The 57,671-nt window shown below is 49.8% G+C and carries 49 protein-coding genes, 3 tRNA genes and 3 pseudogenes (1 of these 55 running past the window's edge); 27 read left to right on the forward strand and 28 right to left on the reverse strand.

Annotated features, from left to right (window positions below; translation table 11 throughout):
- Positions 1-318: 318 nt before the first annotated feature.
- The 5 genes from J5224_RS13245 (at position 319) to J5224_RS13265 (ending at position 5,982) form a co-directional block, all read left to right on the forward strand.
- Positions 319-747 carry a TraR/DksA C4-type zinc finger protein gene (locus J5224_RS13245; RefSeq protein WP_264625822.1) on the forward strand — a complete coding sequence of 143 codons (429 nt, stop codon included), beginning with the start codon at positions 319-321 and terminating at the stop codon, positions 745-747.
- Between the two features lie 464 nt (positions 748-1,211).
- Positions 1,212-2,210, forward strand: coding sequence for a LysR family transcriptional regulator (locus tag J5224_RS13250; RefSeq protein ID WP_264625823.1), 999 nt, complete (start codon positions 1,212-1,214; stop codon positions 2,208-2,210).
- Positions 2,211-2,519: 309 nt separating this feature from the next.
- Complete coding sequence (aspA, locus tag J5224_RS13255; RefSeq protein WP_264625824.1) at positions 2,520-3,953, forward strand: aspartate ammonia-lyase; 1,434 nt, start codon at positions 2,520-2,522, stop codon at positions 3,951-3,953.
- A 117-nt stretch (positions 3,954-4,070) separates the two neighbouring features.
- On the forward strand, positions 4,071-5,372 hold the full coding sequence (locus J5224_RS13260; RefSeq protein WP_264625825.1) for an anaerobic C4-dicarboxylate transporter: 1,302 nt from the start codon (positions 4,071-4,073) through the stop codon (positions 5,370-5,372).
- Positions 5,373-5,511: 139 nt separating this feature from the next.
- Positions 5,512-5,982, forward strand: coding sequence for a DUF2501 domain-containing protein (locus tag J5224_RS13265; protein ID WP_264625868.1), 471 nt, complete (start codon positions 5,512-5,514; stop codon positions 5,980-5,982).
- 80 nt (positions 5,983-6,062) lie between these two features.
- Here J5224_RS13265 and J5224_RS13270 read toward each other — a convergent pair whose 3' ends face one another.
- From J5224_RS13270 to J5224_RS13300, 7 genes are all read right to left on the reverse strand, one after another.
- Entirely contained in the window at positions 6,063-6,365 is a 303-nt protein-coding gene (locus J5224_RS13270; RefSeq protein WP_264625826.1) for a type 1 fimbrial protein, read from the reverse strand.
- A 197-nt stretch (positions 6,366-6,562) separates the two neighbouring features.
- Positions 6,563-7,105, reverse strand: coding sequence for a fimbrial protein (locus J5224_RS13275; protein ID WP_264625827.1), 543 nt, complete (start codon positions 7,103-7,105; stop codon positions 6,563-6,565).
- Between the two features lie 44 nt (positions 7,106-7,149).
- A complete protein-coding gene (locus tag J5224_RS13280) occupies positions 7,150-8,184 on the reverse strand; it encodes a hypothetical protein (RefSeq protein WP_264625828.1) in 1,035 nt (344 codons plus the stop codon).
- A gap of 56 nt (positions 8,185-8,240) precedes the next feature.
- A complete protein-coding gene (locus J5224_RS13285) occupies positions 8,241-8,987 on the reverse strand; it encodes a molecular chaperone (protein WP_264625829.1) in 747 nt (248 codons plus the stop codon).
- A 41-nt stretch (positions 8,988-9,028) separates the two neighbouring features.
- Complete coding sequence (locus J5224_RS13290; RefSeq protein WP_264625830.1) at positions 9,029-11,554, reverse strand: fimbria/pilus outer membrane usher protein; 2,526 nt, start codon at positions 11,552-11,554, stop codon at positions 9,029-9,031.
- Between the two features lie 8 nt (positions 11,555-11,562).
- Entirely contained in the window at positions 11,563-12,105 is a 543-nt protein-coding gene (locus J5224_RS13295) for a fimbrial protein (RefSeq protein ID WP_264625831.1), read from the reverse strand.
- Positions 12,106-12,171: 66 nt separating this feature from the next.
- Positions 12,172-12,720, reverse strand: coding sequence for a fimbrial protein (locus J5224_RS13300; protein WP_264625832.1), 549 nt, complete (start codon positions 12,718-12,720; stop codon positions 12,172-12,174).
- A gap of 609 nt (positions 12,721-13,329) precedes the next feature.
- Here J5224_RS13300 and J5224_RS13305 point away from each other — a divergent pair.
- The 3 genes from J5224_RS13305 to J5224_RS13315 all read left to right on the forward strand — a co-directional run bounded on the left by J5224_RS13305 (position 13,330) and on the right by J5224_RS13315 (position 14,966).
- Entirely contained in the window at positions 13,330-14,100 is a 771-nt protein-coding gene (locus J5224_RS13305) for a winged helix-turn-helix domain-containing protein (protein ID WP_264625833.1), read from the forward strand.
- Positions 14,087-14,560 carry a FidL gene (locus tag J5224_RS13310; protein WP_264625834.1) on the forward strand — a complete coding sequence of 158 codons (474 nt, stop codon included), beginning with the start codon at positions 14,087-14,089 and terminating at the stop codon, positions 14,558-14,560. Before J5224_RS13305 ends, J5224_RS13310 begins: the two co-directional genes overlap by 14 nt.
- A gap of 217 nt (positions 14,561-14,777) precedes the next feature.
- Positions 14,778-14,966: a YjfB family protein gene (locus J5224_RS13315; protein ID WP_264625835.1), complete on the forward strand. Its 189-nt coding sequence runs from the start codon at positions 14,778-14,780 to the stop codon at positions 14,964-14,966.
- Between the two features lie 316 nt (positions 14,967-15,282).
- Here the strand turns inward: J5224_RS13315 and J5224_RS13320 are convergent, their stop codons facing one another.
- Complete coding sequence (locus J5224_RS13320; RefSeq protein WP_264625836.1) at positions 15,283-15,720, reverse strand: RidA family protein; 438 nt, start codon at positions 15,718-15,720, stop codon at positions 15,283-15,285.
- Positions 15,721-16,289: 569 nt separating this feature from the next.
- On the opposite strand from J5224_RS13320, the gene cydA reads away from it, so the two are divergent.
- The 3 genes from cydA to cydX are packed head-to-tail and all read left to right on the forward strand — an operon-like array spanning position 16,290 to position 19,133.
- Positions 16,290-17,855 (forward strand): cytochrome ubiquinol oxidase subunit I, encoded by a 1,566-nt coding sequence (cydA, locus tag J5224_RS13325; protein WP_264625837.1) that lies wholly within the window; start codon positions 16,290-16,292, stop codon positions 17,853-17,855.
- Positions 17,856-17,869: 14 nt separating this feature from the next.
- Positions 17,870-19,009 carry a cytochrome d ubiquinol oxidase subunit II gene (gene cydB, locus J5224_RS13330; RefSeq protein ID WP_264625838.1) on the forward strand — a complete coding sequence of 380 codons (1,140 nt, stop codon included), beginning with the start codon at positions 17,870-17,872 and terminating at the stop codon, positions 19,007-19,009.
- A 19-nt stretch (positions 19,010-19,028) separates the two neighbouring features.
- On the forward strand, positions 19,029-19,133 hold the full coding sequence (cydX, locus tag J5224_RS13335; protein ID WP_264625839.1) for a cytochrome bd-I oxidase subunit CydX: 105 nt from the start codon (positions 19,029-19,031) through the stop codon (positions 19,131-19,133).
- Positions 19,134-19,274: 141 nt separating this feature from the next.
- On the opposite strand, the gene J5224_RS13340 is transcribed toward cydX, so the two are convergent.
- From J5224_RS13340 to J5224_RS13355, 4 genes and pseudogenes are all read right to left on the reverse strand, one after another.
- A complete protein-coding gene (locus J5224_RS13340) occupies positions 19,275-20,723 on the reverse strand; it encodes a PLP-dependent aminotransferase family protein (protein ID WP_264625840.1) in 1,449 nt (482 codons plus the stop codon).
- Between the two features lie 163 nt (positions 20,724-20,886).
- The gene (locus J5224_RS13345) at positions 20,887-21,366 is read right to left on the reverse strand and encodes a YlaC family protein (protein ID WP_319802440.1); all 480 of its coding nucleotides are present in this window, start codon (positions 21,364-21,366) and stop codon (positions 20,887-20,889) included.
- A 250-nt stretch (positions 21,367-21,616) separates the two neighbouring features.
- A pseudogene (locus tag J5224_RS13350) lies at positions 21,617-21,805 on the reverse strand (Arm DNA-binding domain-containing protein); the annotation flags it as partial.
- A 161-nt stretch (positions 21,806-21,966) separates the two neighbouring features.
- Positions 21,967-22,042 (reverse strand) — tRNA-Asn (locus tag J5224_RS13355).
- Positions 22,043-22,430: 388 nt separating this feature from the next.
- On the opposite strand from J5224_RS13355, the pseudogene J5224_RS13360 reads away from it, so the two are divergent.
- Positions 22,431-22,697 (forward strand): annotated as a pseudogene (locus tag J5224_RS13360) (LysR family transcriptional regulator); the annotation flags it as partial.
- 270 nt (positions 22,698-22,967) lie between these two features.
- Positions 22,968-23,228 carry an anti-adapter protein IraP gene (locus J5224_RS13365; protein ID WP_264625841.1) on the forward strand — a complete coding sequence of 87 codons (261 nt, stop codon included), beginning with the start codon at positions 22,968-22,970 and terminating at the stop codon, positions 23,226-23,228.
- A 186-nt stretch (positions 23,229-23,414) separates the two neighbouring features.
- Here the strand turns inward: J5224_RS13365 and cycA are convergent, their stop codons facing one another.
- A complete protein-coding gene (gene cycA / locus J5224_RS13370) occupies positions 23,415-24,818 on the reverse strand; it encodes a D-serine/D-alanine/glycine transporter (protein WP_264625842.1) in 1,404 nt (467 codons plus the stop codon).
- 346 nt (positions 24,819-25,164) lie between these two features.
- Here cycA and J5224_RS13375 point away from each other — a divergent pair.
- Positions 25,165-25,240, forward strand: a tRNA-Lys gene (locus tag J5224_RS13375).
- A 384-nt stretch (positions 25,241-25,624) separates the two neighbouring features.
- Positions 25,625-25,921: a hypothetical protein gene (locus J5224_RS13380; RefSeq protein WP_264625843.1), complete on the forward strand. Its 297-nt coding sequence runs from the start codon at positions 25,625-25,627 to the stop codon at positions 25,919-25,921.
- A 58-nt stretch (positions 25,922-25,979) separates the two neighbouring features.
- Here J5224_RS13380 and J5224_RS13385 read toward each other — a convergent pair whose 3' ends face one another.
- A complete protein-coding gene (locus J5224_RS13385) occupies positions 25,980-26,204 on the reverse strand; it encodes a DUF2594 family protein (protein ID WP_264625844.1) in 225 nt (74 codons plus the stop codon).
- A gap of 844 nt (positions 26,205-27,048) precedes the next feature.
- Here J5224_RS13385 and uvrY point away from each other — a divergent pair.
- The 5 genes from uvrY (at position 27,049) to J5224_RS13410 (ending at position 31,389) form a co-directional block, all read left to right on the forward strand.
- Complete coding sequence (gene uvrY, locus J5224_RS13390) at positions 27,049-27,705, forward strand: UvrY/SirA/GacA family response regulator transcription factor (RefSeq protein WP_264625845.1); 657 nt, start codon at positions 27,049-27,051, stop codon at positions 27,703-27,705.
- Between the two features lie 24 nt (positions 27,706-27,729).
- Positions 27,730-29,562, forward strand: a complete 1,833-nt coding sequence (gene uvrC / locus J5224_RS13395) for an excinuclease ABC subunit UvrC (protein WP_264625846.1) — start codon at positions 27,730-27,732, stop codon at positions 29,560-29,562.
- A 54-nt stretch (positions 29,563-29,616) separates the two neighbouring features.
- Complete coding sequence (gene pgsA, locus J5224_RS13400) at positions 29,617-30,165, forward strand: CDP-diacylglycerol--glycerol-3-phosphate 3-phosphatidyltransferase (protein WP_252321479.1); 549 nt, start codon at positions 29,617-29,619, stop codon at positions 30,163-30,165.
- Positions 30,166-30,337: 172 nt separating this feature from the next.
- Positions 30,338-30,413 (forward strand) — tRNA-Gly (locus J5224_RS13405).
- Positions 30,414-30,627: 214 nt separating this feature from the next.
- Positions 30,628-31,389: an NAD(P)H-dependent oxidoreductase gene (locus tag J5224_RS13410; RefSeq protein ID WP_264625847.1), complete on the forward strand. Its 762-nt coding sequence runs from the start codon at positions 30,628-30,630 to the stop codon at positions 31,387-31,389.
- A 115-nt stretch (positions 31,390-31,504) separates the two neighbouring features.
- Here J5224_RS13410 and J5224_RS13415 read toward each other — a convergent pair whose 3' ends face one another.
- From J5224_RS13415 to J5224_RS13440, 6 genes are all read right to left on the reverse strand, one after another.
- Positions 31,505-33,451 carry a TonB-dependent receptor domain-containing protein gene (locus J5224_RS13415; protein ID WP_264625848.1) on the reverse strand — a complete coding sequence of 649 codons (1,947 nt, stop codon included), beginning with the start codon at positions 33,449-33,451 and terminating at the stop codon, positions 31,505-31,507.
- A gap of 346 nt (positions 33,452-33,797) precedes the next feature.
- Entirely contained in the window at positions 33,798-35,465 is a 1,668-nt protein-coding gene (fadK, locus tag J5224_RS13420) for a medium-chain fatty-acid--CoA ligase (protein WP_264625849.1), read from the reverse strand.
- Positions 35,466-35,526: 61 nt separating this feature from the next.
- Entirely contained in the window at positions 35,527-35,820 is a 294-nt protein-coding gene (locus J5224_RS13425) for a ferredoxin family protein (RefSeq protein ID WP_195315536.1), read from the reverse strand.
- Positions 35,817-37,106 carry an FAD-dependent oxidoreductase gene (locus tag J5224_RS13430; RefSeq protein ID WP_264625850.1) on the reverse strand — a complete coding sequence of 430 codons (1,290 nt, stop codon included), beginning with the start codon at positions 37,104-37,106 and terminating at the stop codon, positions 35,817-35,819. The genes J5224_RS13425 and J5224_RS13430 overlap by 4 nt, the downstream gene beginning before the upstream one ends.
- A 75-nt stretch (positions 37,107-37,181) precedes the next feature.
- On the reverse strand, positions 37,182-38,132 hold the full coding sequence (locus J5224_RS13435) for an electron transfer flavoprotein subunit alpha (protein WP_264625851.1): 951 nt from the start codon (positions 38,130-38,132) through the stop codon (positions 37,182-37,184).
- 16 nt (positions 38,133-38,148) lie between these two features.
- Positions 38,149-38,913, reverse strand: a complete 765-nt coding sequence (locus J5224_RS13440) for an electron transfer flavoprotein (RefSeq protein WP_264625852.1) — start codon at positions 38,911-38,913, stop codon at positions 38,149-38,151.
- A gap of 594 nt (positions 38,914-39,507) precedes the next feature.
- Here J5224_RS13440 and J5224_RS13445 point away from each other — a divergent pair.
- Positions 39,508-40,419 (forward strand): AraC family transcriptional regulator, encoded by a 912-nt coding sequence (locus J5224_RS13445; RefSeq protein ID WP_264625853.1) that lies wholly within the window; start codon positions 39,508-39,510, stop codon positions 40,417-40,419.
- A 51-nt stretch (positions 40,420-40,470) separates the two neighbouring features.
- On the opposite strand, the gene J5224_RS13450 is transcribed toward J5224_RS13445, so the two are convergent.
- The 5 genes from J5224_RS13450 to J5224_RS13470 form a co-directional block, all read right to left on the reverse strand.
- Complete coding sequence (locus J5224_RS13450; RefSeq protein WP_264625854.1) at positions 40,471-41,622, reverse strand: acyl-CoA dehydrogenase; 1,152 nt, start codon at positions 41,620-41,622, stop codon at positions 40,471-40,473.
- A 14-nt stretch (positions 41,623-41,636) separates the two neighbouring features.
- A complete protein-coding gene (locus J5224_RS13455) occupies positions 41,637-43,232 on the reverse strand; it encodes an acyl CoA:acetate/3-ketoacid CoA transferase (protein ID WP_264625855.1) in 1,596 nt (531 codons plus the stop codon).
- A 76-nt stretch (positions 43,233-43,308) separates the two neighbouring features.
- Positions 43,309-44,067 (reverse strand): type I 3-dehydroquinate dehydratase, encoded by a 759-nt coding sequence (gene aroD, locus J5224_RS13460; protein WP_264625856.1) that lies wholly within the window; start codon positions 44,065-44,067, stop codon positions 43,309-43,311.
- A 76-nt stretch (positions 44,068-44,143) separates the two neighbouring features.
- On the reverse strand, positions 44,144-45,010 hold the full coding sequence (gene ydiB, locus J5224_RS13465; RefSeq protein WP_264625857.1) for a quinate/shikimate dehydrogenase: 867 nt from the start codon (positions 45,008-45,010) through the stop codon (positions 44,144-44,146).
- A 131-nt stretch (positions 45,011-45,141) separates the two neighbouring features.
- Positions 45,142-46,377 carry an MFS transporter gene (locus J5224_RS13470; protein WP_264625858.1) on the reverse strand — a complete coding sequence of 412 codons (1,236 nt, stop codon included), beginning with the start codon at positions 46,375-46,377 and terminating at the stop codon, positions 45,142-45,144.
- A 621-nt stretch (positions 46,378-46,998) separates the two neighbouring features.
- On the opposite strand from J5224_RS13470, the gene J5224_RS13475 reads away from it, so the two are divergent.
- Positions 46,999-47,898, forward strand: coding sequence for a LysR family transcriptional regulator (locus J5224_RS13475; RefSeq protein ID WP_264625859.1), 900 nt, complete (start codon positions 46,999-47,001; stop codon positions 47,896-47,898).
- Between the two features lie 38 nt (positions 47,899-47,936).
- Here the strand turns inward: J5224_RS13475 and J5224_RS13480 are convergent, their stop codons facing one another.
- From J5224_RS13480 to J5224_RS13490, 3 genes are all read right to left on the reverse strand, one after another.
- Positions 47,937-49,184, reverse strand: coding sequence for an MFS transporter (locus J5224_RS13480; RefSeq protein ID WP_264625860.1), 1,248 nt, complete (start codon positions 49,182-49,184; stop codon positions 47,937-47,939).
- 445 nt (positions 49,185-49,629) lie between these two features.
- Entirely contained in the window at positions 49,630-50,145 is a 516-nt protein-coding gene (gene aroL / locus J5224_RS13485) for a shikimate kinase AroL (RefSeq protein WP_264625861.1), read from the reverse strand.
- 9 nt (positions 50,146-50,154) lie between these two features.
- Complete coding sequence (locus J5224_RS13490; RefSeq protein ID WP_264625870.1) at positions 50,155-50,511, reverse strand: YdiL family protein; 357 nt, start codon at positions 50,509-50,511, stop codon at positions 50,155-50,157.
- Positions 50,512-50,712: 201 nt separating this feature from the next.
- Between J5224_RS13490 and J5224_RS13495 the strand changes: the two genes are divergently transcribed.
- The 5 genes and pseudogenes from J5224_RS13495 to nirB form a co-directional block, all read left to right on the forward strand.
- Positions 50,713-52,002 (forward strand): nitrate regulatory protein, encoded by a 1,290-nt coding sequence (locus tag J5224_RS13495; RefSeq protein WP_264625862.1) that lies wholly within the window; start codon positions 50,713-50,715, stop codon positions 52,000-52,002.
- A 441-nt stretch (positions 52,003-52,443) separates the two neighbouring features.
- Positions 52,444-53,706: a CmpA/NrtA family ABC transporter substrate-binding protein gene (locus J5224_RS13500; protein WP_264625863.1), complete on the forward strand. Its 1,263-nt coding sequence runs from the start codon at positions 52,444-52,446 to the stop codon at positions 53,704-53,706.
- 2 nt (positions 53,707-53,708) lie between these two features.
- A pseudogene (ntrB, locus tag J5224_RS13505) lies at positions 53,709-54,637 on the forward strand (nitrate ABC transporter permease).
- Between the two features lie 12 nt (positions 54,638-54,649).
- Complete coding sequence (locus J5224_RS13510) at positions 54,650-55,444, forward strand: ABC transporter ATP-binding protein (protein ID WP_264625864.1); 795 nt, start codon at positions 54,650-54,652, stop codon at positions 55,442-55,444.
- A gap of 15 nt (positions 55,445-55,459) precedes the next feature.
- Positions 55,460-57,671, forward strand: partial view of a nitrite reductase large subunit NirB gene (gene nirB, locus J5224_RS13515; RefSeq protein WP_264625865.1) — the 5' portion only. Its footprint extends 1,916 nt past the window's final position; only the first 2,212 of its 4,128 coding nucleotides appear in the window; the start codon lies at positions 55,460-55,462; its stop codon lies beyond the right edge, outside the window.

Below are 57,671 nucleotides of genomic sequence, written 5' to 3' on the forward strand. Positions count from 1 at the left end.
GCGATAAGCTCGACGTTTCGCTTTTTATTCATGCCGGGCAGTCTCATCAATCCGTCCCGCTGCTTTCCTTACAGCAGGCGTTTATGCACCATTTTCAGCGCTGATAGCACTGAATCAGTGACGAAACGGGTGAATTATGAGGCTATTTTCTTATTTTATGTGAATGAACACAGTTTGCGCAGGGTGAATTTGTTATTACATAAAGAGTCAAAATAATTAATGTTATGTTATAACATATTTAGCGCGTGGCTTGCGCACCTTGCTGTGGATGTTGAATGGATTACACAGCGTGGAGATAGAACAGCATGAGGAGCCTGAATGAACGATTCAACGCAGCCTATTGATGAACAAACGCTGCTTGCTATGCCAGAAGCAGACTATATGAATAGCGCTCAGCGGGATTTTTTCCGTCGGCGGTTGGAAACGGAGCGGCAGACTATTCTGGCGCACATTGGGGAACTGAAGGGAGAGATCTATCGCTACGATACCAGTGGTGACGATGTTGACAAAGCGGCACATGAAGAAGAATTACGCATGTTATTCAGACAAATCGACAGAGAAAGTCGTCTGCTGCCAAAGGTCGATGATGCGTTGCGCCGTATCGAAATGGGTGACTATGGCTACTGTATCGAAACCGGAGAACCCATTGGCCTACGCCGGTTGCTGCTGCGCCCCACGGCGGAACGCAGTATTGATGCCAAACAAACGCAAGAACAGCGTGAGCCCCAGTACCGCAAGGTGAAATAACCTGCCCGCAGTGGTACTGCATACTCTCCTGCGGTTGCCCACCTTGATAACGCATGGCGTATGCCTGTGTTCCTTAAATCGGCCTTGCATCTGCCGCCGATAACACGTGCAATACACATTACACACACCTTGCCCTGACGCAGCGTTGGGGCAAATCTCTATAAAAGACGCAAGGATAGCGTGAATCGCCGCAAGGACCTGCTCTCTGTTTCAGGCTGATTGTGGCAGAAAAAATAGTGAATTATGCGATTACTACAGTGAATTATCACGATGTGATACCTTGAGTGTAGCTAAATCTAGTTATAAGAAAAAATTAATCAGTGACTTGTTTTACATTTTTTCTATGCTCGGCTCTCTAAGCTGGTCTCAGTGACAAGGTCTGCGGCTCTCGCCAATGCGAAAGAACGTCAGGTCCATCGCGTGCTGAACCGGATTGACGGTGATGAAAACGCGGACGATATTCAATGGTTAAAAAAACAATGTCAGCCAATAAATCGATAGATATGTATGCCGTTCAGGTTTTTGTGACCGTAGCGGAAGAGGGAAGCATGACAGCGGCCGCTTCCCGATTAGGGCTGACGCCATCGGCCGTGTCGCAGACCATTCGCCAGTTGGAAGATGACTTTGGCGTGATGCTGGTGAACCGGACGCGTCGTCCGTTTGTGCTGACGCCGTATGGCATTGCGCTGAAAAATCGTGGTGAGGTGCTGACGCAGGAGATTGCCAACCTGAAAGCACAAGTGCTGGAAGCGGGTAAGGGCATTAAACCTGATCTGCGTATCGGCCTGGTGGATTCCTTTGCAATCACTTGTGGATCGGTATTTACCAAACGCTTGTTAAGCAGCTCATCGCAATTGCTAATCAGAACCGGGCTGAGTCCGCAGCAGGGGGAGGCGCTGATCCGACGTGAACTGGATCTTATCGTCACCAGCGATCCGCTGATGGACAGCGACAGCGTGGTGCGTTATCGCCTGTTCTCTGAAGGCTACTTCATCATCACGCCACCGGATTATCGTAAACGTATCAGGACGATTGAAGATCTTCGCGAACTTTCGGCCACCATGCCTCTGGTACGTTTTAACCGCAACTCTCAGATTGGCATGCAGATTGAACGTTATCTGCGCCGGATTGATATCCGTGTTCCTAATCAGCTCGAGTTTGATAATGCGGATACCCTGACGGCGATGGTGGCCGCTGGTTTAGGATGGGCGGTGACTACACCGATCAGCTTTTTACAATCGGAAGCGTATTCACGCCAGGTACTGACCCATATGCCCGAACAGTTGAACATGAAGCGTTCGTTGTATATTTTGGCGCATCGTGATGAATATAGCGCCTTTGTTCAGGAAGCCTGTGACGTGACGCGTGAAATTATCGAAACGGTATTTATCCCTAAGTTGGAAAGCCTGCATCGCGGTATTGAAAAATTGGTATCAATCAATACTGATGAAACGTCAGAATAAGGACAATATATTTTCGCTAAAATTAAAAAATAGTTAAATAGCGCCAGGCGTTATTACAGAAAGATAAAATACGCATCTCTGATGTGGTGCGTTGTATATCCTGAATAATGTGACGGCCTAATAACGCATTCTAAACAACGTGCTCGGAATACTTATTACCGTGTTCGCAACACATTAATACTACTCGATATTGATAAATATCGTGCGGCCTGCTATTGGCCGGTGAATCCATGGACCCTATTTGTAAGCAGCGTGAACCGGTGGGTCAAAATAAAAACGGTTCATGAAATTAAAAAAGGAATAGTGACTATGTCAAATAACATCCGTATTGAAGAAGATCTGTTGGGTACCCGCGAAGTTTCCTCCGATGCCTATTACGGTATTCATACGTTGCGTGCCATCGAGAACTTTTATATCAGTAATCATAAAATCAGTGATATTCCTGAATTTGTGCGTGCGATGGTGATGGTTAAAAAAGCGGCTGCATTGGCAAACCGTGAATTGAAAACCATTCCCCGCCCGATCGCCGATACCATTATCCGCGCCTGCGATGAAGTGTTGAACAACGGCAAATGCATGGATCAGTTCCCGGTTGATGTGTATCAGGGCGGTGCGGGCACCTCAGTAAACATGAACACCAACGAAGTGCTGGCGAATATTGGCCTGGAACTGATGGGCCACAACAAAGGCGAATACCAGTACCTCAACCCTAACGATCATCTGAACAAGTGCCAGTCCACCAACGATGCCTATCCCACCGGTTTCCGTATTGCGGTGTACAGTTCCATCCTGAAACTGGTTGAGGCCATCACTCAATTGGCTGACGGTTTTGAGCACAAGGCCAAAGCATTCGAAACCATCCTGAAGATGGGGCGTACCCAGTTGCAGGACGCGGTGCCGATGACGCTGGGTCAGGAATTCCATGCTTTCTACGTCCTGCTGAAAGAAGAAAATAAAAACCTGCTGCGTACCGCAGAGCTGCTGTTGGAAGTGAACCTGGGCGCGACGGCTATCGGCACGCGGCTGAATACGCCGGATGAGTATCAGCACCTTGCGGTGCAGCGTCTGGCTGAAGTGAGCGGTCTGCCGTGCGTGCCGGCTGAGGATTTGATCGAAGCCACCTCCGACTGCGGCGCTTACGTGATGGTGCACGGTGCGCTGAAACGCCTGGCGGTGAAGATGTCGAAGATCTGTAACGACCTTAGGCTGCTCTCTTCCGGTCCGCGCGCTGGCCTCAATGAAATCAACCTGCCGGAATTGCAGGCAGGCTCTTCCATCATGCCGGCCAAGGTCAATCCGGTGGTACCGGAAGTGGTCAATCAGGTGTGCTTCAAGGTGATCGGCAACGATACCTGCGTCACCATGGCCTCTGAAGCAGGTCAGTTGCAGCTCAACGTGATGGAACCGGTCATCGGTCAGGCGATGTTTGAATCCATCCAGATCCTCACCAACGCCTGCTACAACCTGTTGGAAAAATGTGTCAACGGCATCACCGCCAACAAAGCCGTTTGTGAAGCTTATGTCTTCAACTCCATCGGCATTGTCACCTACCTCAACCCGTTTATCGGCCACCACAATGGTGACATTGTCGGTAAGATTTGCGCCGAAACGGGCAAGAGCGTGCGTGAAGTGGTACTGGAGCGTGGCTTGCTGACCGAAAGCGAACTGGATGACATTTTCTCCACGCAAAACCTGATGCATCCGGCCTACAAAGCGAAGCGTTATACCGACGAAAACGTCTAACTCTCCCATTGATTAACCGCAGGCACAGGTTCGCCCTGTGCCTGATGTCCACTCATAAAAAAAGATAATAACAACAATACCATCGCACGACTTTTAACCATCGTTAAGGAGCATTGTATGCTTGTCGTGGAACTGTTTGTCGTTCTGCTTGCCATTTATCTAGGATCTCGTCTTGGTAGCATCGGTATCGGCTTTGCCGGTGGGTTAGGGGTGCTGGTGCTGACGCTTGGTCTGCACATCAAACCGGGAGCCATCCCGTTTGATGTGATCGAAATCATTATGGCGGTCATTGCTGCTATCGCTGCCATGCAGGTAGCGGGAGGCATGGATTATCTGGTCAGTCTGGCGGAAAAACTGTTACGCCGTCAGCCTAAATATGTCACCTTCCTCGCGCCGTTGGTCACCTATTTTATGACGCTGCTGGCGGGCACCGGGCATACCGCATTTTCAACGTTGCCCGTGATTGCGGAAGTGGCAAAAGAGCAGGGGATTCGTCCATCGCGTCCGCTCTCCATCGCCGTTGTCGCTTCCCAGGTGGCTATCACCGCTTCACCGATTTCTGCGGCAGTGGTTTTTGCCGCCGGTATTCTGGAACCGCACGGAGTAAGCTATCTGATGCTGTTGGGAATATGCATCCCCACAACGCTCGCAGCGGTGCTGTTGACGGCGGTTGTCACCAACTTTCTGGGTAAAGAACTGAAAGATGATGAAGTCTATCAACAGCGGCTTAAAAATGGCGAAGTGTCAGTGCGTGCCGCCAGTGCGTTGGAGATCAAGCCGGGGGCGAAACTGTCGGTGCTGCTGTTCCTGCTTGGGATTATTGCCGTTGTTGGTTACGCCACGGCAATCAGTGACACGGTGAAGTTGATTGCTAACCCCGTGCTGCCGCGTAACGAAGCTATTGTGGTGTTCATGCTGACCATCGCGACGCTCATTGCCATCACCTGTAAAATTGATACCAGCAAAGTGCTGTCTGCCAGCACTTTTAAATCGGGTATGAGTGCTTGTGTGTGCGTCATGGGCGTTGCCTGGTTGGGGGATACCTTTGTCAAAGCGCACATCAATGATATCCAGAGCACCGCAGGCGCGTTGCTGCAAGGCTATCCCTGGATGCTGGCCGTGGTGTTGTTCTTTGCATCGATGCTGCTCTATTCCCAGGCGGCGACGGCGAAAGCATTACTGCCTGCTGCCTTGGTGCTTGGTGTTTCACCGGTAACGGTGGTGGCTTCTTTTGCTGCGGTATCGGCGCTGTTTGTTCTGCCAACCTACCCCACCTTGCTGGCGGCGGTAGAAATGGATGACACCGGTTCAACCCGCATCGGCAAGTATGTTTTTAACCATGCGTTTCTGGTGCCGGGGGTGTTAACGATTGCATTGTCCGTGGCATTTGGTTTTATGGTCGGTAATATCGTGCTGTAACAAAAAATGCTCGGCAACCATTGATGTTGCCACGCTAAAGAGGAGGTATACTGCCCGGCAGTGTATCTCCTTTTTTATTGAACCTGCTTTATTAAACCCGTTTCATAAACCCGTTTTCATGAACCAGAGCGACCGCGTGATGAATCTGATTAATCGCACCCTGTACTGCACCGTTTTTTCCAGCCTGTTAATGACCGGAAACCTTCAGGCTGCCAACTGGCAGGATACCCTGTCCAGCGCTGCCAGCCAGCTTGGGCAAAACGGCGGCTCAACCACGAATTTAACCGGCTTGCTCGGGGGAGGGACGCAGGCATTGAGCGCGGGCACTATGGGTAATGCCGCGGGCATTTTGCAGTACTGCATCAAGCAGAAGCTGGTTTCCGCCACCAACACTGAAAATATTAAAGACAAATTGCTCGATAAATTGGGGCTGAACAGCGCCGAAAAACAGAAGCAGACGGATTACACCCAGGGAATGGCTGGGATGTTGCAGACTAAGGATGGGCAGGCACTAAACCTCAATAATATCGGCAGCACGCCGTTGGCTGAAAAAGTCAAAACTAAAGCGTGCGATCTGGTGCTTAAGCAAGGGATCTCATTTCTTTCCTGAGCGTGTGGCCGGTTAAGGCCACACGTTTGGGCGACGGTATCGTGATAAAGGGCATGTCTGCGGTAGACGCTCGTCTGCCGCTATTGGTAACTGATCACCACTACTTTAACTGTTTCGCTTAAGGATAAGGGGGCAATGTAGCCCACGCCCTGAGGCAATGCCTTCTGTTGTGTGAGCGTCGCGAGGGTGAGCGTATGTTGTTGTCCTTGCCGAAAACACTGTGCCGTTACTTGCTGTGATTGTGTTGAAATATCACAAGGGGGTTCAACAATAGTACCGACGATATGAATAACGCCGGTATTGATGGCGGAAGAGGCCATCGCGGTGGGCAGTGAAAAACCCGCCCATGACAGAAGTGCGCCACACAAAAACCATGCTCTCATGATGATATCTCCAAACAGCCCTACGTTTAGTTAACAACGGACTCTTTAGAAATAACTTTAAGACATTTATTAAAATGTTAAATATTTGCCAATGAAATGTTTTTATTTTGTTTCTCGATCAATGGGGTTTGTGATTTTCATCACTGATGTGACGTTTTGTTGTCATTGCTCGGTTCTGGTGCGCGACCACTCCCTGTTCAGAGATAAATTAGCTTGAAGTGTGCTGTTGCTGTGTAGTCACCGGATTGCAGTGTATCGTCTGCCGTTCTTTCAATCCGGGCCGAAAAGGGAAGGGTATTATCACCAACCTGCAAGGGGATCCACGCTGAGTTGTTGTTGATGGCAAGGAGATTATTGCCGTAATAGATACCAATCGCTGCGCCTTTGGCTCCCGAACCGCTATCCAGTGCTAGGCGACCGGGAAGGTGCGTGTCTTCGGTGCCTAAAAACTGAATGGCGATATTTTGAAAGGTGTCGATATTGCATTCAGTAAAACCAAGGGTGAAGGTGTGCCAGTCCCCATACCGCTGGGTTTGGAGTGTGCGTGTGGAGGTTTCACCCATTTCAACAACAATCTCAGTATTGTCTTGAAAGTTACAGGGAGAACTGACCACCTGTACGTGGAAGGTCACGGTAGCATCAGTCAGGTTGGATGGTACAACCCCCACTACCATGGCTGACGTCAACGCGGGTAGGCAGAATGCGCACAGTGGTGCTAGCCGAATAGCGTAGATGTTCATTTTTATCCTCTTGATAAAACGTTGCCGTAAACGTGCAGCATCGGTCAATAATAGTTAAAACGCAGAATGATATTTTTCTCTGTATCACCGATAACCGCGGGGCCAGAGGCATATAAACGTGCCGTGTAAGCGCGCTCTACAACGCCGTTCGCGGACGTGAGTTGGCTGATAAACGGAATAAATTGGTTGAACGCCACATTGCTCGCCGTATATTGATCTTCAATTTTCAGCGTCGAGCCATTTCCCATATCCATCCCGTCAAGCCCGACCAGTGTATTTCCCTGTGCTGCCGCATCGAAATTAATGTTCAAATTAAAGCCTCTTCCGCAATCTTCTCCACCATCCGTTGAGGCGTGAATGTAAAATACGTACTGGGCCACGACCCCTGTGTTGGCATCATTCCATGACCTTACGGTTTTAAAATCGACGTAAGCTTCGGGGGAGACGGTAATATTCGCGGAGCATTGCATCACTTCAATACCGTGCAAGCCTGAGAGCGTGAGACCGTAGTTACTGTCCGGTTTATTATTTATTCCCCCCACGCCATCAATCTGAAAGACCTTTAGCCCGTCAACCCCGGCGTTGGCGTTAGTGATATTCCCGGTTTTTTCCAGATAGAGTTGTACCGTGGCGTTCAGCATGGTGGGATTGGCGGGCGGACTGGTTCCGGATGGCCCCGGAGCGACCCAGTTTCCCGTGGCGATGCGGGACGCAGTGGAACCGCCATTGGTGATAATACCGAGGTCCTGACCGTTATAGATAATCCCGATACCGATACCGTCACCAATGACTTTCCCTTCAGGGTTAGGGTAAAAGTAAGACATTTCACCGCTAGGTTGTGAGCTTCTATAGGCCCAGCAGGCAAGGTTGCGGGTATAACTTTGCGATGTCCACAGACGGCTACCTATTGGTAAGGTGGCTGGAATTTTTAATGTCCCGACACCTTCGTAGTCATTAACCGAACCGGTAGTGGTGCCTAAACGGCACTCTAGTGCATTAGCATTAAATGAGAACGCACTGAGCAGCAGCAAACCGCCGCTTGAAATAAGTGCGCGATGATGGGGCGTTAGAAAAGGCATAGGCCAGTCCTCTATGTATCGTATTCGAATTAAACGGGGTGTCATCAATCACCGCATCACAACGTGACGGGCTGACAACGGTTTTGTGTGCAGGTAAACGACAATTCCAAATGACCACCGTAATCATTAACGTAATACAGGAAAAATTGATTCGCCTTGTTGTCCGTTACGTCTACATCAATACTGCCTTTCGGGGAAACCATAAAGGCATTACCCGCCAACAAGCGCGTCGGGTTCTGATGGGTATTTTTGGACTGCTGTAAAATATTGCTGACCGTAATGTAATAGGGCGTAGGGTTCTCAATCCTGAACTGCTTACCGGACTTGGTAATTGTCAGCTTGTTTTGCCAGATTTCACCTTTTGCCGGGGTTATCTGTTGCGGGCGGAAAAAAACTTTTATTTCCGACTGAATCGCAATTTGCAATACGTTAGCTTTTTCTGGTTTTGGGGGAATTTCCCGCACGTTTAAATAAAACAGCGATTCCCTGTCTTTCGGTAACTGTGCCAATTGGCCCGTTTTTACCAGACTGATCAAACTGTGCCCTTTGGGCTCGATACGTTGTAATGCCGGAAGCACCAATAATGGTGTAGAAATCTTGTTGCGGTTCTCATCCGTTAACCAGGATTGTGCCAGAAAAGGATTCTCTACATTTTGGTTTGAGAGCATGACCGTCGTGGATTGCTCATTCTCGTTAAAAATGACACGCGTGCGATCAAGGTTGATAGCACTGTTGGCGACGGGCGCTGTCAGCATTGTGCTGATAAACAACCCTATGATTCGAAGGGGGGTAAATAGCTTCATGTTTGTTCTCCAAAAAACGCAAATGAATAGCTGTGCTTGTTTTATTTGCAAGGCAGTAATAGTTGATCTAAATAGCTGAGTGTGGCCGGTAGCGTTACCTGGCACTGGGCTTTACCCTCCCAAAAGACGGAGAGTATTTCATTCTCAGAGACGCCAGTGATATAAGCTTGACCCTGATCGGATACCATGGCGACATCACGGCCTTTGCCGTTTTTGATGCGAGAGGCAAAGGGCGGCGATTTGCCATTTTCCAACATAATGCTGGCGAGTATTTTTGCGCCGCTGACTACCGTAAATTTCCGGTAGCCAATGGCACCTTCGGTGAGCGTGCCCTGAACCACGTTGGTGGTCGCTTCGATATTTTTGGGTAATTTTTGCACATCGATTCGCGTGGAAACGTCATAATAGCTACTGGTGTTGGCAATGACGGCGAGTCCCGCTCGGTTAGTGGTGACTCGACTTTGGGCAAAAGGTACATCGGGCTGACCGTCCGTATCCACCATGATACGGGTTCCGCCATTATTCCCTTTCGGATGCGCCGCTACGCCGTGTTGGGTGGCTGTAACCCCTCCGCGCAATGAACCGCTCAGAAAGGTGTACCGATTTTGCTGCCAGGCTGCGCTGACGCTGGCATCGGTTGTTGAGGCCAGGTAGTTGTAATTTCCGCTAAGGTAGGTGTTTTCCTGGTCGTTATAGCGCGTACTCAGATTCCAGTTACTGTCCGACGCACGGTTATTGGTGTACGTCAGAGTTTGATTAACATCGCTGTTGAAACTGCCCGCGCTATAGCTCACGCGCTCTTTGTCCCGTAAGGGAATGGAGAAACTCAGATAAACGCTGTCATCTGTACGCTGGTTATACGTGGTTTTATAGGCAGACAGGTTGGCGGAAATGCCTTTTATGTCTCCGAAATCAAAATATTTATTTAACGAAACGCCATAGCGATCTTGCTCAGAAGCATTCCAAAAGGTGCTATGGCTATACGTCAGGTAGGTAGACATACCGCTCAGCAGCGATGTGTTATTCTCTGCGGAAAAGTTTTTCGATACCGTTATGCTATAGCGCTCTTTTTCACTGTACAACGTGTGGTCATAATTCAGCGCTGACAAGAACTGAGGCATGCTCATAAACGTTCTTTCAGAAAAACGATAGCCAGCGAAGCTCACCTGACTCTCGATGCTGTCAAAGAATTTGGACCAGTTCACAGAAAAAGAGTGCCCCATCAGCGTCGAGGGAGCCTGCTCCAGCGTGGCGCGTGACTGAGTAACATCAGCCGTGAGCGCCCCCAGCAAATAGAGATTTTTCCCCACGCCTGCGGCCCAGGATTGATAGCTGTCAGAGAGCAGTGTGCCCCCGTACACTGACCAGGAACTGCTGAGACCCCACGAGGCCTCTGCGGAAGAGAACGCCGGGCCCTCAAAATGGTGATCGTTATTCGATGGCCGCCCCGCTGACAGTTTATATTGCACATGGCCAGGCCGTGTCAGGTAGGGCAGGTTGGCGGCTTCCGTTTGAAAACGTGAAACCGAGCCATCTTCCTCTGTGACTTCAACATTCAGCGTGCCGCTGATACCGCTTCTGAGGCTCTGAATCGCGAAAGGACCAGCAGGAACGGTGGTCTCATGAATCACGCGTCCATTCTGGGTGACAGTGACCCGGGCGTTGGAGCGAGCAACCCCGCGAATTTCAGGCGCATAGCCACGCATTGCCGGTGGTAACATGTTTTCATTATTTTCTAGGGCAATCCCGGTGAAGCGGTAGCTATCGAACAGATTACTGCCTGAAAACATTTCACCCAGCCGCAGGTCCGCAGACATCATCGGCAATGGACGATACGCGTAGAATTGATCCCAAGAGAACTGATCTCGCTCTGTCGTTCGAGATTGCTGCCGGAAATAGCGATAATCCGCGCGATAACGCCAGGCTCCCAGATTGAACCCTGCCGTACCATAGCTGCTCAGATAACGGTCTGAGCCCATATTATTGGTATTACGCCGCGCGGTTCCGACCACATTATAGTCCAGCAATACACCATTGATGCCTTCATCCCATTGCTCAGGCGGTGTCCAATTGGTGTCACTGTACCGTAGCCAGGCTTGCGGAATGGTGATATCCAAATCGCCCATTCCGATGCGATTAGATATTTTTACGCCAGCAATCGGCGTAAGGTCGGCACATTCATTGTTATTCCATAAAACGATCATGCGACTGGCTTCTTTTGTTAAGGCCAGTTTGTTAGCAATTTCAGGCGTGATACAGGCTGTTGGTTTGTTATTATTGGGTCCCGATGGCAGAAAGTGTACCTTGGTTTGCTGAATTTCGCGGGCATTGATCCTGATGGCCAGCAGATATTCTCCCGGAGTGACATAATCCGGGTCGGAAAAGTGGCTCAGGTCAATTTTTTGACGTTCATCCACGTCCAATACGTTAATATTAAATTCTGTTGCATGCACTGCTGAAACACTCAACGAAAAAAGAGAAATGCCAAAACGTAATAAAACACACTTCTTATCTATGCTGGTCAGTGTTTTTAACATAATTGTTAGGCCGATAGTTTGATAAGACATGCGAAATATCAGTGATAAGAGATTGTGAAGTTGATAATGGAGTAAAACTCACCGACGGTTATTTGGTCCATATTGGCAATAAGTTTTACAGCAAAGCGAAGCGTATTATCACCTTCAATCAATTGAAAGTCGCTGCCTTCACTACCGTAAGGAATGGGCGTATTTGTTTCTGTCAAAAGCTGTAATGCAATACCTGACGCTTCACCAGAAACAGCCCATAATTGTGGGTTTTGCTGACTCTGTTGACCGAGGAAAGTAATTTTTGCACTGCTTCCCGATTTGTTAATGTCTTTTTCTGCCGCGAGAGAACAGCCTAATAGCTTTATTTCTACCATTCTCTTTGCTGAGAGCGACGGGATCAGTGAACGGGTACTGATCTGTCCAAAATCAATGCGTTGATAGATAGATTCATTAGAGAGGAAACAAGGGGTTGCCGTAATGCTTCCCCCAAAAGTTACATCACCTCTATGCTCATTCCATTCGGCATGAGAATAAACAGGGACGCAAAATAGAATGAAATAAATCTCACGGTATAAAAAAAACCTGCTCACCCTATTTCTCCACAATGACATTGTTCAAAGCGGCGTCCGTGCCATTGTTTCCCTAATTACGTACCGTTACTGATAAGACACAACAAAGTTTGCTGTACTGATAAATTCACCGGTAGTGATATCAACTGCTGTGCCTGACTGCGGCGTAGGAAGCTTTTCTACATAGGTAGAGAAAGAGAACGTATTATTACCGTTTGACAGTGGAGAAGCACTGACTGCCGGAGTAGCACCATCAAACTTGATTTTGCTTCCTGAATATTTAACGGCAATACCTGCGCCAGATGCATCGCCGTTCAATGCCAGTAATTCACTGTTGGTGCCTGCGGCGGTACCGCCATTAAAAACGATTTTTGCCGTTGTGGCTGTATCGAGGCTGCAATCTTTTAACTCGATATTAAATGATTTAATGTCAGAGGTACCGCCATTCTCCAGAACGGCTTTGCTGATTTCACCAAACTCAACGGTCTGCTGTAAGTCATCCTGATCGACAGAGCACGGCGTATCAATGATTTTCCCCTTGAATGTCACTGTGCCATTATGTGTATCGGCAGCATTAGCACTAAGAATAAAAGTCATGGCGATGGCCGAAGCCAGTGCGGCTTTAATTAATTTCATAAAATATTTCCATACCTTGTTAATCTGTTTTGGCTTAAAAACACAATAATAAATTATGTTGTGAGAAAACCGTTTATGCGGCAAAGCAAAAATGACGGTACAAATAATAAGGCGAGATCTTTGATAAGTACAACATAATAACTATTTTAGTTAAATATAGATAATATTCTGATTATATAAATTTATTTAGGTTTTTATTCTTGTTTTTTGGTTTTTGTCGCGGTTAGGGATGGTTTTGTGTTGTCAGGTTTCTTGAGGAAAATGGCGCTAAGCGTTTTTTATAGAGGGGGTTATGTAAAAATAATTAAAGAATTCTTATCTTATTCATTGTGATTAGATAATTTTACATAGCTAGGGTATGATCCTAGCCAGTAGGGTAAATAATCTTTGACAACAATGATGTGGCTCCATATCCTGTAAAAATAGAATTTCCTCTGTTGCTTGTGCCGAATTTAAATCTCCGCTTGATGGGAAAATAGAAGTAATAATTTTATCTTGAAAAACTAGGAAAGATACTTGTCTTCTATTGCATTATATAATACTAAAAAGATGTCGTTATACAGCCTGATTATCTGCTGATGGCAATGACATTTCATTAAGAGGATTGTCATGATCTATTTTATTAATCAATTAATTATATTCGATTCATACGAACGAACATTGTCATGGCAGGCTCGAGAAAATGAGGCGGTATCGCTGAGTATTCCTGTCTCGCGGTTGTTTGAGACATTGATAGCGAATCCAGGCACGTTGCTCAGTCGTGAGTTGTTGATGCGTGAAGCGTTAGAGAAACATGCGCTATCACCTTCCATTAATAATCTGAACAATTATGTCTCTTTGCTGAGAAAAGTGCTTCGTGAGTTCGATCTGGATGATGCGATTGTCACGGTACCTAAGTCAGGTATTATTTTTAATATTAGCGATGTCAATATCATTGAAAGTAATAGAAAAGATAACGCATTGCCGGAAGCGATTGAAACCGATGATCCCGCCGGTTCACTCGCCGTGCCTAAGCGTTCTTTTGTCCAGCCTAAAAAGAGGCAAAGGCATTTTTTTCGGTGGGGATTAAGCCTGTTCAGTATTGCTGCACTATTTCTGGCAGGTTTTAACATGATCGCAGCAAAGGAGACCTATTTCCCTGTCCGAAGTACGTTAAAGTTGGATGGGAACGGGAAATGCGATATGTACTATCTCTATGACCGTTTGACCGATGAGGATGATACGCTTTCTGATAATACCGTAGAAAGTTTATGCTCCAACAATATGCTGTTTTTTCTATCTAAAAAGCTCGTTATTCCTGATGCTCTGGACAAGCGGCATGAGATCATTATTACCTGTAAGCAGGACGGGAAAGAGTGTGTGACTTATGTTAATTATTAAAATTAGAAAAAAAATAGCACTCATGCTCGGCATTCTGGCCTTTTTCTCTTTAGCGTATGTTACCTTCTTTTTTTGGGGAAACAGAATCCCTAATCCACTGGTATGTCAGGGAAAAGTAAAAGTATCGGGCGTTGAAAGGGGTGAGATGGTTCGAAAAGAGTATGATGTGTATATGTATTTGAATGATAAGGATCGCGCGTTGGTGCTCGTCAGTGGTGTTTATGTAGGGAGCGATAATGTGGTTAAAACACTGCGTCGAACCTTCAGTTTTGATCCGCAGTGGAATGGTAACCATCTAAAAGTACGTAATTTCTCTGTAGATAAACACATTAATGACAATGCCCCCGATGATACCATTCCTTTGGTAGGAGAAAATGATGTTGTTAAATTTGAAATGTTGATGAAGCACGTCTACTTAATCAGTTCGGTACACTCCAAGTTGGCCTGCCAGCAACGCTAATCTGCTTGTTGTCTGTTAAACGCGGTGGGCAACCATATTGGCGGTGAACGTGGGGATAATGCGGCGTATGCATCGGTTGCTGCAACGTATAGAAAAGTAAACATGATAAGCTTTGCCTGAAGCGTGCCGATATTACGCTTAGCAGCTTTTTGCCTCACTGAGGCAAAAAGCTGTTGTTATCTCCGAGAGTAATTACTTCATTTTTCAGGAGAATGTTATGGATGTTTCGCAGATTGCAGCGCTGGCTACCAGCCTCAATGACATGCAAACACGTAATGAAGCCAGCACCCTTGTGTTCAAGAAAGCGTTGGATAATCAAGCTTCTGCGGCGCTCGGTTTGATTGAGTCGATTCCTCAGTTGCCTGCTAACCCGGCGGTAGGTCGTAATATCAATACGACAGCATGAGGCTGTGATGCGACGACAGTGAGTGACGCCTCACTTTGGTAACGTTAAAAAAGCAGATGTCGATCTCGGCACCTGCTTTTTTATTCTCTGCGACTTACGTGTGGTAAACCCGGCGTTCCTCCCCCTAAGTATTTTTCTCATCGGTAAAAACTCGGCTATCAGAAGTGTGAACCTCATCGTATTTTATTACAGACAAAAAATGAGCCTTGAATGAGTCAGTATTTGGCCTTGATGGTGAGTGTGCTAGCGTCGTTTGATGGTGCTGCCAAATACACTAGGGTTAGGGTTACCACGTTTTTTGGCATGTGCCGTATGCCTATGACTGAATGGCAACCACCATGTCAAGTTCAACCGGGGCTCCGCGAGGCAGTTCTGCTACCCCCACGGAGGTCCGCGCATGTTGTCCCCGAGCCCCAAGGCGTTCAACCAGACGATCGGATGCACCATTCATCACTTGGGATTGTTGCGTAAAGCCGGGGGCAGAAGCAATGTAGCCTACAACTTTCAGTACCTGCACAATCTTGTCATCGCCACCGAGCGTGTGCGATATCGCCTCCAGACACAGGTCCGCGCAGAAAGCCGCTGCCTCTTGGGCCATCGAGAGATCCACCTCCGCGCCCACTTTCCCCGTGCAGAGCAGTGCATCACCCCGACGAGGCAATTGACCGCTAACGTAAGCAATACCGTTGTGAATTATCACCGGTAGGTAGTTTCCTCCCGGTTTATTTAAGCGATGTGGCGTTTTCTCTGACATTATTTTCTGCCTTGTGCCTGTGGTTGGAAAGAACGCTACGCGTGAAGCGGAGATTGTCCATCGAAAGCGTCATTCTGAATTTATTCAAAGGGTACTACGGTTATTCTGAGATGGGAATAAAAGCCCTCTTCGTCCCATAAAAATAGATCACGTTCATAAAATTAATACAAAAAGTAACTGTTATATTTTACTGGGGTTAATCTGTACCAATAATCGAAGGGTTAAAAAAGTGAAATTAATTAAATTTGGTTTTTAATGCTAAAAAATCATGTTTTTTTATTGTATTTATCTTGGTATTAATGTTTGTTAGTGTTTGATTCTAAATTTGATGTGGATTAGGTATGTGTGTTTATGACTTAACTGTACTATTTATTCCTCTTTTTTTGCGCGCTATAATCCTTTTCCGAACCATTACCTATTAATTTTTATCTCTGCTATGCGAAACATTCCGGCTGCCACGCTGTCCGCCGGAACGGCATTTTATTGTTTTAATTCATCGCTTATTTATTCCGGCTCACACGCGGAATAGCCGCATGGTGTGATTTTTCATACCACGCAAGGAGTCTACCATGTTTGATGTTGTTGAACTGTCTCGGTTGCAATTCGCCCTGACGGCTATGTATCACTTTTTATTCGTCCCGTTGACATTGGGATTGTCCTTTCTGTTGGCCATTATGAACACCACCTATGTGTTAACCGGCAAACAAATCTATAAGGACATGACTAAATTTTGGGGCAAGTTGTTTGCCATCAATTTTGCCTTGGGGGTTGCTACCGGACTGACACTGGAGTTTCAGTTTGGGACTAACTGGTCCTATTACTCCCACTACGTGGGCGATATTTTTGGTGCGCCTTTGGCGATGGAAGGGCTGATGGCCTTCTTCCTCGAGTCCACCCTCATCGGTCTGTTCTTTTTTGGTTGGGATCGGTTGAGTAAAGTTCAGCATATGCTGGTGACCTGGTTTGTCGCACTGGGTTCCAATTTTTCAGCGCTGTGGATTTTGGTTGCCAACGGATGGATGCAAAATCCGGTGGCGGCAGCGTTTAATTATGAAACCATGCGTATGGAAATGCTGAGTTTTTCCGAGCTGGTGTTGAACCCTGTCGCTCAGGTGAAATTCGTGCACACCGTGGCGGCTGGCTACACCGCAGGCGCGATGTTTGTGTTGGGGATCAGTTCCTATTATCTGCTCAAGGGGCGCGATATTCCCTTTGCCAAGCGCTCATTTGCCATTGCGGCCAGCTTCGGACTGGCTTCTGTGCTGTCGGTCATTGTGCTCGGGGATGAGTCCGGTTACGTGATGGGGGATGTGCAGAAAACTAAGCTGGCTGCCATCGAAGCTGAATGGGAAACCCAACCTGCGCCTGCGTCTTTTACGCTGTTTGCTATTCCTAACCAAGAGACAATGCAGAACGATTTCGCTGTCCATATTCCTTATCTTCTGGGGCTGATCGCGACCCGTTCACTCGATAAGCCGGTTGTCGGTATCAAAGATCTGATGGCACAACATGAGATTCGCATCCGTAACGGTATGTTGGCCTATGGGATGCTGGAGACGCTGCGTGCAGGCAACACCGATCCTTCGGTTCGGGCCCGCTTTGATACGGCTAAACACGACCTTGGCTATGGCATGTTGCTCAAGCGTTATACCGATGACGTCGCCAATGCCAGCGAAAGCCAGATCCAGCAGGCCGTCAACGATTCTATTCCCCGCGTCGCACCGCTGTATATCGCTTTTAGGGTGATGGTGGGCTGTGGTGTGTTGATGCTTGCCATTTTTGGATTGTCATTCTGGCGTGTGATCCGTGGTCGCATCGGGCAGGGGCGAGGCTTACACCGTGTGGCCCTGTACGGCATTCCATTGCCGTGGATCGCGATTGAATCCGGCTGGTTCGTTGCTGAGTACGGCCGTCAGCCGTGGGCGGTTGGTGAAGTGTTACCTACCGCAGTGGCCAATTCGTCGCTTGAAGCCTACGACATTCTGCTGTCGATGGGGCTGATTTGTGGGTTGTATACGCTGTTTTTGGTGGCAGAAACCTACCTGATGTTCAAGTTTGCCCGATTGGGACCCAGTAGCTTAAAAACGGGCCGTTACCACTTTGAGCAATCATCCGCTACACAGATTAACGGTTAACAGGAGCTTCAATCATGCTGGATTACGAAACATTGCGCCTGATTTGGTGGGGATTGATTGGCCTTTTGTTTATCGGCTTCGCCATTACCGATGGTTTCGACATGGGGGTGGGTATTTTGCTGCGCATCCTGGGCAAAAACGATATTGAGCGGCGGATAATGATTAACGTCATTGCCCCACACTGGGATGGTAACCAGGTTTGGTTGATTACCGGTGCGGGGGCACTGTTCGCCGCTTGGCCGATGGTGTATGCCGCTGCTTTTTCCGGGTTCTATTTTGCGATGATTCTGGTGCTGGCGGCGTTGTTCTTGCGTCCGCTTGGCTTTGATTATCGTTCCAAGCTGGAAAACGCCCGTTGGCGTGGGCTGTGGGACTGGGGCATTTTTATTGGCAGCGCCGTCCCTGCGCTGGTGTTCGGTATCGCCTTTGGCAATCTCTTACAGGGTGTACCGTTGAACGTGGATAAGTATCTGCGGCTGACTTATCACGGTGGCTTTTTCGATCTGCTTAACCCTTTTGGCGTGTTGGCGGGATTAGTGAGCGTAGCGATGCTTATCACGCACGGTGCGATTTATCTGCAACTGCGTACCACGCAGACACTTCAGGCCCGCGCACAAAAAACCACTCAGGTTGCTAGCGTGCTGACCAGCATCGCATTTTTACTGGCAGGTGTTTGGGTCATCATGGGCATTGATGGTTACGTGATTACCTCTACGTTAGATAAAGCCGCCCCATCCGATCCGTTGCGCAAAGAGGTGGTTCAGCAAGCGGGGGCCTGGTTAATCAACTTTAAAACGTATCCTGTACTGTGGGCGATCCCGGCGCTGGGGGTGATTCTGCCTTGGCTAACCATGCTGCTGTCACGCGTAAACCGCTGTGGTTGGGGTTTCCTCACCTCATCATTGACGATTGCCAGTGTGATCCTGACGGCAGGAATCACGTTATTTCCCTTCGTGATGCCTTCAAGCATTGCACCTAACGTTAGCCTGACGATTTGGGATGCCACGTCGAGCCAACTGACGCTTCAGGTTATGACAATATTGGCCTACATTTTTGTTCCTGCCATTCTGCTCTACACCAGTTGGTGTTATTACAAGATGTTCGGGCGGATTGATGCGCGTTATATCGAAGAAAATAAGCATTCTGCTTACTAATATTTTAAGGAGAGTAAGTATGTGGTATTTCGCCTGGATACTTGGAACGATGCTGGCCTGTGCCTTTTCGCTAATTACTGCGCTGGCGTTAGATCATCAGGATGCGGAGAACGGCGTACTATGAGCCTATGATGCACGGACAGGCTAAGTGGCTGCTGAAATAATGCCATCGTTATGTTTATTGACGGGGTAAACGATAAATCTGCTCAAACACAATGTTGTCGCGACGTTGTGTGAGCAGATTTATGAGATCACGCATTACAGTTTATATTTTCATACTGCGCCTGGCTTTGATTTGTTGCTGAATGAGAGCTGCTAATACCTTTACGCTTTGCTCGCAGCGCTCATCCCATTCATAGGAAACATTCAACCGAAAATGGCGATCGTACTTGTCACCGGTCGTGAACATTTTTCCGGGCGCGATACTGATCCCTTTCTCTAACGCTTGCCAGTAAAGCGCTGTGCTGCTGAGACCGGGAGGTAATTCCAGCCAAAGGAAATAGCCACCGCGGGAAGGGAAAATAGTCACATCATAAGGAAGATGTCGCTGGAGCGATTGGAAAGCCGCATTTTTACGTTGTTCTAATGTTTTGCGAAGGCGGCGCAGGTGGCTGTCATAGCTGCTCGTTGCAAGGTATTCAGCGATAGCTAACTGCATGGGGGCACTGGCAGACAGCGTGCTCATCAGTTGTAGGCGTTGGATACTCTTGGCGTGGTGACCGGCTGCCACCCAACCGATTCGGAACCCTGCCATCAGGTTTTTGGAAAATGAAGAACAGTGCAGAATCAAACCTTTGCTGTCTAATGCCTTCGCGGGTAACGGCCGCTGTACGCCAGCGTACAGTTCACCGTAAACATCATCTTCAACCAATCCCACGCCATATTTTTCCAACATTGCCACTAGCCGTTGTTTATTTTCCCATGACAGTGTGCAGCCGAGTGGGTTATGAAAATTGGTCATCAGCCAGCAGGCTTTGATGGGATAGTTACTCAATGCCTGATGCAGTGCATCAAGATCGATGCCGTGTTGTGGATCGGTGGATATCGCAATCGCCTTAAGCTTAAAGCGTTCGATGGCCTGTAACGCACCATAAAAGGCTGGCGATTCGATAGCGACATAATCTCCCGGTTCTGTCAGTGCCTGAAGGCTCAAATTGAGTGACTCCATCGCGCCGGCGGTAATAACGATTTCATCGGGTGAAACGGCAATACCCTGTAATGCGTAGCGCTGAGCAATGTGTTTTCTTAGCTGCTCGTTGCCGGGAGGGAGATTATCCAGGGCATTTCGTGGCTGCATGTGGCGCGCGACTGAAGCCAAAGAGCGGGTTAATTGCCGTTGAGGAAAAAGATGTGGATCGGGGAATGCAGAGCCAAAAGGAACGACAGAGGGAGCCTTGCTGGCTTGAAGCACATCAAAAATAAATGCATTAACATCAACATCCTCCGTCAATTCCACTCGTGCCTGCGTGCTTGAGACGGAGGCGCTATCCAGCGGCGGTGCGGCTAACTGTGGTGCAGCATAGTACCCGGACTGTGGGCGCGAGATAAGTAGCCCCTGACTTTCTAACAATTGGTAGGCGCGTAGCACCGTCATCAGACTCATACCAGAGTGAATCGACTTTTCTCGCAGCGACGGAAGTTTGTCACCCGGTTGCCAGATCCCCTCCTGAAGTTGCTTTCGCATCTGGCGAGCCAATTGCTCGAACTTTGCCATAGCACACCTGTCTTTGCCGTGATGGATAATAGGGTAAGAGCGTATCACCACATCGGGGTTAACGGTTAGTGCGGGGCATTGTGGACAGCCACTCAGTAGATAGAATGAATGGCATGCACTTTCTGCCGGGAAGCAGATAGGTTAATGGCTCACACGCCACACGTTATATTGCGGCTTTTCTAAGATAAGCGAGAGAAAAAACGTCGTAAAAACCCACTTCTCCTTTTGTGGATTGGATTTTTGTTATTCCGGTTTTGACTTCCGGTGCAACATGTTCATTGCTTAGCAGTTTCGTTACGGTGTCATGTGAGATTTGACGTGTGGTAAACCACTCGCCGTTATAGCAAACACGTAAGTCCAGTACGTCTATATCTTCGAAGCGATATTTAGGGTTGATGTCGACCGAAAGCGCCACGGACATGACGAGCATAAACCCCGTGAAGCCAATCAGGTAGGGCAGGCCAAAATAAGTCGCATACAATAAAATCAACGCGACAGGCACGTAGCTGATCAGCATTGCGGAGAACAGGTAGGGGTGTGAGCGCATAAATTTTAGGCTAAAACGTATTTTATTATCACGCTTCTCTTCCCGGTTAATGCGTTCAATCTCTTCCGTCAGTAGACGTCTTACTTCATCCATCATCAACACCGTTACGCTTAGGGATGTTTTCCTGATTCAACAAGAATCTGACAATATTTTTTCAATTACAACACAGTTGTACCATAGAGAGTAGATACAGTTTTCTCTGTATTGGCTATAACAGTTTGTGACCATCGAGCATGAGTTGTTCTGGCGTCATGTCGCCGGAGCGGAACTGAATGCCCTGACCAACTCGTCTGACCGGGTATTAGGTGTCGTCTTGTGGTGTGGAGATGTTCAACGTGAGGGGCACTTCAGACAGACTGATTAACGGATACGCGCCCAATGCGATGCGGGTTTCTTTACCACCGAAGTAATATCTGAAATACCAGAGGCGCGAACCTGTCGGTTTAACGTGAAGATACAGACCATGGGAATCGGACAGTTTTATCGGAGTAACGGGAGGCTTTAATTTGCGGATTTTTAGATCATTAAGAGCCATTTGGGGGTCACTCCATTATCGAACCAATCTGACCCCAAATCTGACCACCAAATTCTCCCGATGCAGAGGGAAAAGTAAGAACGCATCGGGAAAGGTTTTCACGCTAACCTGTTGAACCCAAAACACATAGGGATTCGCAAGGATGCATAAGAACAAGAATTTGGCTCCTCTGACTGGACTCGAACCAGTGACATACGGATTAACAGTCCGCCGTTCTACCGACTGAACTACAGAGGAATCGGTGAGTGCGGTGGATAATAGCGATAGCGTATGGGCTTGTCAAAGGGTGTGATGCACAATCTTTACCGATTGCCGATCTAATAGTCAATTCGTCGAATTATCAGGGTGTTGATAAGCGATTTTATCATGATGCACACGATTCATCCTCAGGTCGTCAATCAGCGGTTGCACCCTGATATGGCAAAGTTTGCCTTATGCTGGTGCATTGGCTTACCGCTTGACTGACTCTACCTTGCAGGGACAATAGCGCTAAAAAATAGGCCAACCATTTCTTTTCCTTATTTTACGGGCAACTGTGCTCACAAAATGAATACCAGAATCACAATGTAGAACAAAGTGGCGCGCTTCTTGCTACCTCAAAAGGGTAACTACTCAGGAGGCGAAAATGAATCTAAGGCGGCTCAAATATTTTGTTAAAATCGTTGATATTGGTAGCCTGACACAGGCTGCCGAGTTGTTACACATTGCACAGCCAGCATTAAGCCAGCAGGTGGCGACGCTGGAAAGTGAATTGGAAAAGCAACTGTTAGTTCGTAGCCGACGTGGTGTTACGCCGACTGAAGCAGGGAAAATTCTTTACTCACACGCACAAACTATCCTGCACCAATGTGAGCAGGCGAAAACCGCCGTCAATAGTGTGCGGCAGGCTGTTAATATCTGACCGTGCAACACCAGCCATCGTCATGATGGCTGGTCATCTCTTTTTATCGCTGACTTGTCTTTGGATTCTATTGTAAGTAATCCAGGCTCCTTTCGTATTATTTGCCAGCTCGCGCGCTAACTGAATAATGTTTTTATCCTGGTGCTGGTAGAAGATGCAATTCTAGTGTTACATTAATCCCAATTCCTGTTTTCTCCGCAGGCATATATCACTTTATACTGGGTTACTCACAGGTTTATTATTTTTGATGAAGGAGTTCAAATGAATACTCTTCTTTCTCAATTACTCATCAAACTGGCGCAAAAGGAGGCAGACGAGAAGCGGCTTCAGACTCGCGTCGCATCTCTTGAAATGCTGGTGTCTGCGGTTATTTCTACAATGGATGATCATAAATTGATCAAATTGAAGGGTGAGATTGATCTCCGCGTAAGACGAGAAACGATGCCTGTTGGTGAAAGAGACGATGTGTATTTGCTTCTGAAAAATATCACTGGAATGGCATCTATCCATTCACCTGAGTGATTGAACGGCTCTATAGCATCATCTATTTGCTAAATGAAAGATTGTTTCATATTTTATCTTTAGTTATGTCTAAAATTATTAACCCTGTCTTGATTGGCGTGCTGCTCGTGCAGGGAATGTATTAAAAACTAAAGACGCCAATAATAAGCGTCTTTAGTATGAATGCTGCAACGATTTATTCGGGGATCAAACGCGCTTTTTTTTCTTTAACAAGAAATGATAAGCAATTGCAAGAAAGACAAACCAAAGCGGTGTCACCATCAGTGCCTGTAATGTGTCCGGCTGCAATGTCAGCAGAACAATTACACCCGCAAAAAAGGCCAAGCACACCCAGCACATGATAATACCTAACGGCATTTTGTAGGTGGAATTGGCATGCAACTGAGGCCGCGTTTTCCGATATTTAAGATAAGAGCACAGGATAATGCTCCAGATAAACATGAACAGAATGGCGGAAACCGTTGTGACCAGCGTAAACACTGTCATCACATTCGGAATCAGGTAAATCAGCACAACGCCACTAAGCAGACAGATGCAAGAGAACAGTAGTCCTGTTGCAGGAACAGCGCGTTTTGACAGGTGAGCAAATGCTTCAGGTGCATCACCCTGTTTTGCCAATCCGAACAACATCCGGCTGGTAGAGAATACGCCGCTGTTGGCGGAAGAGGCGGCTGACGTCAGTACCACAAAATTGATCACGCTGGCGGCGGCTGGGAATCCGACGAGCACGAACATCTCTACGAAAGGACTGCGATCGGCGGCAATCGCGTTCCACGGCGTAACGGACATGATCATGATCAGCGAAAAGACGTAAAACATGATGATGCGAATAGGTATGGCATTAATGGCGCGCGGCAGCACCACCTGAGGATTTTTGGTTTCCGCAGCGGTAGTACCGACCAGCTCGATCCCGACGAATGCAAAGACCGCTATCTGGAACCCGGCAAAAAATCCACTTATTCCTTTCGGGAACATGCCTCCATGATCCCACAGGTTAGTGAAAGAGGAGACCGAACCGGATGGAGAAGGGAAGTGCATGAAGACCAACACCGCACCGAGGATAATCAGCGCGACAATTGCCACGATCTTGACCATGGCAAACCAGAACTCCATTTCTCCGAACAGTTTGACCGTTGCGAGGTTGAGTGTGAGCAATAGCAGCACACACAATAAAGAAGAGACCCACTGCGAAAGTTCGGGAAACCAGAACTGGGTGTAGGCGCTAATGGCGACCACATCGGCGATACCTGTCACTACCCAGCAGAACCAGTACGTCCATCCGGTGAAAAAGCCCGCCCAAGGACCCAGCAGGTCAGCGGCAAAATCGCTGAAGGATTTGTATTCCAGATTGGAGAGCAGCAACTCGCCCATTGCGCGCATAACGAAGAACAGCATAAACCCAATGATCATATAAACAAAAATGATCGAAGGGCCTGCCAGACTGATGGTTTTACCCGACCCCATAAATAAACCGGTGCCGATAGCGCCACCGATAGCAATAAGCTGTATATGCCGATTGGTCAGGTTGCGCCTTAGGCCTTCATCATGGCCTGAGGTAAGGTCATCGACCTCTTTGACGTTATCTACCATGTGTTAAATTTCCTGTTTTTGTCGGTGATGTTGTGTTGAGCTCTTGAATGGCTCTCTGATGATAGCGATTGGTATAAATAGATCCTGTTAGACCAACCTGGCAATGCCGCGCATGATACCGAGGACGTGGCATAGAGAAGGTGAACATTCGCACGTTTTACGTCTGTGTATTTTCTGTTCGAACAAGGCTGGCATACTAGGAATTGAGATGACGGATATAAACGCGGGCAAGACTAACAAAATCGGCTTTTGTCGACAATCGGATTTTCATGGTTGGAAGCGAAAAGAAAAAAATCGAATTAACCGTTTGACAGCGGCAGGCAACGGGAGAATAATCCACGGCGTTGGGTCGTTAGCTCAGTTGGTAGAGCAGTTGACTCTTAATCAATTGGTCGCAGGTTCGAACCCTGCACGACCCACCAACATTTCATACTGCTTTATTTCTCGTAATTTTATCTGCTATTTATAATAAATGATTTTCATTGAAACGTTATTTATTGTTTTATTCATATCAATGAACTGACACGACTATTTATTATTTACGTGCCGTTTACTCTTCTCGCCTGATTAAAAAAACCTTCCGCTGTTGAGTTAGCGTTTCTATGCCGTCATAGCATAATGATTGCGCGTAACGCGTTGTTTCTTTCGCGATGTGGATCACTGTCGGAGTGCCTCGCGCATCCTGTTTGGTGTAAGACCTGCTATACTTTGCGCACTACGGCTTGCATGTTGTTAAGCGCTGTTGGCCTTGCTGCGTAGCGCTCCAGATATGTCATGCAACAACTTCATTCAATCAGGAGGGGTTCATGGGAATAGAAAAACTCTTGGCAGTGGTTGAAACAAGCTATCAGGATCCAAATGCCGTAATCCCACTTTCGGCGCTCAGCCAGGTAATCCATGAGATCATCTGTAGCGAGCAGTCGTCGGAGTACAAAATTAATGGGTGTTACAGTGAGTTAAAGTCGTTGGTAGATGAAATCAAGCAACTTTCCCGAAAACGCCTGTTTGATAAGGTTTATGTTCTGGATTTGACGCACTATAAATCAATGGAACACGCGCTGTTGCTCAAGTTGCAAACGCTAGTGCGTGAACGTCAGGCGTGACGCTGTGCTGAGATAAAAGCGGCCAGAAGGATCTGGCCTCAGACTTAACCTGCTGTTGTTATTGACGATAAGCGTGCTTAATCTGTTTCAGCGTGGTGGAAAACACTTCTGCCTGTGCGGGATCGTCGATCTGAGCGATCTGTTTTTCCATATTGATGATCACTTTTCCGGCATCAGCCTGGCCGATGGCTTTTAGCAGGAGCGTAATCATTGCTTTTAAACAAGTTACTTCATCTGCCAGTGTTTCAACGGATTTACCAGTAGAAAAATCTACGTTGCTCATGCGCTCTCCTTAACAAGCACAATATTATGGAACGCCTTATTCTGCGCTGAGCATGATGGCTCATTCTTGCAGTGGGCATTGGAATGCGCGAGAGTATACCACAGTGCGTTGCGCGGTGGTGTTGGATTGATTAGGCCAGGGAACTAATGATGTTTTTCTGTTCGTAACGCCACTTTTTTATCTTTTTTAACTAACAAGATTCGCATTATGTATTGCAAATGTTGCGAGTGATACATTTCATTTCAATTGTATCTGTCATCTTATCGACATCTCAATGAGAATAAGGAATGACAGCGTAATGAAAAGAAAATGTAAAGGCTGCTTAAATTAACACATGTGTGCTTTTTTATTGTCGCGTATAGCAAGAGTCCAATACCACGCCAATCAACATCGCGCGTGTTCAATCCACTGAATAACGAATAAAACCACTCTCTTACCGCTGTAACATCAAATTTATGTGGCATGGCTGTGACTGATGTGTATCATGATGTTTTAGGTATTTTGTTGCTCAGATGCAGCGACACTGGGTTATTGTTGCTATATACGTCGATATACCCGTCATACTTCACGTTGCACGCGCGGTTGCTACGTTTGTTGCTCCCAATCACTGACATTGAGAATGTGTCAGGATTAATGAACTTCGTTTCTGACGTTCACCTTTCATCCACGCGCAGAGGCTGCTCGAATGTGTAACAAGCTTTTTTTCGTTTGTTGCTGTCCTACAACGCGAATTATTAATGGTGTAAGTGTGAAATGTCGCTGTTTTATAATTTTCTCAAAAAATTGTCGCTTCCATCTGCGGTTGCGTGGTGTTCAGCGTTACACCCTTTTCGGAGAATAATTTTTGATTAGCGTTTTTCTTGTAGATGACCATGAACTGGTGCGAACAGGGATAAGGCACATTCTCGACGACACCAAAGGGTTAAAGGTGGTTGGTGAGGCGCACTGTGGTGAAGAGGCGGTTAAGTGGTGCCGTCAGCATCCCGTCGATGTCGTCTTGATGGACATGAACATGCCAGGGATTGGTGGGCTGGAAGCTACGCGCAAGATAGCGCGTTTTGCGCCAGCAATTAAAATTATCATGCTAACCATTTACACCGAGAATCCATTACCTGCTAAAGTCATGCAGGCGGGCGCTGCGGGTTACCTCAGCAAAGGGGCTGCGCCGCAGGAAGTGATTTGTGCCATTCGCGCGGTGCATGCAGGCAGTCGCTATATTGCGTCAGACATTGCACAACGTATGGCGTTGAGCCAATTGGCTCCGCATACCGAAACCCCGTTGGCGTGTTTGTCTGAACGTGAATTACAAATTATGATGATGATTACTCAGGGGCAGAAGGTCACGGAAATTTCCGAACGGTTAAGCCTGAGTCCGAAAACGGTAAATAGTTACCGTTACCGCATGTTTAGCAAACTGAATGTGAGTGGTGATGTTGAGTTGACACATTTGGCTATCCGCCACGGATTGTTTAACGCGGAGCCGTCCCTGAGCAGTGAATAACAGGCAGTGAGTAAAGGTTAAGCAGTGAGTGAACATTTCGATTCCCCCGCATTTTTAAAAACTGTCACCAGCCAGCCTGGCGTGTACCGTATGTATGATGAGAGCAACACGGTCATCTATGTCGGGAAGGCAAAAGATCTAAAAAAGCGCCTCGCAAGCTATTTTCGCAGCAACGTTGCCAGTCGTAAGACGGAAGCGTTGGTGAAGGCTATTCACCAGATTGATGTCACCATCACCCATACAGAAACTGAAGCACTACTGCTCGAACATAACTACATCAAGCTTTATCAGCCGCGCTATAACGTATTGCTGCGTGATGATAAATCGTACCCGATGATCTTTCTCAGTGGCGATACCCACCCACGGTTAGCCGTTCATCGCGGTGCCAAGCATGCCAAGGGGGAATATTTTGGCCCCTTTCCAAACGGGAATGCCGTGCGTGAAACGTTGGTATTGCTGCAAAAGCTATTCCCTATTCGCCAGTGCGAAAACAGCGTGTACCGAAACCGCTCGCGGCCCTGTCTCCAGTATCAGATTGGGCGCTGCCTTGGCCCTTGTGTTACCGGGTTGGTCAGTGAAGAAAGCTACCGTCAGCAGGTAGACTATGTGCGGCTTTTTCTCTCAGGCAAAGATCAGCAGGTGCTCAATCAGTTAGTCGCGCGTATGGAAGCCGCCAGCCGTCAGTTAGATTTCGAAGAAGCAGCACGCATTCGCGATCAGATTCAGGCGGTGCGTCGCGTCACCGAAAAACAATTTGTTTCGGGCGATGGCGAAGATCTGGACGTGATAGGCGTTTCCTTCGATGCTGGTATGGCCTGTGTGCATGTGCTCTTTATTCGGCAAGGCAAAGTGCTGGGGAGCCGCAGCTATTTCCCAAAAGTACCGGCCGGAACGGAGCTGGCGGAAGTGGTACAGACGTTTGTCGGGCAATTCTATCTGCAAGGCAGTTTGTCGCGCACGCTGCCGAGCGAAATCTTGTTGGATTTTGCGTTGCCAGAGAAAGAGGTGTTGGCAGAATCGCTGTCTGAGGTCGCGGGGAGACGTATTCATATTCAAACCAAACCGCGCGGCGATCGCGCCCGCTATTTGAAACTGGCACGCACCAATGCGGCCACGGCATTGGTCACCAAGCTCTCGCAGCAGTCCACAATCCACCAGCGCTTAAAAGCGCTGGCTGAGGTGCTTCATCTGGAAAACATCGCACGTATGGAGTGTTTTGATATCAGTCATACCATGGGTGAACAGACAGTCGCGTCCTGCGTGGTGTTTGATGCCAATGGGCCGCTGCGTTCGGAGTATCGTCGTTACAACATCAGCGGTATCACGCCGGGGGATGACTACGCGGCCATGAATCAGGTTCTGAAACGTCGCTATGGTAAAGCGTTAGAAGAGAGCAAAATTCCCGACGTGATCGTTATCGATGGTGGAAAGGGCCAATTGGGGCAGGCGCTCGCGGTGTTTGATGAGCTTGATGTGCCGTGGGATAAACGTAAACCGCTGCTGCTTGGCGTCGCCAAGGGGACAGAGCGCAAAGCAGGGTTGGAAACGCTGTTTTTCGAAGCGACTGGAGAAGGGATCGCCTTACCGGCGGATTCGCCAGCGCTGCACGTTATTCAGCATATTCGCGATGACTCGCACGACCACGCTATCGCCGGGCACCGCAAGAAACGGGCAAAAGTAAAAAACACCAGTTCGCTGGAACTGATTGAAGGGGTGGGCCCAAAACGTCGGCAAATGCTGCTGAAATACCTGGGTGGAATGCAGCCACTGTTAAATGCCAGCATTGATGATATTGCGAATGTGCCAGGAATTTCACATGCATTGGCAGAAAAAATCTTTCATGCATTGAAACACTAGGGACAATGTAGCAACATATCCACCAACCGATACCAGCCAAAGTAGCCAATCCCTATGCAATTGAACATACCAACATTGCTAACTCTGTTTCGCGTTGTCCTTATTCCGTTCTTTGTGCTGGCGTTTTACCTCCCTTTTAATTGGGCACCGCTGCTGTGTGCCTTTATTTTTGTGGTCGCAGCGGTGACTGACTGGTTTGATGGCTTTTTGGCGCGTCGTTTGAAGCAAACCACGCGCTTTGGTGCCTTTCTCGATCCGGTGGCTGACAAGGTGATGGTTGCGGTGGCGTTGGTGCTGGTGGCAGAGCATTACCATGCGTGGTGGATAACCTTGCCAGCTGCCACGATGATTGCGCGAGAAATCATCATTTCCGCGCTGCGCGAATGGATGGCTGAGATTGGCAAACGCAGTCACGTGGCGGTGTCTTGGGTCGGGAAGGTAAAAACAACGGCACAAATGCTGGCGCTGGTTGGTCTACTCTGGCGTCCTGAGCGCATGGTCGAAGGTGCGGGCATTATTGCGCTTTATATCGCCGCCGTGTTGACCTTTTGGTCTATGTTTCAGTATTTGAGTGCCGCGTGGCGCGATTTGCTGGATTCCTGACCTCAGCGTCGTAAAAAACAGCAATTGATGAGCGTTAAGGGATAATTTTATTGACTGGTCAGGGTAGGTCAGTAAAATGCTCGACATGGACAGGTTGGTGACCAACGCTAACCGCGTAGCAATGTATATTGATATGATACCCTGTTGCGACGTCCAGTGTTTATAGCACGATGCGGGAATAGCTCAGTTGGTAGAGCACGACCTTGCCAAGGTCGGGGTCGCGAGTTCGAGTCTCGTTTCCCGCTCCAACATTTAAAGAACCGAAAGGTTCTTTTTTTGTTTTTGCCTTATCGCAGCACCGTTTACCCCGTTTTTCTTTCCCCCCTTTGCGGAATATGCCTCAGTACTCGCCCTCTGCATCATAAAAATCCTGATCGTTGTTATCCTCTTTAGTTCCTCCCCCTTATTCTGACCATTGTGGTTTCGTGGATCTTTCTTTATAAAACGGCAAAAGGAATTGACATGATGGATAAGAATGAGGGGTTCCCCTGCGATAAATCTTTTGGTAAACAAATCAATAAAGAGGATATCGCGGCTCGAGAGCGGCGTGACTTTATTAAAGCCGGATTGGTAGCCACCGCTGCCATGGTGTTACCCGGTTTTGCCACTGGCGCTATCGGTGCAACTCAGCCTCGGGAAAAAAACGTGCTTATTATCAATGCACATCAGACTTATTCTGGTCTCAGCGAAGGGGCACTGAATCGAGAGTATGTTGCGTTGATTAAGGATGAGATGGATAAAAAGGGATACCACATTCAGCAAACCTATATCGAAAAGGGCTACAACATTAACGAGGAAGTTCAGAAACACCTTTGGGCAGATATTATTATCACTCAGTCACCGGTGTTCTGGTTTGGTACCCCTTGGATTTATAAGAAATATGTTGATGAAGTCTTCACGGCAGGAATGAGTCAGCAAAGCTTTTTGATCGATGATGGACGCATGCCGAACGACCCGAGTAAACAATATGGATCGGGCGGCAAGCTGCACGGTAAAAAATTCCTGCTTTCGCTGACCATGAACACGCCTAAAGAGGCGTTTGATGATCCAGCCCAACGGCTCTATGCCGGGCGTTCCCTGGAGGATTTGTTCTCCTCAACGACCTCCGTCTATAAATTTTGTGGCTTTGCTATATTGCCGGTGTTTGGCTCATTCGATGTGATTAAGGCACCGCAGATAGCAAAGGATAAAGAACGGCTTAAACGCTATCTGGCGGAGTTGTAGTTAACACGCAGGATAGATGCGCGTGAGGTATTGTGAGGCGTGACCCCATAATCAGGGTTCACGCCTTGCTGCTTGAGTGTCAGTCAATCAATCTGTGCGCGTTGATAACATCAACTTAGAATTTATAGCTGATACCGCCATAAATTGTCCGACCAGACAGGAAATAGTCATTAGCGGTAGCCACATAATCACGCTTTTCATTAGTGATATTGGTGACACCCAATTTCAGATCAACGTGTTTAATCGGCGTATAGGTCGCGCCCAGATCGACGGTATTGAACCCTCTGGTCCTTTTGGCTTGTTTATCGAGCAGATATTGGTTGCCCGTATATTGATAGGAGAGCGACGTAGCAAGGTTGTCCAGCACTTGCCACGTTAACTGGGTATTGACGGTATTTTTAGGCGTCTGTTTCAGGCGCATTTTGGTACTGCGATCTTCCGCATCAACGATGGTCCAATTGGTGGCCCAATTAAGGTTTTCGGTCAGATCGACCCATACGGAGGTTTCAATACCGCGGATGCGTGCTTTATCCACATTTTCATAGGTTAGCTGTGTCGCGACGCGGTCCCAGGTTTGAACCTGAATCATATCCTTGATGTCGTTATTGAACAGGGTTAGGCCTGCACCGTAATGCTCAGCCTCATAGGCTGTGCCCAACTCATAGCTGACAGCGGTCTCTGCTTTCAGGTCAGGGTTCCCTACCGTTTGGCATTTTCCTCGGCAGGCGGCAACGGCATAGCCTTGATTAAATTGCGCAATAGTCGGTGCCTTGAACGCTTTGTTTACGCCCCCTTTGACCACCCAGTTATCGCTCAGGCTATAGGTGGCGTAGGCGCGCGGGCTAAATTCTGTGCCGTAAATTTCGTGCGAGTCGACACGACCGCCAAATGTCAGTGCCAGATCCCCGAGTTTAAATTCATCCTGCAAGAAAAACGCTTTCTGGCTGACCGCCACGTTGCCATTTTGTAAGTTCAGGCTGTGTTGTAATTCGGTGTTCCGATACTCGCCGCCAGCCGTAATCAAGTGATCGCCAAGGTAGCCAGAGACTTGCCCATCTACGGTTTTATTATCCTGAGTAATGTAGGCCTTGCCAGCGTTAAGCTGCGAGTTATCCATCAAATCGACACTTTCGAAGTAGTAGCGTAAGCGCGTATCGACGTACTCCCAACTGCCATTGTGTGTCAGGCCAAAGCCAATGCGTTCCATTTTTTGAATATTGCGTGCCGATGCGCCGTAGTTGTTCCATAGGACATCGCGATCGTCTTTTGCGTAAGTAGTATCGAATTCAATATTTTGCCGGTCATCGATAAGCCAGGTCAGATTGGTCAGAGCGTTGAACGTATCGCGGGCTTCCAGCGCATCCGAATTGGGGTTGACAGATTGATGGGTGCGCCAGGCATCGCGTTTCTCCCCGTCAACGATCACGCTGCCGAGCAGTTTATTATCTACCAACGGGCCGCTGAGATAGCCGCTCAGGCGATTATGTCCGCCGCCATCGCCTTCCGTAGGGGCTTCAAAACCGTAACCTATCTCACCCGCTGCCGTTTCACCCGGCTGACGCAGGATCACGTTGACAACGCCACCCAGCGCATCGGCACCATACAGGGATGACATGGGGCCGCGAATGACTTCAATGCGATCGATTGCAGAGACGGGGATCGTGGAGAGATCGAAATCGTTACCCATGTTGCTGGCGAGTGCTTCACGCGAGTTGATGCGTCGGCCATTGAGCAGCAACAACGTATAGTCGGATTTCATGCCACGGATTTTGATCTCTTTGCGGCCGTAAGTGGTTGAAGGATTAATGCTGATACCGGGCAGTTTTCTGACTGCATCAGAAACGTCGTTAACCGACATTTTTTCCAGTTCGGTACGGGTGACGACCGAAACGCTGGCCGGTGCGCTGAGCGTGGTGTGTTTTGTCTGTGTAGCGGTAACAACAAACGTTTCATTGGTTACATTTTCCGCGATTGCGCCGGTGGAGAGGGCGGTCAATCCCGTGGCGAAAAGGGTGCGATACAAGGTATTACAAACCAGACGGCGTGGTGCATATTGCTGCATGTTAAAAAACTCCGTGATTAAAGCGCGCAAAGAAAAAATATTGTGATTTTTTGTTGTTTTAAATCATTGGTATAGTGGTATTAAAGGCCGGTTCGCGAGTGATATGCATTAAGCGGCAGTGCATCCATGCCTGATGGTGGCAGCATTAAAGCATGTGCATTTCGGCTGCATGTAACATTCATGTTACATGCATCTTTTGTAATGATTTGAAATAACATGACGTATCTTAATGGGCGCTTACTTTTTTTGAAAGTAAATGATAAGTATTTTTATTATCAAATTGATGGGCGATCACAGAGATATTTTTAGCATGAGGCTCTCTTATCGAGAGCCTTTGTTGCTGGAATCAGGCGGAGAACAGGGAAGGGGGGACGTGCTGGCGCTCATCCAGCCCGAGGCGCTGTAAAATGTCTTGTCGTAGTAGGTATTTCTTGATTTTTCCTGATGCGGTGCGCGGTAAGCTCTCGACGATCACCAAATGCTCCGGGTACTTGTACTTGGCCACACGTTTACGGCTGAAAAAAGCGATCACGTCTTCAAGCGTCAGCGTGTGGTAGGGGACGTTAAGCACCACATAAGCGCATGAGCGTTCACCTAAACGTTCATCGGGCATGGCGACCACCCCCGCATCGCGGATACGCGGGTGCTGTATCAGAATATCCTCCACCTCGCGGCTGCTGATATTCTCGCCGCCGCGCACGATGATATCTTTCTTGCGCCCGGTGATTTTGATGTAGCCGTCGACATCCATGCGGCACAGGTCACCGCTGTAATACCAGCCGTTTTCATCCAGTGCGCGCGCTGTCAGTTCCGGTTCGTCCAGATACCCCATAAACACATTCGGGCCGCGCGACGCTTCTTCGCCTTCTTCACCACACTCAACGGTGTTGCGCGCTTTGTCGACCACTTTGATTTCAACGCCCGGCGCTGCCTGCCCGTCAGTGTTCACGATCCGGGATGTGGGGTCGTCCAGCTTTACCACCGCGTGCGGTGAGCTTTCCGTTGAGCCGTACACGCTGAGCAGTTTGATGCCCATCTGCATACAATCACGAGTGATCTTTTTGGGGATCGTGGTGCCGCCGCACAGGAAAAAGCGCAGTGATGATAAATCGTAAGGTTTTTGCTGTATGCAACACAGCAGATCGTAGACAAACGGCGTTGCACCCAGCACGCAGGTACAGCGCTCCTGCTGTAGCAGCTCAAGACAGTCTGTCGGATTGAAAATATCCAACAGTACACTACGAGCACCGATGATAAAGGGAGCGGTAACGCCGTGTAAAAAACCGGTGGCATGGCCCAACGGTGCAGGCATCAAAATGGTATCCAGCCAGGTCAGATTCAGCCGCGCACAGTAGGCGCGTTCGCTGGCAAGAATGTTGTTATGCGTCAACATTACCCCTTTAGGTACTCCCTCTGTGCCAGAGGTAAAAAGCACGGCCGCTAATGCATCGCCATGCACGCGGATCGTCGTCTCTAGCGGTGCAAAATCCTGCAAGAGTTGACTGAGCGCCAGCGTGGTTGCGTTGGCCGGAGCCAGCTTATCCACGGCTACGATTTGTCGCAGGTAAGGCAACTGATCACGCAGCGGGATAGCTCTGTCGATAGGCTGAGTATTCTTGAACAACGTGGGGGCGAACAGTACTTTTGCCTGGCATTTATTAAGGATCCATACCAGCTCGGTTTCACGGTAGGCCGGGAGTAACGGTACGGATACCGCGCCGACCTTCAGACAGGCCAGGTAGATAATCGTAAACTCGCACCATCCCGGGAGTTGAAAAGCGACGCGATCGCCGGGTTCGATTCCACAGGTGAGTAAAAAGCGAGCTAGGCTGCTGGCTGCGCGGTCTAGTGCCGCATACGTGTAAGAGGTTCCCTGATTGTCAATCACGGCAACCTTGTCCGGCATGGCGCTTTGTGTTTGATGCCAATAGTCAGCGAGTGAAGCGTCTCCCCAGAATCCTTGCTGACGGTATAACGCCCGGCGTTCAGCGTTAAATGCTATTGAAACGGTCATGTGTTTTTGTCTCAGTGTTTAACGGCCGCCAGCGCGGCCGTCCATCACTTATGCGAAGGGATCAACCAAAGCGAAATTCGATACCGAACGTACCCTGCGGGTATTCCCATTGTTCCAGAATGGTTTCACCGCACAGTACCCGGCAGGTACCGCATTCCAAACAACCGGCAGAATCGAAATGAATATTTCCTGCCTCATCCTGCTTGTAGAGCCCTGCTGGACAGGCTTTGAGTAATTTACGAAACTCGGCCATATCCGGGTTGTCGGCCAGAATAATATGCGGATGGCCTTCATCCACATGGAACTTGTTGACGCCCAGTTTGACGTCTACGTTGACGCTGTTGTCGTTACTCATAGCGCTGTCGCTCCTTTGATGCCGTCTTTCAACAGGTTTATCAGACCAACCTGTTTGGCGCGCTTCATGATTTTTGCCCGCACCGGCACGTTCGGGCCGCCATCAATAATGAACAGGTCGCTCATAATATCGGCCACCATGCGTGGATACTGGGTGAACATGCGTGGATTTTCCATCATGGCGGGCACTTTGCGATAATGGTGCATATCGCGCAGTACGAAGCTGTGTTCCAACGCGCGTTTGTATTCCATCAGGCTGCTGGATGAGAAGTCCTGGCGCTGCTTTGCGGCAATCGCGGCGTTGGCGGCGGCTTGCGCAGAGGCGATGGCCAGATCCATGCCGCGCACGGTGTAGCCCAGATTGAGGCACAGGCCAGCAGCATCGCCGACGATCATCACGCCGTCATCCACTAGGCTGGGCACCATTTCAAGCCCGCCTTCCGGCACCATGTGTGCCGAGTATTCCAATAGCTCACCTCCTTGGATCAAGGGGCGGATTGTCGGGTGTTGTTTAAAATCTTCCAGCATCTGCGGCACACTTTTGCTGGCGTGGGCGATATCGCCTAAACCGCAGACGAGACCAAGTGAGATTGAGTCTTTATTGGTGTAGAGAAAACCGCCGCCCATCAATCCGTTGGAAGGCGAACCGGCAAACAGCCAGGCGGCACCTTCTCCCGGCGCCAGATTAAACCTGTCTTCGATTTGCGCGGCGGGCAGGGCAATCAACTCTTTCACGCCGACTGCATAGTGATGAGGTGACGGGGGCGGCACCATACCGACGGAGCGGCCCAGCAGCGAGTTCACGCCATCGGCCAGAATCACTACGTTCGCCTCTAGCGCATCTTCTCCTGCCTGCACGCCGGTGACTCTGTTGCCTTCGCGCAATAGGGCATCGACGCGTACGCCGGGAATGAACTGTGCGCCGGCCTCTTCGGCTTTCTCCATCAGCCAGGGATCGAATCGGTTGCGCAGCACGGTATAAGAGGCTTTAGCCGGGATATCCGGCTGTTCGCTGTGGTAATCCATCGTGACGGCGCTTTCGTCGGTGAGAAAGGAGATCTTTTCTCGTGTGACTTTGCGTTCAACCGGCGCCTGTTGCGCAAATCCGGGCATGATGCTTTCCAGACTGTGTGCATAGAGGCGTCCGCCGGTCATATTTTTACTGCCTGCGCTGTTGCCGCGTTCAATGATTAATACATCAAGCCCGGCCTGTGCCATGACATAACCGGCGATGCAACCTGCAACCCCGGCACCGACGACGATGGCATCAAATTTTTCTTCCGACATGGTTCCTGCTCCCTATCCCGCCACAGTGGCGTGGCGGGATACGTGCTGTTAACGAAAAGACCAACAAATGAAGGACTACCGGGTTAACTGCTCAACCAACGCCGGGACCACTTTGTAGATATCGCCGACCAAACCGTAGTCGGCGTATTTGAAGATGGGCGCATTCTTGTCTTTGTTAATGGCGACGATGGTTTTTGCCCCGTTACCGCCCACCATGTGCTGGATTTGGCCGGAGATCCCCAATGTCAGGTAGAGATCGGATTTCAGCAGCACACCAGAGACACCGATATAGCGCTCGCGCTCCATCCAGTGCTCCCCTTCCGCAATCGGGCGTGAACAGCCGACTTCCGCGCCCAATACCGTTGCCAGGTCTTGCACCATGCGTAAATCTTCCTGTGAAACCAATCCACGTCCCACGCCAACAACGCGCTTGGCCTTGCTCAAATCGACGCTGCTCAATGATTTGGCACGGCGTTCAACGCACAGGATTTCCTGACGCGGTGTAACATAGTTAGCCTGATAAACTGGACACTCAGCCGTCGCACTCGCGGCCTCGGGTTCGACGGCACCCGGTGCCAGCGTAACGATGGCTATTGGGGTATTGATTTTCTCTTTGCCAAACGCCAGGCCACCGTACATACGATGCTCGGCATACAACGCTTGCGCTTCTACTGCCAGCGTGGTGACGTCGTTGACGACGGCGGCATCAAGCAGCACGCTCAATCGGGCCGCCAGTGCCTTACCGCGTTTAGTGGCCGCCAGCAAAATCAGTGTGGCGGGGAAGTCCGCCGCAGCGGGTTTTTCGATCAGGGAGGCCAGCGTTTCGGCATAGTTTTCGATGCGCTGCTGTGCCGTTTTTCCCAGCACGTAGAGCCCCTGTGCACCGAGCGCTTTTACGGCAGCAACCTGCGCGTCATCTTGCACAACGGCGTACACCTGCTGTCCCCACTGGCGTGCGCCCGTCATTAATTCGCTGTAGCGCTCAACGTTATCGCTGAACACCCATACATTGGTTAATTGACTCATGATGATATTCTCCGGGTTAGTTCAGCGCTTTTTTCAGGTGTTCGGCCAGTTCGGCGATCGCTTCCGGCGAGTCGCTTTCCAGAATAATGTGCTTACGCTCTGCCTGCGGTGGCACGTGGATCTGCGTCAGCTCGGTGTGGGGGGCAGTACGCTGCCAACTGATATCGTCGGCTTTCCATTGCGTTACCGGTTTTTTGCCCGCACCCAGAATCGCCTTCATTGACGGAATTTTTGGCGCATTAATATCCGATGTCACGCAGAGCACGGCAGGCAGCGGCAACTCAAGAATTTCCACTTCTTCTTCCAGCGTGCGCTCCACGCGTACCCGGTTACCCAGCAGTTCAATCTGGCTTACGGCATTGACGGTAGGCAGCTGCAACATCTCACCGACCAACAACCCAACCTGTTGTGCATAGAGATCGCCGGAACCCTCACCGAACAGCAGCAGATCGAAACCCATCTTGCGGGCCGCAGCCGTTAACACCTGAGCGGTATCCTTGGGCAGTGCATTATCTAACTGTGCATCCTGCACCAGGAACAGTTCATTCGGTCCGCGCGACAGTACATCTTTACGCACTTTGGTGTTATCCAGCAGGCTGCCGCCGACGCTCAGCGCTGCGACATGCCCATCAGTACCAGCCAACTGGGTGGCGGCCTCAATGGCGTTTAAATCAAACTGGCTGATTTTTGCATCGGCGCGGTCGAAATTGAGCGTGCGTTGGGCGGTAACCACAATGTCTTGCTCTTCGGGCACCAGCTTGAAACAGGTTATTATTTTCATGGCGTCTCCTATTGGTCGCTCGCAGGCGGTGCATCGAAAAATAATATCGATGTGCCTCAGAGAGATATAAAAAATTGATGAAAATAGTGTGCGGGGGAGAGGGGTAAAAAACGACATGATAATATGTTTTAGTTACCAACAATCTTGCAAAAAAATTGTGCGCAGCGGCAGAAAAAAGTATTTCATGACATATTGCTTATGCAGCATCACCGTTAAACATTACGGCGATATTCGCAACAGCGCCTTCACGGTGAAAACAACGTGTGGAAATAAGGTGTGATGCGCATCATAAATACGTGGCTTTTTTTTAATTGGAATTATTAACACGCTCACTAAATAAAGAAAATTTCATCAAATTGTGAATGCAATGTTTTCTTTATGTAGGCGATGCGTATTTAAAATGAGAAAAGTCACACAAGATTGTACGTTAAAAAAGGGCGTTTTTTAGACGGTGCAATCGAGTGGTGTAATCTTGCATGATATGCAAACAATCTTGTTTTGCGCGGTTAAAAACGTGATATACAGTACGGGTCGTTGCGCTACTTTACCCCTAAATAATTGGCTCACACCTTACTGCTTCCCGTGGAGGTTGTCATGTATCAGCGCTGGTTTGACAATAATACCGATACCTTGTTTGAAAAGGGAATGACGCCCAAATTGTCCCGTTTTGTGATCAGCGATGACCCAAACTGGGAGTCTGGACACCACGTACATGATGCAGAAACGGAGCTGATCTACGTAAAAAGTGGCGTAGCCCGGCTTATCATCGATTCGTCCAATTATGTTGCACAGACCGGGGATATTGTGGTGGTTGAGCGTGGCCGATTACACGCCGTCGCCTCCGATAATGCCTCTCCTGCAACCACCTATACCTGCGCCGTTTATGGATTTAAATTCCGCGACAGGGATGAGAACCAGATCATGCAGACCAATTCCTGCCCGGTGGTTTCAGTGGTGAAAGGGAAAGAGGTAATAAAAAGTATATTTCACGAACTGGGGGTGATGTTACCACAGCAAAAAAACCTTTTATCTTCACCGGTCTACGATGCTTTTGGTTATGCCTTGACGGCGCTATTTTATGAAAACTTTAAAAATGCCTACCGTTCTGAATCCGGTTATATTCGCAAGGAAGTGTTGGTGAAAGATATTTTGGTTTATCTCAATAATAATTATCGGGAAAAAATAACCCTGGATCAGCTCGCTAAAAAGTTCCGCGCCAGCGTCAGCTACATTTGCCATGAATTTACCAAGGAATATCATATTTCTCCTATCAACTATGTGATTAAACGCCGGATAACCGAAGCAAAATTTTCGCTGACCAACACCGAGTGCAGTTTGAACGAGATTGCTATCCGCGTGGGGTATGACAATGTTGATCACTTCGCCAAATTATTTATGCGCCATGTTGGTTGTTCACCCAGTGAATACCGTAAGCAGTTCAAAAATAGCCTGAATGGATTGGAGTATATAACGGAGTTTGGTGAGAGTTCAGAATTGCTGCTGTGATGCGGATATACGGTTGAGACTCCCGTGTGGACGGGAGTCTCAACCTGTCAGTTATTTACTTTGGTAATCTTTCAGAATCTGCCGTCCGGCAATATAAATCATGATTTCATCAGTACCGCCGCCAATCCTTTCGCAGCGCACGTCACGCCAGAAACGGGATACGCGTGCGTCATCCGTGTAACCCAGTCCACCCATGATCTGAATGGCATCATCGATCACTTCCAATGCGGTGCGAGCGCAATAGAGTTTGCACAGCGCGGCACTGGTGCGTAATGACAGTTCCTGATCCGCCTGCCAGGCGCATTTCAGCACCATATTACGCATGTTCTCGATTTTGATGGCCATCAGCGCCAGCTTTTCCTGGATCATCTGGTTATGCCCAATCGGTTTGCCAAACGCGATACGCTGGTTGGCATAACGGGCGGCATCTTCGAAGGCACACTCAGCAAAACCGGTACTGCGTGCAGCATTGATCAGGCGTTCCATTTCGAAATTGTACATCACGTTCAGGAAGCCCATGCCTTCCTCACCCACCATGTCGCTCTCTTCGACTTCAACGTTATCGAGATAGACTTCGCAGGTGGTCAGCATATGCCAGCCGATTTTATGCAATGGGTTGATTTTGATGCCGGGCTTATTGGATTCCACCCACCACAGGGTAAAGGCTTTTTTCGGATCCTGCGGTTCGGGATCGCGCGCCAGCACCAGCATATAAGGGTACTCTTTGGCGCCGGTGATAAAGGTTTTTTGCCCGTTGAGATACACCTTGCCGTTTTTACGGGTGTAGCTGGTGGTCGCACTGCTGTTGTCCGAGCCTGCGCCCGGCTCGGTGAGGGCCAGCGAATAGGCTGGATCGCCAGTCGCCAGCGTGCTTTCCGCGGTTTTACGCAACTGCTCGGCAGAACCAAAACGACGCATGCTGTGGATGCACTGACCGTTAGTGATCAGGAACGCTGGTGCGCCGTTTTTAGACACTTCCATCAGCGCCAGCATTTGGGTGACATAGTCCGCCGGAATGCCGCCAAATTCTTCCGGCACGCCCAGCAGGGAAATGCCGTTATCGGCCAGCGCCCGCATAAATTCTTTCGGATAGGTGCCGGTCTGATCGCAGGTTCTGAAATACTCTTCCGGGAAATCACTGGTGATCAATTCCCGAATACTGGCAAGCAGCAGTTCTTGCTCTTCGGTTAAGGCAAAGTCCATCGTTTTTACTCCTGTTATTGTTCAGCGTCTGGCAATACAAAGCCCATCACGTCATCGAAAAAGAGGCGTGTATCCATCAGTTTTAAGTCAGGCGAAATGACCGGGGTAAAGTCCATCTGTGCCAGAATGTCTTTTTCCAGATCGACGCCGGGAGCTATTTCAACCAGGTGCAAGCCGTCCGCTTTTAAGGTGAAGACGGCGCGTTCGGTGATGTAACGCACGTCCAACCCGCGTTCGAGCGCGATTTTTCCGCTGAACGTGATTTCAGGGATTTCCTGAATGAATTTTTTGACTTTCCCTTCCTGCACGATCGTCAGCTTGCCGTCGCCGACATCCGTTTTTAAACTGCCCGCCGTCAGGGTGCCGCAGAAGATGATCTTCTTCGAGGTAGCGCTGATGTCGATAAACCCGCCGGTGCCCATGATCTTGCCGTTGAATTTGTGCACGCCAACGTTGCCGTGTCGGTCGATTTCAGCAAAGCTCAGGTAGCACACATCCAACCCACCGCCGTGGTAAAAATCGAACTGAGAGGTCATGTCCAGAATGGCGCGGGTATTGACGTTGGCGCCGAAAGCCACCCCTTGTGTGGTGATCCCGCCGATAGGGCCGGTTTCCACCGTCAGCACGAAGTCATCGGCGCAGCCCTCTTCGCGAGCCACCAGACCGATACCGTCGGCGATACCGACGCCCACGTTACCGACAGCACCTTTGCGCATTTCGAACAGCGCGCGGCGTGCTACCAGCTTGCGCTGGTTAAGGGGGATGGCCATTTTGGTGCTGTCATCCAGTACAAAATCGCCGGAGATAAAACGGTTGACGGGCGCACCGCCGTACAGTTGGGTTTGCGTTGAATCCACTACCACAATGTCGATCAGGTAGCCGGGAATGCGCACAGATTTAGGATGCAGCGTGGCTTTTTTGACCATCTTCTGCACCTGCATCATCACGATACCGCCGTTATTGTGCACGGCTTGTGCAATCACCAGCGCATCGAGGTACATCACTTCATCTTCAAACGACGCGTACCCTTCGCTGTCGCAGGTCGTGGCGCGGATAAAGGCAACATTCGGAGCAATAGCCTTGTAGAACAGGTATTCCTGATTATCGATCTCGACCAGTTTGATCAACTCGTCTTTGGTCACTTCATTCAGCTTGCCGCCCTGCTGACGCGGGTCGACAAAGGTACCAATACCGATATTGCTCAAAATGCCCGGCTGGTGTGCGGCAGAAGCACGAATCGCTTGTGTCAGCACCCCTTGCGGGTAGTTGTAGGCGACGATCTTGTTTTGTTCTGCCAGATCGGAAATTCGCGGTGACTGTCCCCAGTGACCGCACAGCGCCCATTTTACCAGGCCTTCCTGTGCCAGCGGACTGATGCCACGTTCGGCGCGATCGCCTAGCCCTGTTGGGCTGATCAGCGACAGGTTACGCGGTGATTGCGTGGTCTTGTAGCGGTCGGCGAGGGCAGTGATCAGTGAGGTGGCTTCCAGAATGCCACCGCCGGCCCCTAATACGCACAGGGTGGCTTCATCAGGGATGTAGTTAACCGCGTCCTGCGCGGAAAGCACCGGCACTCGGCCATTAATTCTTTTCGGTTTTTCCAGTTTCATTGCAACTCCTCATGATAAGCGAATGAACGCGCACTGCGCGTGGCCGTGCACGCGGCTATAGCCGCGCCATCGCTATTCAGGATTGGTGTAATACCGTCAATACGGCGCGCAAATCTTTAACGGCAATTTGCCCTGGGGCAGAGGCCTTTTTCAGTGCGCCAAAGGTGGCGGCTGAACCAAACAGTTCGCCGGAGAGACGGGAGATAACACCGGTTTTCGACATGGACATGGTGATGATCGGGCGGTCAGCGTGCTTCTCATGCATTTCCAGGGTGGCGGCCAGCAGCGTGAGCACATCGTCTTTGCTCTGCGGCATCAGGGCGATTTTCGGGATATCGGCACCCAACTCCTGCATCTTGCACAGGCGCTTAACGATCTCTTCTTTCGGTGGAGTCTTGTGGAAATCGTGGTTGGACATGATGACTTTCACGCCGTGAGCATGCGCAAACGCCACGGTATCTTTCACCAGCGCATCGCCGGTAAACAGTTCCAGGTCGATCATATCCACAAACCCGCTCCCTACTACCGCTTTGTTCAAGGCGATATAGGCTTCGGCGGAGAGCGCTTTTTCCCCACCTTCTTGCTTGCTGCGAAAGGTAAACAGCAGGGGCTTGTCGGGGATGCAGTCACGCAGTGCGCGCACTGCCTCCAGCACGCTGGCGATGGAGGTCACGTCATCAAAATGGTCGGCGCGCCATTCCAGGATATCGACGTCGCCGTCCTGATAATGGTGGGCTTCAGACTTGATGGTGGCGATGTCTTTACCCATCAGCGAGACGATGATTTTTGGTGCGCCTTCGCCAAACACCCGATTTTTTACAGTTACGGTTTTCATGCTTTTCCCTTTACGTCATCATTTGCCACACAGTCTGATAACGCGGCGTGAGGAATACGCCGCGTACCGACGTGTTTTAGGCGTTAAATCCCATCACTTTTTTGATGTGTTCCAGCGGAAACTCTTTGCCGGTCCAGAGCTTGAATTGCTCAGCCCCTTGCCACAGCAACATGCCGTAGCCATCAATGGTCTTGCAGCCTGCATCCATGGCCATTTGCAGCAGTTTGGTAATATGCGGGTTGTAAACGCACTCGGTGACTAACAGTTCAGGGCGCAGCATGGCGATATCGCTCACAACGCATTGGTCTTCCAGCGGCTTCATGCCGACTTTGGTTCCGTTGGTCAGAATATCGGCGTGCGCGATGGCGTCGGCGAAGGCTTTCTGGTTCGCCAAATCACTGACGGTGACGGTGCAATCGGTGTTGTCATTCACGCGTTTGGCGAAGGCGATGGCCTGTTCGTAGAATTCATCTTTACGGTTGAACAGTTTGATCTCTTTGATACCTTCAATGGCTGCCTGGGCGCCAATTGCGGTTGAGGCGCCGCCCGAACCGACTAACACCATGGTTTTGCCCTGAATATCAAAGCCGCTTTCTTTGATGGCGCGAATATGCCCGGTACCATCGGTGTTATAACCACGCAAATACCCGTTATCATTAACAATGGTATTAATCGCACCAACCAATTTGGCGGCCGGTGTTAATTCATCCACATATTGGCAGGCCAATTGTTTATTTGGCATTGAGACGCCAGTACCACGCATTTTCAGCGCCTTAAGGCCTTCAATCGCTTTGCCAAACGTGGTGTTGTCTACCTCAAAGGCCATATAGGTGAAAGGCAACCCCGCTTTTTCCAACGCCTTATTTTGCATTTCCGGCGAAAGGCTGTGTCTGATGGGATAAGCCATTAATCCAATCAGTTCATATTTTGCGGTAACATCCATTCTAAACTCCTTACACAAGGTAATAATTGGTGGTGCAGTTATTCAGGCAATAGGCGGGCGTATATCGCGCAAACTGCCGATTGCCATTCTGTTCAGTGTTTAAAATTAATACTCACATTCTTGTGGTGTCGTTATTGAAAGAAACGTTCGCCGAACCGTACATCGGTTTGCGGGATTTTGAATACTTTGTAGTAGCGAATAAAAACCACGATGGCAGTAACAAAGGCCAGCAGGGCAAATGCGATATCCAACAAAATAATGTATTGCAGACCGATTTTTGACAGGTATCCGGTAATGAGCGGAATTAAGAAATTAGCCAGGCCACCCATCATCATGTAAACGCTGGTGACTTTGGCTTTGCTTTTTGGGAAAAATTCGGACATGACAGAAACGCCGAGTTGCAATATCCCACCTGCGGCTGAAAAACCGATAACAAAGGCCCCCACATTACACACCAACGGTGATGGGTAGAGGTAAATAATCGTGGCAGTGATCACCGAAACGCCGGTATTGAACACGTTGGCCCACACCGGGCGCACCATGCTTTTTAACAGCAGCGCGAAAATAAATACGCACACCAGTGAACCCATGCTGTAATACGAGATGGTTTTCAGCGCATCGGCTTCTGCCATACCGGCAAAGGCCATGGCATATTTCGGCATCCAGACCACAATGACGTAAAAAGTGGAGAATGCGGCAACACCAAAAATAATAGAGGCAACCCCTTCCAACCAGGCGAGCGGCTTACTGTTCATCTGCGGTAATTCTTTGGCGATAGTGGCATCCACCAATTGGCTGGGAAACTTGCTTCTGAGCAGCAGCAACGATACCAGCACAAACAAAACACCGGGGATGATCATCGCATAGCCATACCAGATGTGGCTGAGCAGCAGGTAGCTGACCAGCATCGGATATAACATCTGACCGAAGGAGATCATGGCTTTTAATAAAATGACCGCTGAACCTGATGTTTTGGGATAACACTCCATCAGTGCCGGATAGCCACCGGTATCCAGCGCCGCATTGGCGACACCGACGCACACCGCCAAGCCGAAGGCGACAATCAGATTGGGGCTGGCGGGAATACCAAAGAAGAACAATATATATAAGCTAACGCCGAGCAAGATGACCGAGCGGCGACCAAATTTGTCAGAGATAACGCCAAAGAAGAGAATACTGACCAATCGGCCTAAGCCAATGCCCGAAATCAGGTACGCTATACCCGCATTGTCAGTGCCAAATTTCTCCGCAAGGGATGTCATATTTTGTGCCAGCGTAATAACGCTGACGCCATGTAAAAAATAACTGAGATAGATACCGACGACGGCTAATAAGAAGGGCGCATTGAAGGCCTTATTCTGGCTCATGCTTTTCTCCGCATTTCGTTAATGATTCTGCTTGTTGTTGATGTTTTTTATAACCAGGGATAGCGGTTTTCGTTTTTCCTGACCTTTTGTGTTTCAATGATTATCGATACTGCGTGAGATACTTTTATTCTCGTTATGTAATGTATTAAATGCGGATGGTAATAAATACGTAATATGCCGTTTTAGTTGCCAACTTTATTGCTGTGCAATGTGAGGCGGCGGAGAGAACGGATGTTGATGAAATGTTTTTATTTCACAAGTGCCCTACAACAAAGCAATCTTAAGAAAGGCGGGATGCATCACATTGTGTTCACGGTGCAACGTTGTTTTGTGATCTGACAGCCAGTATTATTTTCTCAATTTATCAGAGGGTGTATATATGCTATAGCGCCGTGTCATTCCTGTCCGATTTATGTTTTTACTCATTAACAATTGCGTTACGCCGTGCATTTTTGTTGTTCAGACAAACGTACCGCCTATATTGCACAGCACGAAAACAATGTTGCATTAGCCCTGTTTGACGGGCGGTTGCAACGGTAAAAGCGGGATATGCTGGCAATAGGAACTTAACAATCTCACTGCGTGCAAATGACGCCGTGATACCTTGCCAAGAGGTCGGTCATGAATTTAAAACAGCTCCACTACTTTAAACGTCTGGCTGAAAAGCAGCATTACACCGAAGCGGCCTCAAGTCTGTTTATTACGCAGCCGTCGCTCAGCCACGCCATTGCCGAGTTGGAGAAAGAGTTAGGGGTGATGCTGTTTGAAAAATCAGGCAGGAATGTACGTATTACCCATGCGGGCAAGCTTTTTTTACCCTATGTGGAAAATGCGTTGCTGGAACTGGAGAATGGTCGTCTGGCGCTGCGTCAGATGTGTGGCCCGCAGGATGATGTAATCAGTCTGGCATTTATCTACACCATGGGCGAAACCGTGGTACCGCGCCTGGTCGATCGTTTTGTCCATCAGCCCGGTAATGACAACAAACGTTTTTGCTTTTATCAGGGCACCACGTCCGCGCTGGTGGACGATCTGAAAGCCGATAAATACGATATGGCGATCTGTTCGCTGGTGGCGGATGAGAATGAAATAGAGTTTTTACCGTTGATAAGCCAAGAACTGGTGCTGGTGACCTCTTGCCAACACCCGCTGGCACAGCAAGCGAAGGAAGACATCTCATTGGAAGAGGCTATCGCCTATCCGTTTATCTTCTTTTCACCGAAAAGCGGGCTGAGTCAGTTCATTGACAAGATGTTTATGCAGAAAAAACTGATCCCGGAAATTGCGTGTTATGTTGAAGAAGACACGGCGATGGTGGGATTGATCAGCGTCAATTATGGCATTGCCGTGATGCCGCGTATCAGCACACTCTCACGTTCGGATCTGCATGTGATGCGCATTCGCGATCCCGGCCCAACGCGCTATATCTACCTGGCTACGCGTAAAGACAAAATGCTGTCAGTGGCGGCGCAAGGGTTTAAAAAATTTGTCTTTGCCGCCTGCCAGACCTTGCAATTTTAGCGTTTGACGCCTCTGGCCTCGTGCTCAGAGGCAGGGTGTCAGGATGGGCGCCGCAGCGCACCGTCAACGTCCAGTTCATCCGCAGTCAGAAGGTTGTCACGAGTTTTCCGGTTGCGGTAGCCGATAAACAGCGCCAGCAGGAAACCGGCAGCGGCAACCCCGGTATCAAACCACATAATGCTGGCAATACTGGTTTGTGACAGTCTGGCGGTAATGAGAGGGATCGTGAAGGTCGCGATGCTGCCTGCGCTGTAGTAAATCGCGGTGGCTTTGCCTTTGGCGTGGGGAAACCGTACTGCCATCAGTGTCAACCCCAGTTGCAGGACGCCCCCCGCAGCGGAAAAGCCAATCACGAAAGAAAATACAATAACGGTGTTAGGGCTGGGATACAGACACACACCCAGCAGTGCCACAAACGAAATAAACGTGTAGAGCATCAGCAGTGAGGTGGAACTGACGGTTTTTCTCACTAACACGGCGGAGATGACTACACAGAGTAGCGAACCGACGGTGTAGATACTGAGCAGTTTGATTGACATGGTGTAACTCATGCCCGCGACAAACTGGCCGTACTGTGCCAGCCATTGGCTGATAAGGTAAAACGTTGCCATGGCGATGTAGCCATACAGCGTATAGCTGGCGAGATCCACCAAAGAACAGGCGTGTTGTGTAGGAGAACGTACCACAGGCGTTTCAGTCGCCAAGGTTTCCCGCACCACTTTTCCCGGATGTGCTGGGAAAGGATAACGAAACAGACAAATGCCATTGAGCAGCATAATGCCTGCGGCGATGATAAACGACCAGCCGAACCACAGGTCTGCCCATACCAACAGGCTGATGATCATGGGCAGCAGGAATTGTCCGCTGGAGACAAAGGCTTTAATGAGAATGTTGGCGGTGCTGGGGGAAGAGGGGAACGCTTCCATCAGCGATGGATAAGTGCCGGAATCGAGGAAGCTGTTAGCCATCCCGGCAAGAAAGCCAAAGCAATAGGCAGCAGCAATGCTTTGTGAGCCGAGAATGCCAAAGAAAAAGCCGAGATAGCATACCATTCCCAGATAGACGAACGGTTTACGGCCAAAACGGTCGGACAACATCCCTGCCAGCAACAGCAAACTCAGCCTGCCAATGCCCAGCGATGAAATGACGACAGATACCCCTGCGGCGTCGGTTTGCCACTGTTGCTCCAGATGTGGCATGTTCAGGCTGATTAATATCACCCCCATGCCATGCACAAGATAATTGAGATATAAGCCGAAGGCGGTTGGTATATATTTGTTTTTCATAGTTAGCCTTGTGAGAAAACGCCTGGGTGAAAAAAGAAACCCTGTTGTTTTCTTGCCCCGATGCGTAATACCAGTCTTATCTTGGTTTCCTGTCGTATTCAATTGACATAACCTACAGATTTACGGCCGGTTTTAAAGTTTTTTGATGCTAACAATCCCTTTGGGAAATGAATAATTCCTTTTTTTATATTAATTCATAGATTGTTTCTATCGGCAAATCCGATAAATGTTATTGATGTTAATTTTTATGCCCAAAACCCTGACATGTCATTCTATTTACCCAATGAAAAAGAAACGGATGTGTAACACTCAGTAGAATATGTTTTATTGGTGAAATTATCCTGTGGTTAATCGTGAGTCCTGCAGCGATAATAAAATCTTTAATTTGTGATTTGTCTCTCAAAGTATGGTTAAAATAGGTATCTCATTATCATTTTGCCACACATTATAACGAAATACAGAGAGCATAAATTTGTTGTAATACCTCAGTTTTGTCTTTATTGGCATCGATGACATAATGCGCGCTTTCCTGGTAAAGAGGGGCTCGCTCTTCGATAATACCAGTAATCTCTTCAGTAATAGATAAACCCGTTAGCGAAGGGCGCTGACTGACTGCTGGGTTTGATTTCAGTCGCGCGACTACGGTTTCTGCCGAGGTGGCAAGATAAAACACGATGCCGTGATTTTTCATGTAGTGACGGTTTTTTTCCGAGACCACCATTCCGCCGCCCGTCGCTACCACAGCATCACGTAACATAACGTCTTGGAGAATCTGACTTTCGATATCGCGGAAACGATCCCAGCCTTGCTCATCAACGATTTGCGCGATGGTTTTATTCGTTTGTTTTTGCACCAGATCGTCAGTATCAATAAAATGCCGATTTAACCGAGTTGCCAGCATCTTTCCTACGGTTGTTTTACCGGATGCGCGCGGACCGACTAAAATAATCGAATGAATCATCTATTATCCTTAACATAACCGTTCCAAGTTGTGTGCGTAAAGTTCAGCGGCAACGGATTGGTATATTTTCCACTCAATATAATCACCGTCGGTATAAACAGTACGAAAGTCAGCATAGTCGGGGAAAAAACGCATAGTATTATTTCCGATGCGATTATTAATTTTTTCGATGATCGCATCGAGCCGTTGCTTACGTTTTTTGTTCATCAGCATTAATGTGTCAATAACCTCTGTAGGTATTGGCTGTGCGCCACTTTCCCATAAACGCCAGGTTTCGCTTTCAGCACCGTTTGCAATATAGGTGGCTGCTTCATCAATACTCATAAAAAAAAGTTGACGTAGGGCTTGTAGCTCTAAAGGGTTCATCATAATGCGACTCCACAACGCAACGAATTATGCTGTCAGTAAATAACATTATTGCTTATTTGCCGGCTTGATTACTGTCACACTATTTTGTGCAACATTGTTTATTTGCAGTGTTATACGGGTTGGCGCGATCTTTGCATTACATTGTATCGGTGTGAGAGCCGTGTGTTTGATGAGAAGGCCTGTGCGCGGAGTAATCTGATGGTAGCGAACCCTGAAACCACCTTGCAATTTTTGATGACCTCGCGGCAGTGTGAACTGAACAGCCTGCGCTGCCTGCTGCAAAGCGGCGAACTGGTTGGCAAAATAAGCCAACTGGTGCATATGCTGCAACGGGAGCGCGGCACCTCGAACCTGTTTTTGTGCGCGCAAGAGAGCGTGGCGCCTGAGGCGTTGAGACTGCGTGAGCAGGATGTCGGCCTGGCGCAAGCACAGGTGATGGCCCATCTGTTACAACTGGAACAACGCACCGATCTGTTGCCTCAAGCCAGTCGTCTGTTCAGCCGGGCGGCGAGTGTGGTTTACAGCCTCAGTTTGCTACCGGTATTACGTCACAAACTGCGACAGCGCATGCTGCCTCAGCCAGACGTGATGACTGCTTTCAACGATATCATTCGACACCTGCTGGCGCTGGTTTTTGAGGTGTCAGATACTGCGGCTGAGCCGGGCATAGCCCGGGCGCTGGTTGCCATGTTCAGCTTTATGCAAGGCAAAGAATTTGCCGGGCAAGAGCGTGCGTTAGGGGCGGCAGCCTTTGCCACCGGCGCATTTACCCCGGATCGCCAGCAGGCGTTGCTGGATTTGATTGAACGACAAGAACGTTGTTTCGATACCTTTGTCGATTTTGCCGATGATGAAAACAAGGCTCACTGGCAGCAACTGGGCACCGATCGCGAGTTTGAACGCTTGCGCCGTATAGCCTGCACCCGCATGGCAGCGGGGGCGTTGAATGCAGGGGAGAGCATGCGCTGGTTTGCACTGGCGACTGAGCGTATCGATGCGATGAAACGCTTGGAAGATGCCCTGGAACAAACGTTGATGGCACTGTGTCAGCAGCGTATCACGGCCGCAGAAGCGGCCTGCCGCGATCAAGCTGTCAGCGTTGAACATTTGCTTGAACAGCAGCAGGACCATGCGCATGGCTATTCGGTGTTTATGCCGGGTGAAGAGATGGTGTCCTCACAAACCGCAGCCCAGTGGATCAGCAGCGATGGGGTTTGTCCGCAGTTAGGGCGCTCTTTGTTATCGTTGGTGCAGACACAATCACGTCGATTGCAACGCCTCGATAGCGAACTGACAGAAATGCGCGCTTCTCTGACCGAGCGCAAACAAATCGACCGCGCCAAAGGCATGTTGATGCAGCATCGCGGCATGACCGAGGAGGAAGCGTATAAAACGCTGCGCAGCCTGGCGATGAGTCAAAACAAAAAGCTGGTGGAGATTGCCACGGCCATGCTGGCGGTGGCGGATGTGTTCCAAAGTCCTCCCTGAAACCCCTGTAAGCGGCTTTATATGCACACTAATCGTGCGTGCGTTGCCAGATTAGTGTGCAACCCTGTGTGTCATCTCTCTGCTTGCAGGGCGAGCGACTCATCGCTGGCAGTGGCTACGCCGTTAGCATTGTTCTGGTTATCTCCCCGCAAATTATCGTGTTAACTGTGTTTCATCTCACAATGTTTGCGGTTTTTATTGTGTTATTTCCATATTGGTATGGTTGTTGCTTTTAACTTGGTGTGGCGATGAATCCGTTGCGAAACCACGGGGATCGAAACGGATTCATACACTGAACATGATTAAGTGTTCCTCTTATGCCAACGGCGGTATCAGGGGGGCACGGGCAAAGGCGTCCATCAGCATGCGTTCACGCATGGCTTATGGACGCCTTTTTTATTTTTCACAGTCCTACCGGCTGTAGACGTAAGGGTTGCGTTGATGAGTGAAACGAAAAACAACACATCATTTTCCCGTCGCCAGTTTCTCGCGGGAAGTGCGGCACTCGGCGGCAGTTTTTTATTACCGGGGTTGATGAATAGCGTTTGGGCAGCCGGTTCTGACGCACCGGAGAAAACCACGATCCGCGTCGGTTTTATTCCTCTGACCGATTGCGCCTCGGTGGTGATGGCCGCAGAAAAAGGGATCGACAAGAAATACGGTATCACTATTGTCCCCAGCAAAGAGGCAAGCTGGGCTGCGGTGAGAGACAAACTGGTTTCCGGCGAACTGGACGCTGCACACATTCTCTACGGTCAGGTGTACGGTTTGCAACTCGGGCTGGCGGGTACGCAGCACGATATGGCGGTACTGATGACCCTGAATCAGAACGGGCAGGGCATTACGTTGGCGAATGCACTGCGTGATGCTGGTGTGACCGACGGCGCGTCACTCAAGCAATTTATCGCCGCCAGCCCGGCGGGCACGCACACGTTTGCACACACCTTTCCCACCGGTACGCATGCCATGTGGCTTTATTACTGGCTGGCGGCGTCGGGTATCCACCCGTTTAACGATATCCGCACCGTGGTCGTGCCACCGCCGCAGATGGTGATGAACATGAAGATTGGCAACATGGTGGGCTGCTGCGTGGGTGAGCCCTGGAACCAGCGTGCCATCAGCGAGGAGATTGGTTTTACTGCCGCAACGTCGCAGGAGGTCTGGCCCGATCATCCCGAGAAAGTATTAGGCACCCGCGCCGCCTGGGCTGATGAAAACCCGCACAGTGCCCGCGCGCTGACGGCTGCCGTGCTGGAGGCCGGGCGCTGGATTGATGCCTCCGATGATAATCGGCGTGAAACCGCTGCGGTTATCGCCGGGCGCGCTTATGTCAACACCAAAGCGGAGCAGATCGTTGAGCGCATTCAGGGCAACTACGACAACGGCCTGGGTAAGCGCTGGAAAGATGAGCACGCCATGCGTTTTTACCGCGACGGTGCGGTGAATTACCCCTATCTCTCTGACGGCATGTGGTTTCTGACCCAGCACCGACGCTGGGGGTTGCTCGACAGCGATCCGGATTATCTGGCAATAGCCAAAAAAATCAACCGTACCGAACTCTACAAGCAAGCTGCAAGTCAGGTGGGCAATGTGCCGTTGCCAGGTAGTGATATGCGCAGCAGTACGCTCATCGACGGTATCCGCTGGGATGGCAGCGATCCGGTGGGATACGCCAACGGTTTTAGTGTCAATAAGCGAGGCTAGCCATGAAAGTTCAGGCACAGGTTGTTCCCATAGTGGCAGAGGTTGTGGATACCAAACCTCACAGCGCGCAAGTACTCTCACTCCCCGAGACGACTCGCCCCACAACAGCGTCACCGGTGGTTTCCACGCCAGCGCCACGCACACCCCGTTGGCCGGTGCAGGCTCGGCGCTTGGCGCAGGCCATATTGCCCGCATTATTGGGCATCGTGCTGCTGTTGGGGGGGGGCAAGTGGCTGCGCTCAATAGTGAAGGTTTTCCGACACCGTGGCAGACGGCGCAATCAGCCGCCGTACTGTTCGCCGACCCCTTTTATGTTGCAGGCCCTAACGATCAGGGCATTGGCTGGAATGTATTGGCCTCTTTGAAACGCGTCGCTATCGGGTTTGGGCTGGCCGCACTGGTGGGGATCCCCGCGGGTTTCATGATTGGCCGCTTTCGTTTTCTCGCTGGCATGTTCAACCCGGTTATCGCGCTGCTGCGCCCGGTCAGCCCGCTTGCCTGGTTGCCGATCGGTTTGCTGCTGTTTCAGCGCGCCGAACCCGCCTCCAGTTGGACCATTTTTATCTGTTCGATTTGGCCCATGATCCTCAACACGGCGGAGGGTGTACGCCGAATTCCTCAGGATTACCTGAACGTAGCGCGTGTGTTGAATCTCTCCGAATGGAACCTGATGTGGAAAATTCTGTTTCCTGCCGTGCTGCCTCATGTGTTAACCGGCGTGAGGTTGTCTATCGGTATTGCCTGGCTGGTGATCGTTGCCGCCGAGATGCTGACCGGCGGTATTGGTATCGGTTTTTGGATCTGGAACGAGTGGAACAACCTGAACGTGGAAAACATTTTGATCGCCATTCTGGTGATCGGCGTTGTGGGGCTGCTGCTGGAGCAGGGGCTGATGTTGTTGGCAAAACGTTTTAGTTATGACAACCAATAAGAGGATACCGCCATGTCATCAACGCCAATTATTCAAGTCCAACAGGTCAGTCAGCGCTTTTCGACCGCCAGCGGTGAGTTTCTGGCATTGGACAACGTCAGCTTTGATATTCAGGCCGGTGAAACCCTCAGTCTGATTGGTCACTCGGGCTGTGGAAAATCCACGTTGCTTAACCTGATCGCCGGATTAACGGCGCCAAGTGACGGCGGATTGCTGTGTGATAACCGCGAAATTACCGGGCCGGGACCGGAGCGGGCCGTGGTGTTTCAGAACCACTCACTGCTGCCGTGGCTCACCACCTACCAGAATGTGGAACTGGCGGTTAATCAAGTGTTGCGCCGCGCCATGAGTAAAGCGGAACGCCATGACTGGATTCTGCACAACCTTGATTTGGTGCACATGGGGCACGCTATCGACAAGCGACCTAACGAGATTTCCGGCGGCATGAAGCAACGCGTTGGCATTGCACGTGCACTGGCGATGAAACCCAAAGTGCTACTGATGGACGAGCCGTTCGGTGCGCTGGATGCCTTAACGCGCGCACATTTACAGGACGCTGTGATGGATATTCAGCAACGGCTTAACACCACGATTGTGTTGATCACGCACGATGTGGACGAAGCAGTATTGCTGTCGGACCGGGTATTGATGATGACCAACGGCCCGGCGGCCACGGTGGGGGAGATCATGACCGTCGATCTGCCGCGTCCGCGATCGCGCGTCACGTTGGCAGACGATCCTCGTTATCACCAGTATCGCCAGCAAGTGCTCTATTTCCTGTATGAAAAACAGCCTAAAGCAGCCTGATAAGCGAGTAGCGGCATGAAGCGACTGGTGATTATCGGTAATGGCATGACCAGCGCCCGGCTGGTGGAAAACCTGCTGCACATCGCAGCGCAGCGCTTTCAGATAACGGTATTCGGGGCTGAACCCTGTGCCAGCTATAACCGGATTATGCTCTCCCCGGTGCTGGGGGGAGAAAAATCCTTTACGGAGATTCTACTGCCCGCTGCTGCACCCGAGCACGGTATTTGTTATCGCCTGGGGGAACTCGTTCACCACATTGATCGCGAACGACGTTGTGTCGTCTCGGCAGGCGGTGAAACGGGTTACGACCATCTGGTGATTGCCACTGGGGCACGTCCGATGATGCCGCCGTGGCCCGGCGTTCACCTGGCGGGTGTGGTGGGGTTTCGCACGTTGGAAGATGTTGACGTCATGCTTGCTGCAGTACGCACCAACGCCCCGGTGGTGGTGATTGGCGGAGGATTGCTCGGCATTGAAGCGGCGGCGGCACTTCGGCAACAAGGGGCGTCAGTCACGCTAGTGCACCGTTCATCGATCTTAATGGATCGGCAACTGGATGAGACTGCGAGCGCACTGCTGGTGACCACGCTGCAAACGCGGGGCATCCAGTGCCTCATGTCGGCAGAGGTCGCCGCGTTGCGAGGAAACCGCCGTGTGGAACAGGTGCAGTTAACCGATGGTCGCTGCCTGAGCGCCGGGGTGGTGGTCGTGGCGACTGGCGTTACGCCTGAGTGTGAACTGGCGCGTAACAGCGGGGTGCCCTGTGCGCGAGGCATTCTGGTCGATGGACAGTTATGTACACAGGATAGCCATATCAGCGCGCTCGGTGAGTGCTGTGAGCTGCGGGGCGAGACGTTTGGGCTGGTTGCCCCTTGTCTGGCGCAAGCGAAGGTGCTGGCGCAGCGTTTGGCGGGGCAACCCGTCGAGGATTATCGCTCAGAAATGCTGGCCACTCGCCTCAAGGTCACGGGAATTGCAGTGGTCAGTGCCGGTGAACTGACACCGCAAACGGATGACGAGGTACACACGCTGTTCGATCCGCTGACGCCGCGTTATCGCCAACTGATTTTTCGTGCCGGACGCCTGCGTGGTGCGCTGCTGTTCGGTGACGCCGGAGACAGTGCACATCTGCTGTCGGTGATGAAGGAGGAGGCAGCTCTTGAACCTGCGCCTCTGCTATTTGGTCTCTCTTCCACGGCGGTTGAAGCCGTGCCGCAGTCTGTGAGGAGTCGTATGATGAGTAAACCTGTATTGATTGTTGTTGGCCACGGTATGGTCAGCCACCATTTTCTTGAACAGTTGGTTGAACGTGGTTTGCATAAGCAGTACCACATCACGGTTTTTGGTGAAGAGCGCTACCCTGCCTACGATCGCGTTCATTTGTCCGAGTATTTTTCCGGGCGCAGCGCTGACGATCTATCCATGGTGCAAGCGGGTTTTTTTGAACGTCATGATATAGAACTGCGCACCCAGTGCGAAGTGACGGCCATCGATCGTCAGCGCCGTTGTGTGGTTGATGCTCAGGGAAGAGAAACACCCTATGACCAACTGGTGCTGGCAACCGGATCGTATCCCTTTGTGCCACCGTTGGCTGGCAGCGATCGTCTTGGATGCCTGGTCTATCGTACTCTGGACGATCTCGATGCGATTGCCGACTGTGCTGCGCAATCGCACAGTGGGGTGGTTATCGGCGGCGGGTTATTGGGGCTGGAAGCGGCCAATGCACTGCGCCAACTGGGGCTGGAAACGCACGTAGTGGAATTCGCGCCGCGTTTAATGGCTGTGCAGTTGGATGACGGCGGTGCTGCGATGCTGCGGCGCAAGATTGAGGCCTTAGGGGTTCAGGTGCATACCGGCAAAGCCACACAGGCAATTGTGGACGGTGCCGCGGCGCGCCATCGCCTGTGTTTTGCTGATGGCAGTGAGTTGGAGAGCGATCTGGTGCTGTTCTCCGCTGGCATCCGTCCCCGTGACCAACTGGCGCGTGATGCCGGACTGGAGATCGGCGCGCGCGGCGGCATTGTGATTGACGATGCCGGGCAAACGTCTGACGCTAACATTTACGCCATCGGTGAATGCGCCTGCTGGCAACAGCAGGTGTTTGGGCTGGTCGCGCCTGGCTACCAGATGGCACGCAGCGTGGCGGCGACCCTCGCCGGACAGAACCAACCCTTTACCGGTGCCGATATGAGCACCAAATTGAAACTGCTGGGCGTCGAGGTGGCGT

The sequence above is a fragment of the Candidatus Symbiopectobacterium sp. NZEC135 genome, assembly GCF_025962695.1.

Coding starts and splice junctions, on each gene's coding strand:
- J5224_RS13300 (WP_264625832.1), bottom strand. CDS start 12,720: ATGAAATTAATTAAAGCCGCACTGGCTTCGGCCATCGCCATGACTTTT.
- J5224_RS13510 (WP_264625864.1), top strand. CDS start 54,650: ATGTCATCAACGCCAATTATTCAAGTCCAACAGGTCAGTCAGCGCTTT.
- J5224_RS13310 (WP_264625834.1), top strand. CDS start 14,087: ATGTTAATTATTAAAATTAGAAAAAAAATAGCACTCATGCTCGGCATT.
- J5224_RS13410 (WP_264625847.1), top strand. CDS start 30,628: ATGATGGATAAGAATGAGGGGTTCCCCTGCGATAAATCTTTTGGTAAA.
- J5224_RS13345 (WP_319802440.1), bottom strand. CDS start 21,366: ATGATGGATGAAGTAAGACGTCTACTGACGGAAGAGATTGAACGCATT.
- J5224_RS13430 (WP_264625850.1), bottom strand. CDS start 37,106: ATGTCGGAAGAAAAATTTGATGCCATCGTCGTCGGTGCCGGGGTTGCA.
- pgsA (WP_252321479.1), top strand. CDS start 29,617: ATGCAATTGAACATACCAACATTGCTAACTCTGTTTCGCGTTGTCCTT.
- aspA (WP_264625824.1), top strand. CDS start 2,520: ATGTCAAATAACATCCGTATTGAAGAAGATCTGTTGGGTACCCGCGAA.
- J5224_RS13320 (WP_264625836.1), bottom strand. CDS start 15,720: ATGTCAGAGAAAACGCCACATCGCTTAAATAAACCGGGAGGAAACTAC.
- J5224_RS13425 (WP_195315536.1), bottom strand. CDS start 35,820: ATGAGTAACGACAACAGCGTCAACGTAGACGTCAAACTGGGCGTCAAC.
- J5224_RS13380 (WP_264625843.1), top strand. CDS start 25,625: ATGGGAATAGAAAAACTCTTGGCAGTGGTTGAAACAAGCTATCAGGAT.
- J5224_RS13265 (WP_264625868.1), top strand. CDS start 5,512: ATGAATCTGATTAATCGCACCCTGTACTGCACCGTTTTTTCCAGCCTG.
- J5224_RS13385 (WP_264625844.1), bottom strand. CDS start 26,204: ATGAGCAACGTAGATTTTTCTACTGGTAAATCCGTTGAAACACTGGCA.
- J5224_RS13440 (WP_264625852.1), bottom strand. CDS start 38,913: ATGAAAATAATAACCTGTTTCAAGCTGGTGCCCGAAGAGCAAGACATT.
- J5224_RS13445 (WP_264625853.1), top strand. CDS start 39,508: ATGTATCAGCGCTGGTTTGACAATAATACCGATACCTTGTTTGAAAAG.
- J5224_RS13455 (WP_264625855.1), bottom strand. CDS start 43,232: ATGAAACTGGAAAAACCGAAAAGAATTAATGGCCGAGTGCCGGTGCTT.
- J5224_RS13305 (WP_264625833.1), top strand. CDS start 13,330: ATGATCTATTTTATTAATCAATTAATTATATTCGATTCATACGAACGA.
- fadK (WP_264625849.1), bottom strand. CDS start 35,465: ATGACCGTTTCAATAGCATTTAACGCTGAACGCCGGGCGTTATACCGT.
- J5224_RS13490 (WP_264625870.1), bottom strand. CDS start 50,511: ATGAACCCTTTAGAGCTACAAGCCCTACGTCAACTTTTTTTTATGAGT.
- aroL (WP_264625861.1), bottom strand. CDS start 50,145: ATGATTCATTCGATTATTTTAGTCGGTCCGCGCGCATCCGGTAAAACA.
- J5224_RS13365 (WP_264625841.1), top strand. CDS start 22,968: ATGAATACTCTTCTTTCTCAATTACTCATCAAACTGGCGCAAAAGGAG.
- cydA (WP_264625837.1), top strand. CDS start 16,290: ATGTTTGATGTTGTTGAACTGTCTCGGTTGCAATTCGCCCTGACGGCT.
- cycA (WP_264625842.1), bottom strand. CDS start 24,818: ATGGTAGATAACGTCAAAGAGGTCGATGACCTTACCTCAGGCCATGAT.
- J5224_RS13470 (WP_264625858.1), bottom strand. CDS start 46,377: ATGAGCCAGAATAAGGCCTTCAATGCGCCCTTCTTATTAGCCGTCGTC.
- J5224_RS13290 (WP_264625830.1), bottom strand. CDS start 11,554: ATGTCTTATCAAACTATCGGCCTAACAATTATGTTAAAAACACTGACC.
- cydB (WP_264625838.1), top strand. CDS start 17,870: ATGCTGGATTACGAAACATTGCGCCTGATTTGGTGGGGATTGATTGGC.
- J5224_RS13270 (WP_264625826.1), bottom strand. CDS start 6,365: ATGAGAGCATGGTTTTTGTGTGGCGCACTTCTGTCATGGGCGGGTTTT.
- J5224_RS13285 (WP_264625829.1), bottom strand. CDS start 8,987: ATGAAGCTATTTACCCCCCTTCGAATCATAGGGTTGTTTATCAGCACA.
- J5224_RS13500 (WP_264625863.1), top strand. CDS start 52,444: ATGAGTGAAACGAAAAACAACACATCATTTTCCCGTCGCCAGTTTCTC.
- J5224_RS13260 (WP_264625825.1), top strand. CDS start 4,071: ATGCTTGTCGTGGAACTGTTTGTCGTTCTGCTTGCCATTTATCTAGGA.
- J5224_RS13475 (WP_264625859.1), top strand. CDS start 46,999: ATGAATTTAAAACAGCTCCACTACTTTAAACGTCTGGCTGAAAAGCAG.
- J5224_RS13280 (WP_264625828.1), bottom strand. CDS start 8,184: ATGCCTTTTCTAACGCCCCATCATCGCGCACTTATTTCAAGCGGCGGT.
- J5224_RS13245 (WP_264625822.1), top strand. CDS start 319: ATGAACGATTCAACGCAGCCTATTGATGAACAAACGCTGCTTGCTATG.
- aroD (WP_264625856.1), bottom strand. CDS start 44,067: ATGAAAACCGTAACTGTAAAAAATCGGGTGTTTGGCGAAGGCGCACCA.
- J5224_RS13250 (WP_264625823.1), top strand. CDS start 1,212: ATGGTTAAAAAAACAATGTCAGCCAATAAATCGATAGATATGTATGCC.
- J5224_RS13315 (WP_264625835.1), top strand. CDS start 14,778: ATGGATGTTTCGCAGATTGCAGCGCTGGCTACCAGCCTCAATGACATG.
- ydiB (WP_264625857.1), bottom strand. CDS start 45,010: ATGGATGTTACCGCAAAATATGAACTGATTGGATTAATGGCTTATCCC.
- J5224_RS13450 (WP_264625854.1), bottom strand. CDS start 41,622: ATGGACTTTGCCTTAACCGAAGAGCAAGAACTGCTGCTTGCCAGTATT.
- J5224_RS13275 (WP_264625827.1), bottom strand. CDS start 7,105: ATGAACATCTACGCTATTCGGCTAGCACCACTGTGCGCATTCTGCCTA.
- J5224_RS13495 (WP_264625862.1), top strand. CDS start 50,713: ATGGTAGCGAACCCTGAAACCACCTTGCAATTTTTGATGACCTCGCGG.
- J5224_RS13435 (WP_264625851.1), bottom strand. CDS start 38,132: ATGAGTCAATTAACCAATGTATGGGTGTTCAGCGATAACGTTGAGCGC.
- J5224_RS13415 (WP_264625848.1), bottom strand. CDS start 33,451: ATGCAGCAATATGCACCACGCCGTCTGGTTTGTAATACCTTGTATCGC.
- J5224_RS13340 (WP_264625840.1), bottom strand. CDS start 20,723: ATGGCAAAGTTCGAGCAATTGGCTCGCCAGATGCGAAAGCAACTTCAG.
- cydX (WP_264625839.1), top strand. CDS start 19,029: ATGTGGTATTTCGCCTGGATACTTGGAACGATGCTGGCCTGTGCCTTT.
- J5224_RS13480 (WP_264625860.1), bottom strand. CDS start 49,184: ATGAAAAACAAATATATACCAACCGCCTTCGGCTTATATCTCAATTAT.